The sequence below is a fragment of the Butyrivibrio sp. XPD2006 genome (genome assembly GCF_000420865.1).
GTDB lineage: Bacteria > Bacillota > Clostridia > Lachnospirales > Lachnospiraceae > Butyrivibrio.
Window position 1 is genome coordinate 167,764 of sequence record NZ_ATVT01000006.1, and the last position, 57,671, is coordinate 225,434.

General features: G+C 41.1%; 48 protein-coding genes and 5 pseudogenes (2 of these 53 only partly in view). 13 read left to right on the forward strand and 40 right to left on the reverse strand.

What is annotated here, in order from left to right; translation table 11 throughout:
- On the reverse strand, positions 1-201 hold the 5' end (the start) of the coding sequence (locus tag G590_RS0108980) for a hypothetical protein (protein ID WP_022765335.1). The gene continues 279 nt to the left of window position 1, outside the view; the window shows 201 of its 480 coding nt (coding positions 1-201); its start codon is at positions 199-201; its stop codon lies beyond the left edge, outside the window.
- Between the two features lie 106 nt (positions 202-307).
- On the opposite strand from G590_RS0108980, the gene G590_RS0108985 reads away from it, so the two are divergent.
- On the forward strand, positions 308-784 hold the full coding sequence (locus G590_RS0108985; RefSeq protein WP_022765336.1) for a pyridoxamine 5'-phosphate oxidase family protein: 477 nt from the start codon (positions 308-310) through the stop codon (positions 782-784).
- A 37-nt stretch (positions 785-821) separates the two neighbouring features.
- On the opposite strand, the gene G590_RS20570 is transcribed toward G590_RS0108985, so the two are convergent.
- From G590_RS20570 to G590_RS0109030, 8 genes are all read right to left on the reverse strand, one after another.
- A complete protein-coding gene (locus G590_RS20570; protein WP_022765337.1) occupies positions 822-1,805 on the reverse strand; it encodes an Rpn family recombination-promoting nuclease/putative transposase in 984 nt (327 codons plus the stop codon).
- Positions 1,806-1,993: 188 nt separating this feature from the next.
- Positions 1,994-2,863: a J domain-containing protein gene (locus tag G590_RS0108995; RefSeq protein ID WP_022765338.1), complete on the reverse strand. Its 870-nt coding sequence runs from the start codon at positions 2,861-2,863 to the stop codon at positions 1,994-1,996.
- Positions 2,864-2,905: 42 nt separating this feature from the next.
- On the reverse strand, positions 2,906-6,160 hold the full coding sequence (locus G590_RS20575; protein WP_022765339.1) for a DEAD/DEAH box helicase: 3,255 nt from the start codon (positions 6,158-6,160) through the stop codon (positions 2,906-2,908).
- A 74-nt stretch (positions 6,161-6,234) separates the two neighbouring features.
- The gene (locus G590_RS0109005; RefSeq protein ID WP_081641033.1) at positions 6,235-6,990 is read right to left on the reverse strand and encodes a YwaF family protein; all 756 of its coding nucleotides are present in this window, start codon (positions 6,988-6,990) and stop codon (positions 6,235-6,237) included.
- A 14-nt stretch (positions 6,991-7,004) separates the two neighbouring features.
- On the reverse strand, positions 7,005-8,609 hold the full coding sequence (locus tag G590_RS0109010; protein ID WP_022765341.1) for a GGDEF domain-containing protein: 1,605 nt from the start codon (positions 8,607-8,609) through the stop codon (positions 7,005-7,007).
- Positions 8,610-8,643: 34 nt separating this feature from the next.
- Entirely contained in the window at positions 8,644-10,002 is a 1,359-nt protein-coding gene (locus G590_RS0109015; RefSeq protein WP_022765342.1) for a sensor domain-containing diguanylate cyclase, read from the reverse strand.
- 127 nt (positions 10,003-10,129) lie between these two features.
- Complete coding sequence (locus G590_RS21830) at positions 10,130-11,494, reverse strand: manganese efflux pump (protein ID WP_022765343.1); 1,365 nt, start codon at positions 11,492-11,494, stop codon at positions 10,130-10,132.
- Positions 11,495-11,726: 232 nt separating this feature from the next.
- Complete coding sequence (locus tag G590_RS0109030) at positions 11,727-12,659, reverse strand: LysR family transcriptional regulator (RefSeq protein ID WP_022765344.1); 933 nt, start codon at positions 12,657-12,659, stop codon at positions 11,727-11,729.
- A 161-nt stretch (positions 12,660-12,820) separates the two neighbouring features.
- On the opposite strand from G590_RS0109030, the gene metF reads away from it, so the two are divergent.
- On the forward strand, positions 12,821-13,681 hold the full coding sequence (gene metF / locus G590_RS0109035) for a methylenetetrahydrofolate reductase [NAD(P)H] (protein WP_022765345.1): 861 nt from the start codon (positions 12,821-12,823) through the stop codon (positions 13,679-13,681).
- A 19-nt stretch (positions 13,682-13,700) separates the two neighbouring features.
- On the opposite strand, the pseudogene G590_RS21760 reads toward metF, so the two are convergent.
- The 3 genes and pseudogenes from G590_RS21760 to G590_RS20580 all read right to left on the reverse strand — a co-directional run.
- Positions 13,701-13,808, reverse strand: a pseudogene (locus tag G590_RS21760) (hypothetical protein); the annotation flags it as partial.
- A gap of 68 nt (positions 13,809-13,876) precedes the next feature.
- Positions 13,877-15,175, reverse strand: coding sequence for an ABC transporter substrate-binding protein (locus G590_RS0109045; protein ID WP_022765347.1), 1,299 nt, complete (start codon positions 15,173-15,175; stop codon positions 13,877-13,879).
- Positions 15,172-17,781, reverse strand: a complete 2,610-nt coding sequence (locus tag G590_RS20580; RefSeq protein WP_022765348.1) for an ATP-binding protein — start codon at positions 17,779-17,781, stop codon at positions 15,172-15,174. Before G590_RS20580 ends, G590_RS0109045 begins: the two co-directional genes overlap by 4 nt.
- Before the next feature lie 162 nt (positions 17,782-17,943).
- On the opposite strand from G590_RS20580, the gene G590_RS0109055 reads away from it, so the two are divergent.
- Positions 17,944-19,131: a cation:proton antiporter gene (locus G590_RS0109055; protein WP_022765349.1), complete on the forward strand. Its 1,188-nt coding sequence runs from the start codon at positions 17,944-17,946 to the stop codon at positions 19,129-19,131.
- Positions 19,132-19,218: 87 nt separating this feature from the next.
- Here the strand turns inward: G590_RS0109055 and G590_RS0109060 are convergent.
- The 5 genes and pseudogenes from G590_RS0109060 to G590_RS18960 all read right to left on the reverse strand — a co-directional run.
- Positions 19,219-19,536 (reverse strand): annotated as a pseudogene (locus G590_RS0109060) (carboxymuconolactone decarboxylase family protein); the annotation flags it as partial.
- An 11-nt stretch (positions 19,537-19,547) separates the two neighbouring features.
- Complete coding sequence (locus tag G590_RS0109065) at positions 19,548-20,594, reverse strand: aldo/keto reductase (RefSeq protein WP_022765351.1); 1,047 nt, start codon at positions 20,592-20,594, stop codon at positions 19,548-19,550.
- 47 nt (positions 20,595-20,641) lie between these two features.
- Positions 20,642-21,250, reverse strand: coding sequence for a TetR/AcrR family transcriptional regulator (locus tag G590_RS0109070; protein WP_022765352.1), 609 nt, complete (start codon positions 21,248-21,250; stop codon positions 20,642-20,644).
- A gap of 158 nt (positions 21,251-21,408) precedes the next feature.
- Positions 21,409-21,639, reverse strand: coding sequence for an ArsR/SmtB family transcription factor (locus tag G590_RS21655; protein WP_051142131.1), 231 nt, complete (start codon positions 21,637-21,639; stop codon positions 21,409-21,411).
- Between the two features lie 953 nt (positions 21,640-22,592).
- Positions 22,593-23,612, reverse strand: coding sequence for a tyrosine-type recombinase/integrase (locus G590_RS18960; RefSeq protein WP_022765353.1), 1,020 nt, complete (start codon positions 23,610-23,612; stop codon positions 22,593-22,595).
- 79 nt (positions 23,613-23,691) lie between these two features.
- Here G590_RS18960 and G590_RS0109090 point away from each other — a divergent pair, with 79 nt between their 5' ends.
- Positions 23,692-26,184, forward strand: coding sequence for an EAL domain-containing protein (locus tag G590_RS0109090; protein ID WP_022765354.1), 2,493 nt, complete (start codon positions 23,692-23,694; stop codon positions 26,182-26,184).
- A 25-nt stretch (positions 26,185-26,209) separates the two neighbouring features.
- Positions 26,210-27,388 carry an MFS transporter gene (locus G590_RS0109095; protein ID WP_022765355.1) on the forward strand — a complete coding sequence of 393 codons (1,179 nt, stop codon included), beginning with the start codon at positions 26,210-26,212 and terminating at the stop codon, positions 27,386-27,388.
- Positions 27,389-27,550: 162 nt separating this feature from the next.
- Here G590_RS0109095 and G590_RS0109100 read toward each other — a convergent pair whose 3' ends face one another.
- The 11 genes and pseudogenes from G590_RS0109100 to G590_RS0109155 all read right to left on the reverse strand — a co-directional run bounded on the left by G590_RS0109100 (position 27,551) and on the right by G590_RS0109155 (position 34,209).
- Positions 27,551-27,916: a hypothetical protein gene (locus G590_RS0109100; RefSeq protein WP_022765356.1), complete on the reverse strand. Its 366-nt coding sequence runs from the start codon at positions 27,914-27,916 to the stop codon at positions 27,551-27,553.
- 17 nt (positions 27,917-27,933) lie between these two features.
- A pseudogene (locus G590_RS21320) lies at positions 27,934-28,119 on the reverse strand (DUF6017 domain-containing protein); the annotation flags it as partial.
- Positions 28,119-28,673, reverse strand: a pseudogene (locus G590_RS18970) (ParA family protein); the annotation flags it as partial. The pseudogenes G590_RS21320 and G590_RS18970, both read right to left, overlap by 1 nt.
- 2 nt (positions 28,674-28,675) lie before the next feature.
- A complete protein-coding gene (locus G590_RS21660; protein ID WP_242829767.1) occupies positions 28,676-29,137 on the reverse strand; it encodes a DUF6462 family protein in 462 nt (153 codons plus the stop codon).
- 694 nt (positions 29,138-29,831) lie between these two features.
- The gene (locus tag G590_RS0109125) at positions 29,832-31,073 is read right to left on the reverse strand and encodes a tyrosine-type recombinase/integrase (protein WP_022765359.1); all 1,242 of its coding nucleotides are present in this window, start codon (positions 31,071-31,073) and stop codon (positions 29,832-29,834) included.
- Positions 31,074-31,086: 13 nt separating this feature from the next.
- Positions 31,087-31,299, reverse strand: a complete 213-nt coding sequence (locus G590_RS0109130; protein ID WP_022765360.1) for a DUF6462 family protein — start codon at positions 31,297-31,299, stop codon at positions 31,087-31,089.
- 146 nt (positions 31,300-31,445) lie between these two features.
- Positions 31,446-31,661 (reverse strand): hypothetical protein, encoded by a 216-nt coding sequence (locus G590_RS0109135; protein WP_022765361.1) that lies wholly within the window; start codon positions 31,659-31,661, stop codon positions 31,446-31,448.
- Positions 31,662-31,665: 4 nt separating this feature from the next.
- Positions 31,666-32,253, reverse strand: coding sequence for a hypothetical protein (locus G590_RS0109140; protein WP_022765362.1), 588 nt, complete (start codon positions 32,251-32,253; stop codon positions 31,666-31,668).
- 125 nt (positions 32,254-32,378) lie between these two features.
- A complete protein-coding gene (locus tag G590_RS0109145; RefSeq protein WP_022765363.1) occupies positions 32,379-32,603 on the reverse strand; it encodes a helix-turn-helix domain-containing protein in 225 nt (74 codons plus the stop codon).
- Positions 32,604-32,915: 312 nt separating this feature from the next.
- Complete coding sequence (locus tag G590_RS0109150; protein ID WP_022765364.1) at positions 32,916-33,557, reverse strand: hypothetical protein; 642 nt, start codon at positions 33,555-33,557, stop codon at positions 32,916-32,918.
- Positions 33,558-33,717: 160 nt separating this feature from the next.
- The gene (locus G590_RS0109155; protein ID WP_022765365.1) at positions 33,718-34,209 is read right to left on the reverse strand and encodes a hypothetical protein; all 492 of its coding nucleotides are present in this window, start codon (positions 34,207-34,209) and stop codon (positions 33,718-33,720) included.
- Between the two features lie 568 nt (positions 34,210-34,777).
- Here G590_RS0109155 and G590_RS18980 point away from each other — a divergent pair.
- Both G590_RS18980 and G590_RS0109170 read left to right on the forward strand, forming a co-directional pair.
- Entirely contained in the window at positions 34,778-35,623 is an 846-nt protein-coding gene (locus G590_RS18980; protein WP_022765367.1) for an alpha/beta hydrolase, read from the forward strand.
- Between the two features lie 51 nt (positions 35,624-35,674).
- Positions 35,675-36,601 (forward strand): DMT family transporter, encoded by a 927-nt coding sequence (locus G590_RS0109170; RefSeq protein WP_022765368.1) that lies wholly within the window; start codon positions 35,675-35,677, stop codon positions 36,599-36,601.
- A 76-nt stretch (positions 36,602-36,677) separates the two neighbouring features.
- Here the strand turns inward: G590_RS0109170 and G590_RS0109175 are convergent, their stop codons facing one another.
- Positions 36,678-37,715, reverse strand: coding sequence for a YeiH family protein (locus G590_RS0109175; RefSeq protein WP_022765369.1), 1,038 nt, complete (start codon positions 37,713-37,715; stop codon positions 36,678-36,680).
- Positions 37,716-37,836: 121 nt separating this feature from the next.
- Here G590_RS0109175 and G590_RS0109180 point away from each other — a divergent pair, with 121 nt between their 5' ends.
- Positions 37,837-38,718 carry a LysR substrate-binding domain-containing protein gene (locus G590_RS0109180; RefSeq protein ID WP_022765370.1) on the forward strand — a complete coding sequence of 294 codons (882 nt, stop codon included), beginning with the start codon at positions 37,837-37,839 and terminating at the stop codon, positions 38,716-38,718.
- A gap of 160 nt (positions 38,719-38,878) precedes the next feature.
- Here G590_RS0109180 and G590_RS0109185 read toward each other — a convergent pair whose 3' ends face one another.
- The 9 genes and pseudogenes from G590_RS0109185 to G590_RS0109225 form a co-directional block, all read right to left on the reverse strand.
- A complete protein-coding gene (locus G590_RS0109185) occupies positions 38,879-39,406 on the reverse strand; it encodes a GNAT family N-acetyltransferase (RefSeq protein WP_022765371.1) in 528 nt (175 codons plus the stop codon).
- Between the two features lie 22 nt (positions 39,407-39,428).
- Positions 39,429-39,677 (reverse strand): annotated as a pseudogene (locus G590_RS21910) (DUF1989 domain-containing protein); the annotation flags it as partial.
- 277 nt (positions 39,678-39,954) lie between these two features.
- The gene (locus tag G590_RS0109195) at positions 39,955-40,821 is read right to left on the reverse strand and encodes an Abi family protein (protein WP_022765373.1); all 867 of its coding nucleotides are present in this window, start codon (positions 40,819-40,821) and stop codon (positions 39,955-39,957) included.
- Between the two features lie 289 nt (positions 40,822-41,110).
- Entirely contained in the window at positions 41,111-43,333 is a 2,223-nt protein-coding gene (locus G590_RS0109200) for an EAL domain-containing protein (RefSeq protein WP_026494050.1), read from the reverse strand.
- A 203-nt stretch (positions 43,334-43,536) separates the two neighbouring features.
- Positions 43,537-44,178, reverse strand: coding sequence for a hypothetical protein (locus tag G590_RS0109205; RefSeq protein ID WP_155828742.1), 642 nt, complete (start codon positions 44,176-44,178; stop codon positions 43,537-43,539).
- A gap of 18 nt (positions 44,179-44,196) precedes the next feature.
- Positions 44,197-45,897, reverse strand: a complete 1,701-nt coding sequence (locus G590_RS18990) for a nuclease-related domain-containing DEAD/DEAH box helicase (protein WP_022765376.1) — start codon at positions 45,895-45,897, stop codon at positions 44,197-44,199.
- Between the two features lie 9 nt (positions 45,898-45,906).
- Positions 45,907-47,511 (reverse strand): RecQ family ATP-dependent DNA helicase, encoded by a 1,605-nt coding sequence (locus G590_RS18995; protein WP_022765377.1) that lies wholly within the window; start codon positions 47,509-47,511, stop codon positions 45,907-45,909.
- Positions 47,512-47,514: 3 nt separating this feature from the next.
- Positions 47,515-48,477, reverse strand: coding sequence for a hypothetical protein (locus G590_RS0109220; protein ID WP_022765378.1), 963 nt, complete (start codon positions 48,475-48,477; stop codon positions 47,515-47,517).
- Positions 48,478-48,613: 136 nt separating this feature from the next.
- Positions 48,614-48,811 (reverse strand): helix-turn-helix domain-containing protein, encoded by a 198-nt coding sequence (locus tag G590_RS0109225; RefSeq protein WP_022765379.1) that lies wholly within the window; start codon positions 48,809-48,811, stop codon positions 48,614-48,616.
- Between the two features lie 115 nt (positions 48,812-48,926).
- On the opposite strand from G590_RS0109225, the gene G590_RS20585 reads away from it, so the two are divergent.
- The 5 genes from G590_RS20585 to G590_RS0109250 all read left to right on the forward strand — a co-directional run bounded on the left by G590_RS20585 (position 48,927) and on the right by G590_RS0109250 (position 53,992).
- A complete protein-coding gene (locus tag G590_RS20585) occupies positions 48,927-49,262 on the forward strand; it encodes a helix-turn-helix domain-containing protein (protein ID WP_022765380.1) in 336 nt (111 codons plus the stop codon).
- A gap of 139 nt (positions 49,263-49,401) precedes the next feature.
- Positions 49,402-51,237, forward strand: a complete 1,836-nt coding sequence (locus G590_RS0109235; protein ID WP_022765381.1) for a recombinase family protein — start codon at positions 49,402-49,404, stop codon at positions 51,235-51,237.
- Complete coding sequence (locus G590_RS19005) at positions 51,230-51,940, forward strand: hypothetical protein (protein ID WP_022765382.1); 711 nt, start codon at positions 51,230-51,232, stop codon at positions 51,938-51,940. Before G590_RS0109235 ends, G590_RS19005 begins: the two co-directional genes overlap by 8 nt.
- 277 nt (positions 51,941-52,217) lie before the next feature.
- On the forward strand, positions 52,218-53,153 hold the full coding sequence (locus G590_RS0109245) for a hypothetical protein (RefSeq protein WP_022765383.1): 936 nt from the start codon (positions 52,218-52,220) through the stop codon (positions 53,151-53,153).
- A complete protein-coding gene (locus G590_RS0109250; RefSeq protein ID WP_022765384.1) occupies positions 53,150-53,992 on the forward strand; it encodes a DUF6551 family protein in 843 nt (280 codons plus the stop codon). The genes G590_RS0109245 and G590_RS0109250 overlap by 4 nt, the downstream gene beginning before the upstream one ends.
- Before the next feature lie 118 nt (positions 53,993-54,110).
- Here the strand turns inward: G590_RS0109250 and G590_RS0109255 are convergent, their stop codons facing one another.
- Together G590_RS0109255 and G590_RS0109260 are read right to left on the reverse strand one after the other, a co-directional pair.
- A complete protein-coding gene (locus G590_RS0109255; RefSeq protein WP_022765385.1) occupies positions 54,111-56,765 on the reverse strand; it encodes a DEAD/DEAH box helicase in 2,655 nt (884 codons plus the stop codon).
- A 4-nt stretch (positions 56,766-56,769) separates the two neighbouring features.
- A protein-coding gene (locus tag G590_RS0109260; protein WP_022765386.1) for a site-specific DNA-methyltransferase crosses the window boundary here: on the reverse strand, positions 56,770-57,671 show its 3' portion. It continues 751 nt past the right edge of the window; the window shows 902 of its 1,653 coding nt (coding positions 752-1,653); its start codon lies beyond the right edge, outside the window — the gene reads right to left on this strand; it ends in the stop codon at positions 56,770-56,772.

Sequence of the window (57,671 nt, forward strand, 5' to 3'; positions counted from 1 at the left end):
CACATCGTGACTTTTGATGTAGTTGTACAGGGGCTCGAGCCTCTTGCAGTCTGCGTAGATGTTGACGTCCCTGAACTGTGGCGTACCGTCAAGCTCATGGTGGGCATGGTGCTCTCCGTAGTTATAGCTTGTCAACGTGCCGTCTATGTCGAAGAACACTACTGTATCCGGTTTATGTAGGATTTCCCATATTTTGCTCATATTGAATTTTTCTCCTGTGTTTGTGGTGCTCCATCTATTATAGCAAATCAGGCGGCATGTTATGTTAAAATGGTAGAAGCTAATTCTTGAATAAGGAGTATAGACTATGTTTAGAAAAATGAGAAGATTTGCCCAGCAGATACCTGAAGAAAATTGCATCGAGATCTTGAAAACCGAGCCCAGAGGTGTGCTCTCTGTTCTTGGCGATGACGGATATCCATACGGCATTGTGTTGGATCACTGGTACTGCGAGGAAGATGGCAAGCTCTACTTCCACGGAGCCAAGGAAGGTCATAAGCTCGATGCCATCAAGGCTTGCGACAAAGTCAGCTATTGCGTCTACGATGAAGGCTATCGCAAAGAGGGCGAATGGGCGCTGAATATAAACAGTGTTGTCATCTTTGGCCGCATGAAACTCGTCGACGACCCGGAGAAGGCCAGAGAAATCTGTACTCAGCTCTGTCGCAAGTTCACCGATGACGAAGAATATCTTCAAAAAGAGCTAAAAAATGCCCTGCCACGTGTCCAGTGCCTGGAACTGACACCGGAGCATATGACAGGGAAACTGGTTAATGAGTCATGAACAGAAAAAAGGCGCAGCCCAATGGCTGCGCCGCTAATTACTGCTTCCACTCTTCATATATCTTTTCTACATCATAGTCAGGAAGGTACTTCTCAGCTACGGAACAGATTCCCTTTACGTACTCTTCATCTTCTTCAACTTCTGAAGCTATGATTTCTACACTTTTACCTTTTAATAGCTTTTTGCAAATAAGCCCTATTAGGCTCTGTTCTTTTCCTATTTCTTTTCCTATTTCAGTTCCTTCATCCTTAGCTTCCTGAACCAGGATTCTTTCTCTATCCCATTGTTGCATATATTTCTTGGTTACCTCCGGTCTTTTCTTGATCTTTGATACGACTGTTTCGAGGTTGTTTACTTCAGGATTTGATGCGTTTATCTTCTCTCCTGATACTATATATTTTAACACTTCCATAAGGCGTTTTCCATGCGATGGAGACAGAGATTCATTGATCTTACCATTGCAGTATAAATACAAGTGTGATATCCCATCCATGTATTCAACGTCAGGATGAGTTGTCAAAACTGTACCTGCCTCATAGTAAATATCCCCTGCATCAAAAGGGTCATATGAAAGAATCGTGATTGACACAAAATTAGGCAAATTGTTATAGTTCATGCCAGATTCCAGATATCTGCTATCAATCAGGGAGTTGTAAAATCGTAATCTCTTTGGAAGAGATGCTTTATCTGCAATTCTGTTCTCCATTTCAACATCATAGATTGTTGCACTTACCTTCCCGTCTTCCTCTTCCGTCACATGTGCATCCAGCCTGATACCGTGGTATTTAGTATCAAAAGCCTGAAACTGTTTTTGTGCTGTCACCCGGATTTCCTTGATCTCACGGTCAAAAACTGTTCTTAGAATAGCCCCTATGACCACTTTTGCATCTTCCTCATTCTCAATAGAGCTGTCAAATAAGAATCCATCTATGAGGTTCATGGATTCCACTGCTTTTCTGGCATCAGCATAAGAGATGCCAATTTCCTGCATTTGCTTTGCAGGCATTACCTTGTTGTTCATAAAACTTTTCCTTTCTTTGATGAGATATTACCAGCGAAATGCTGATGCCTCTGCGAACGCAAAAGGCTTTGCTCTGAATGAGCGCGAAGATTATATTAGCACCAAATTCTTAAGATTTACCATCGAAATTTCTTAAGATTTCTTAAGAATTAAAAAGACCCACCACATAAAAGTGGTGGGAAAGCTTACTAAACCTGCAATCTATTTCTTATCCTGTCACTGTAAGAGACCGGAATGTCTTTTAACCCCGCAGGAATCACAAGGCGAATGACAACATATATCCGTGATCCGTGGCGTCTGTCGTTATCGCATTTTGTAGCAGTAGCACGAACTTCAACTTCAGGATCTTCGAGAAGCGGCAGAATCACATAATAGAGTTCATCCGCATCGAACGAAACAGTCCCCAATACTTTCCCTGTCACTATTTCTTCTACGACTGCCCTGTCTTCTCTAAGGTAGATGTTTAGAGGCTCTCCGGCTGTTGCCGATGCATCTTTTACAAATCCCCCAAACACAAAAATTTCCGACTTATCATCTTCTCCGACCTTCCTGCCGAGCTTTCTGGCGGCATCCGCCGGGAGGACATACTCCTGCATCATGAGGTGGAAAATGTCTTTTACCAGATCAGAAGTCGGCGTGGCATCGTAATCAGTTATGACTTCCTTGCACGCCTCAAGGACGCTCTTGGAAAAGAGCCTGAACTCCTCCATATCAGGGTCCCAGACAAATCTGCCTCTAGCCATCCTGGACAAAGGCAGCTCTTCATCATACATCTTGAACTGAACGTAGATGTTCCTCTCGGAAAAGGCATTCCTGTTCTCAAAGGCGTCCCAGGTAAACTCATAAGGATCATAGCCTGATTCGCTCTCCGATTCCCTGATCTTCCGGTAAGCTTCTATGACCTGTCTGATCTTATCATCATCTTCGGGATCTCTTTTCCCGGTAGGATCAGAGTCCGGATGATACAGGATCAGAAGCTTTTTGTATTTGGTTTTGACTGTCCTGGGATCATCCTTTTGCGACGCACCCAGGATCTTGTATGCTTCTTTTAATGTCATATCTCAAAAATGGTCCCCTACCTCCGTCCCCAGGGGTCAAAATTATCTGGTCAGTATGGTGTGGGCGGTGGTTACACAGAGGGATTTAGACCATGCCTTGGAGTCGCCGACTATGTAGAGTCGGTACTTGGCTCTGGTGACTGCGACGTTTACTATGTTGTTGTTGACCCATCTGATGGCACCACTGCTGGCATCGCCGGCGTCACATCCGAGAAGGAATATGACTTCATTTGCTTCCTTGCCCTGGAATGTGTGAACAGTGCCTATTTTTCTGTTCTCGTAATCGAGGATATATTCCTGGTCTATCTTCGTATCGGGATGGCTCTTACAGTAAGATGCAATGTATTCCTTTATCCCGGCAACGACACTCACAAAGGGCGAGATAATGTAGATATCGGGTTCTTTGCTCTTGGCAAAAGACATCTCTAAAAGCTCGCAAACTGCTTCTCCCTGTGCTTCAACGAAATGATTGCCGTTACCCTTCTCCTGCCCCGTTACATCTATCCACTCAGACTTATCTTTTGTAAGAGTAGCTCTGACTTCTTCCTTGGGACTCAACGTCTGCTGCTTCATGATCCCATTGTATGACAGATAATTAGAGATATCATACATAGGCGAAATGCAGCGTCTGTGAACAATCAGAGGGGAGCCTACCCACTCTTTTACCCCATTGCCGTCATCTAAATATGTACCAAGGAAGTTGAGTTTATCGGCAAAGCTTTGCACCGACACATTCTTCTGCTTGTAAAAGTTCAACTGTTCATCATTGAAAGCGTACTTGAGCAGCGCCAGATCATCGGTTACAACAGGCTCGATCTGCTTTGGATCACCCACAATTATGGCTTTTCTGCTTCTGTAGAGAGCGCCAACAGCCATCTGAGGCTGAGCCTGTCCGGCCTCATCCACTACCAGCATCCCTATGACTCCCGGCCTTTTGACATCCCTCAAAAAGCTTCCTACAGAGGCAAAGGTCGTCGAGATAACAGGCACAAACAAAAACAGCGTCTGCAGCAGGGCCGGTACCATCTGCTCTTTGTCTGTCTGCGAGAATTCAACCTTCTTGCCGTCATCCCCCATTCGAAGGCCCCAATACTGCCCAAGGGTTTTGAAATTATCCCTGCAATGATTGGAGCAGAGCACAAACTCCTTGTTCAGCCTCATCGCCAGAAAGAACAGCTTCTCCCTCTCCCTGTTATAGCGCTGGGTAAACCATGGATTGCTAACCTGCGCATCTGTCGAAGTCTTGGCATTAGGATCCAGCAGCGCGTCAACAAAAGTCTTATCAAGTGCCTTGAATTCACCCATCTGCCCACTCTTTTTTAGTTCTTCGAGAGCTCTTTTCGCTTTCTCTTCAGACACCTCAAGCTCCGCAGCCTTGCGCTCCAATCTATCAGCCAGTCCATAAACCGAGTCAAACTTCTTCCTGTTAAATATCTTTGTCAAAAGACCTACAGAATTCCTGTAATCAACAACCTGCCTATTAAGTTCGAGGATCTTATCGGAAATCTCGCCGCTTTCAGAAGCCATAACATGCTTCCTGATATCCTCAATCTCCGCCTGCATCCTGCGTACCTTGGACAGCTGGCTGTTAAACTCATCCCTTACTTTACGGTACTGCTCCCTTCGCTCTATCGCCGTTTCCGTCTTGCGATAGAAGTCTATATCAAGCTTGATCAGTGCCTCGCTGTAGAAACGGGAAAGATTAGACTTTTTACCCATAGGCGCAGCAATCAGTCCCCATGCATCATTGTCGTCGATTATCTTTCTGGCAAAGTTCGTAAAATATATGTCCTTATACTTTTCACCTGCCTTAGTCTCCTCTATGCATTCAGACTTCTCAAGGTCAAAAAGATCGCTGACCTCCTTAAGCGCCTCGATCATCTCCTCTGTGTCATTCTTCCCGGGCTCAAGGTCCTTTAGCACGCTCTTGGGAAGCTCTTTTGAAATATTCTCAACCGCCGCATTGTTGCATGACGTAACCAGCATACTGTAATCATTAACAGACTCGTCTTTTAACGAGTACCACCTCTTGATGTACTGCGAATATGCATGGCCATCCTTGTCTCCGTGCAAAAACTGATGACTCTCAAAAGCATCATCGGGATTGTTGTACTGCGAGAGCTTTATAGCCCTGTTAACTATATTCCCGACGATGATCTCCTTAAGCAGAGTAGTCTTGCCCGTGCCGGGAGGCCCGTTTACGGAAAAGATATTGCAGCTCCCCGCAGTGTTTATGGCAATCTCCTGCATCATCGCAGGCATATACTTTGAGGGCCATTTACCCAGAGGCGCCTTCATCGGATCCAGCAGTTCATTGAGCTTGTCCCGGTAAAAGAGCTTGTCATCGGGATTAACCAGATCGATCCTTGCAGATGGCTCAAAATCTGTAATCTCTATGTACTTCATCAGATCCTCAGTCATCTTCCCTTGTTCAGAGAGGCTTCCGGTCTTAACTTTGTCCAGCACCATGGCTATATCATTGGAAAAGAAATCATGGCTAAGTCCAAGATAGTTGTCGTCTTCCTTTTTGTCTTTTGTCGCTTCATCAGCATACATCTGGAAGGAGATTCCATAGACCTCCTCGTAAGGATCCACACCGTCTTCTGCAGCATGCAGGTTGCCGTCGATATACTTGTCCACAATGTAATTATACAGTGCGCCTATGTTTTCAAGCTTCACCGTTTCCACAGCCGCGCTTGTATTCTCTGTAATGTCAGAGCTCACTTTCTTATCTGTAAACTTGTCAAAAAACTTCTCCTCTATGCCCTTTACGTCCATAGCATAATCCTTGGCTCTCAGGTATTTAGACAGATCACCGTCAGAGTTCTTGAGCTTGCCAAGCGCCCACAGGATTGGAGAGAGCGACATAGACTTCTCCAAAAATCTACCAGCCGGGCTCAGCTGAAAACTTGCCATGGCGATTCTTTCATTAGTCTTCTCGGGCTTTCTTGAAATGCATGAAGAATCCACCTTTATTGACCTGGAAAGCTCCTCAACGCAAAAATCTCTTTTTACCTTGCCAACATAAACCGTGATGTTTCCCCACAGTTTCATTTTGCAGTCGCCGGCTTCTTTTTCTATTATCTGAAAAAGATCCTTATCCATGTCGTCGCTATCGAGCCTGATGAAGGTCTCAAGACACTTAAAGCTCTTTTTGCCTGCTGCCACTTTGGCCTTGTGTCTTTTAACCTTATTCATGATATCGTAGCTACCCGGATAAGAATCCTGTGATAAAAACTCTATTGCAAACCAGTAATTCAGTACTTTTTCAGCAAGTGTGCCTTCTGTCTTCCCCATTGTTGTCTTCCCCAACTTTTAATTTTTTAGCTCTTTATGATCACAAAATGGTCCCCTGACTCCGTCCCCAGGGGTCAAAAATGGTCCCCTACCTCCGTCCCCAGGGACCAAAAAATAAGGTAGACCAGTGCGAGTACCAGGATTACCAGGATGGCGTAGCCTGCAAGATATCCGGGATTACCCATAAACGATGCAAGCCACATCAGCGGAGTTCCCGGCACCGGCTGGTTTACGAAGAAGTAATTACATCCAAAATGTTTATCAAAAAGATAGATCGGTGGTACCACCAGACATAGGAATATTATAACCCAATGGATATGCTTTATTGAAGGTGATATCTCTTTTGCCTGATATAAAAGAAGCGGATAAAGAACCAGCAGGCCGTGCCAGAGATAGCTGTGAAGATTGATGAAGTTAAGAACGGGATAGTAGATTGTCCAGTCCGCGAAGATAAGCGCAGCAAGCGACGCCGGCATGATCAGCACTACTGCCACCTCGCCGAAGTACTTTTTCGCCTTGTCCCATGGGAGATACTCGCGCAAAAGAAATACGAATATCCCGATACTGCAGACGTGGAGCGGGAGGTAGCCGATGCTAAATCTTCCTACTGACATCAGGAAAAGATCTTTAAGCGCCTCCAGTATCAGCATGAAAACCGGGATTATCTTCATCACCCGTCTCTGCGTTCTAAGGCTCTTTTTCCTGATAACAGTCATTGCGGCTATTACAAGTAGCAGCGTTACCCCCACACTTAATAGATGGGCTGCTCCAAAAAGAGGATAGCCCATCTCCTGAGGTATGTCATTTTGTTGTTTCCAAAAGTATTCCATAGTCTGTTGTCAGTTCAGCTCTTCAGCATGCGCTTGTTCTCATACATCTTTTCATCTGCGCTGTGAAGTATATCGTTATAACTTCTGTCGGAATCCGGAGTTTTGCTCTCAAAGCCCACGGCGATCGTCACCGGTTCAGAGGGATTGCTGCTGTTATATGCCCGTATTCCTTCTTCCAGTTTAGGGATGAGATTTGAAGTGATGGCACCACTTTCGGGCTTTTTGATTATCACGCTGAACTCATCGCCACCTATACGATAGCAGATACCTTCTTTTCCAAATGCTTTCTTTATTATTCTGGCTGCACTTATTATATATCTGTCGCCTGCCTGATGTCCCTTGGTGTCGTTGACTTCCTTTAAGTTATTCAAGTCCATGGAAACAATGCTGTACTCTTTTTCTTCGGCAAGCTTTTCAAGGTCATGATTGAAGGCGGTTCTGTTGGCAAGACCTGTCATGGCGTCGGTATTGGCAAGCTCTTTGTAGTACTCCGCCTTTCTTCCCCTCTCGATATCCTTCAGGGACTCAACGATATTGTTATAGGCAAGAAGCACTATATAACACAGTATAAGCACACGGCCCCATACATCATTCTGGAGCCTCATTCCGGTCCAGTAATAACCTATCTCCAGACCTGTGACTGCGATTAGCACAAGCATTGATGCCGTGTTAAAGACAGCCATTTCATCTCTTTCACTCTTTTTGGTCCTTAGCACATTTATAGCTGCCGCGAGCACATATACAATGGCTACCCCCCAGGTCAGGTGTGTGATAATGACAGTCTCCTTGAGGTCCATTACCCCTGTCACCGCAAGGCTGATTACCACAATAAAGTCCAGGAACGAAAGAAATATAGGAATCCTGTATAAGAACTTATCCTTTTTCCATAAAACCGCATGGATATACATGACATAAGGAATCGGAATGAATATCAGGATCAGAAAGGCAAAGACACCGGCCAGTGCACGATTGGTCATCAGAACAACCATTGCGTTGGTTTCTCCGGCAGACCAAAGGCCTATGAGCAGCGCTGTAAGACCAATATAAGCCATCTTGGATCTGCCCGAATTCACGCGTCTTGTCGCATACGAATACACGATCATTATAAGGCCGAAGAGAATATCCAGGATGGATATGATAAACACCGGTATCGAGCCAACAATAATCATTGACCTGATATTGTAATAATCCCCGGCCGAATATTCAGGAGCAGCCGGAGGTTTAGTCCTCTCATAATAAGCTTCAAGCCTTACTGTTACAGGCTTGTTTGCATCAGAAATGCGTACAAAGTGCCATGTAGTTCCGGTTGAGCGAATGAAAATAGAACGAGAGCCAACGCACTCGTATATGAGATCATCTCCTGAATAAACCCATACATCATCGGTGACTGCGGTAAAAGAAAGACATCCGCCGGCTTCTACAATCTCGGAAGCATCCAGCGTGGCGTGATAGACATCATCAGAATCAATTGTCTCACTAACAGGTGATATGGCAACTTCGGTATCCCCGGGAAACATCCGCTCAGGAATCAGCGCAGCACTTTTAAAAGCATACACCACAACAATGATGCATGCTATAGCCATAAACAGGGTATATATCTGATTTAGACGTTTATCCATATCAACCTCATTAATTATTATGAGCTGCTATGTCTTAGATTCGTGACCTTCTTCGATCCTCGTGAGTCTGGTAGAAGGCTCTTTTATCTGCATACATGGCGTTGTCTGCCCTGTGGAAAACGTCGGTATAGGTCTTGTCTGTTTCAGGGTCATAGGCTGCGAAACCTACAGAAATAGACATATCTATACCTGCATCCTTGAAAACAGGCATGATCTTGTTTTTCTTATCAATTATGATTCTTAGTTTTGCGATCAGATCTGACGGATCCTGATTATCAAGAATTGCAACGAACTCATCGCCACCAATACGATAGATCCTGTTTCCGCCAAATACTTCACGGATTTCGTTTGCAGTCTCGATGATAAGCCTGTCACCCTGGTCATGACCCAGATCGTCATTTATCATCTTCAGCTGATTGATATCAAATACAACAACCGAGAACACAAGGTTCTGGTCGTATCTCATCTTTTCTTCCAGAATCTGCAGATATTCCATGTAGGAAGTTCTGTTATTCAGTCCCGTCAGTCCGTCTATATAAGCATGTGATCTGATGATCTCTATCTGCTTTGTCAGTCTCATCTGCATGATTACTATCTTTTCTTCAAGAAGTTTGATGGCGTCATGCATGTCTTTATCAATATCCGCTTCACTGACGTTAAAATACCCGTCGCTGTCATCTGCGACCTCCACCTCATCCATAAGTGTCTGGATACCGCTCGAAAGATCGTTCATCTTCCTGATCAGGGTAACAAAGAATTTGCTGTACTGACCGGCAATGGCAATTGCAAGAAAAATACTCACAATCAGGGCCGCAGAAATGAAGATCATAATAATATGGCGCAGCTGCTTAATCTTGTTCTGATACCAGTCTGCGCTGAAGTCAGCAGCCACAATTCCGGCCACATCTCCGTTTGAATCAAAGACAGGTGAATAAGAACTGTAGAATGTTCCCCATTCATCAGCATATGGCTTTTCATCAACACCGGCTTTACCTTTACTTGCAGCATACAGAGCATCCGTATACACGATAGGCGATCCGAACTCACCCGGATCCTCAATAGTAGGATCTACGCCAAAGACAAATTCTTTCTCACTTACCTGAATTATGCAATATATGTATTCAAGCTCGATATTGTCCTGAAAGTATGTAAGCGTCTTCATGACATTCTCATACTCAGGAGACCCGTAGTCATCAGCTGTTATCCTGGCCAGTTCATCACCATTGAGCATCGCTGCTGCCGTATTGGAAATATCAAGCATACGCTCATTGATCTGAGTTCTCATTGCCTTTGCCGCCACGGTACTGAGAACATATCCAAAGATAACGTTGAAGATTACGAGTCCGATGCAGATGATTATCGTATATCTGGTTGCCCGGTCAAGTTTCTTCATATTCCAAAATAAAAACATCTGTAATCGTATTTACGTTACTTACTACAATTATAGCACTTGTCCTGCGGAAAAGATTTTAAATAACTATAAAAAAATGACCCCTGGGGACGGGGTCATGGGACCATTTTCAGATGAACATCATGAGCATGACAATTGCGAAGCCTGCAGCAAAGGCAAGGGCGCCGCGGTCGTTGTCCTGCTTGAGGGCGATCTGCGGAATCTCCTCGATGGTGGTATAGACAAGGGCTCCGCCGGAGACCGACATGATATACGGCAGAAGGCCCGGGAATAAAACAACAAGCACTACCGTGATAATTCCAAGAAGCGGTATCGGTGCACCGGACACAACTCCCATAAGGAAGGCCTTACCTGTCTTGGTTCCTGCATCTCTAAGCCAAAGTGAAACGTTCAGCGCTTCCGGAATATTCTGAAGCGCGATTGCCACAGCCAGTACAAATGCGACCGATGACGATATCCATTCAGTCTCCATGAAATGAGCTGCATATATTGCTCCCAGAGCTATTCCCTCAGGAATATGATGGATCACTTCCTTAAGTACTGCCTTGATCTTAGGGCTTAGCTTACTCTCCGGCCCCTCGGTTATATCTGAGTAAACATGCGTGTGAGGTATGAATTTATCAAGAAGGATCTGGAATATCACGCCCACACAAAAGCATATTGTAACAGGTACAATCCCCTTATGTGCACCGGAGCTGAACCCTTCAACCGCAGGCTCTATCATTCCCCATACTGCTGCCGAGAGCATGATACCTGAACTAAAGCCCACCAGCACAGCTCTCATCTTGTCTGAAAGCCGGGTCTTCTGAGCATATATGATCAGCGAACCGAGCAGTGTTCCCACAAGCGGGATAAGCATACCGAAAATTGTCTCTGAATCCGAAAGTGTATTAGAGCTGTCCAGATGTGTTATCAGCGCACGGAAGCCAATGAACAACAGGATAGTTCCTCCCATGATCTCGGATCCGGCTTTGTAGCGATCACCAAAGACACTTCCTATCTTAACTCCCGCCATTGAAATCAAACATGTGATTACGCCAATGATGATAACCGCGATCACAACATTGATAAGACTTCCGAAATCAATAATCTTAACCGGCACAGCGACAAAAGTGATACCGACCGCCAGCGCGTCGATGCTTGTGGCTACAGCCATCATGAACATTGTCTTGACATCAAATCCCGGAGAGACTTCCTCATCCGGGCCAAGCGCCTCTTTTATCATATTGCCACCGATAAGTGACAGCAGTATAAACGCCACCCACGGCGCAACCATGCTGATAAGCTTAACAAAATTGGAGCCTACCAGATACCCTATAAGAGGCATCACTCCCTGAAAGGTTCCAAACCACACGCCGCACAAGAGGTATTCTTTCTTTGTGACCTTGCCGGCTGCCAGGCCCTTACAGATAGACACCGCGAACGCGTCCATTGCCAAACCTACCGCCAAAAGCAGTACTTCAAATAAGCCCATAATCAATCTCCTAAAATGAAAAATAAAAAGACCAAGTACAGAAAAACTATACTTGGTCATCAATTCGAAATATAGACTCCATGCATAGTTCTTCCATCAACAACTATACATGAGTCTCGCAATTTAAAACAAGCCAGGCCGGATGGCCAGTATGTTGACTTGCTACGTCTCAAAACGCTTGCTACTCCCTCATGGGAAATATGAGAAATCTTATCATTAAATCGTGATACTGTCAATGCTTCACTTCAAGGTCATTGTCGTTTCCCATTTTAAGCTTTCGTGTAAGGATATCAATGTAATCAAGCGTCAATGTCGACGGATGTATAGCCTTCGGAAGTATATATCCGATTTCCATATAATCATTAACATTTAAAGGCTTGGCTATAATATTCGGACCGTTGAGCTCCTTACTTATTATACCGCTGCAGATGGTGTAGCCGTTCATACCTATCAGCATGTTGAACAGCGTTGCCCTGTCGCGGACGATTATCTCTTTATCAGAATCCGCGGTACTGAGTATCTCCTCGGAAAAATAAAACGAATTGTGTGAGCCCTGCTCATAGGACAGGCGGGGATAGGGCTTTAAGTCCTCCAGCGACAGACTCTTTTTCCCTGCAAGCGGAGATTTCCTTCCGATAAAGACATGAGGCTTAACCCTGGCAAGCGATGTAAATGTCAGGTTATTATCACGCAACGTTTTATTGATGACCGTCTCATTAAACTTGTTCAGATAAAGAACTCCTATCTCACTTCTGAGCATGGCGACATCCCGGATTATGTCGTAAGTCTCGGTTTCTCTCATGTGAAATTCATACTTGTCACCGCCGGCTTTCCGCAGCAGTTCAACAAAGGCTTCCACCACAAATGAATAGTGCTGGGACGAAACAGAGAACCTGTGCTTACCTGTAACCGTCCCGCTGTACCTCTCCTCGATCAGATTGGCCTGCTCCAGAACCTGCCTTGCGTATCCCAGAAATTCTTCACCCTCCCGGGTCAGCTCGATTCCTTTTTTAGATCTGTTGAAGATAGTTATATTGTATTCCTTTTCAATCTCCTGAATGGAAGCTGTCAGACTGGGCTGTGCGATATAGAGCTTCCTCGCCGCATCGGTGATGTTTCCTGTATCTGCCACAACCGTGATATATCTAAGCTGTTTAAGAGTCATCTTTTTCCTCCGGAATAGTCATAGATTATATCTGCAATTATACTGCTTATCCATAGATAAAATCTATTATCAAAAGACATCTTTTTATATTTTACCGCTCGCCCGGCCGGCTTTATACTTTCTGAAACAAGAAAAAAGTACGGAAAAGGGAACCGGAAAACATGAAGATATCAGAGATTTACAAGAACAAAAAAAGGACTCTTTCCTTCGAGATATTTCCTCCAAAGAAAGATTCCCGGCTTGATAATATAGATGACACCCTGGATGTACTTGCAGAGCTCAGCCCGGATTTCATCAGTGTGACCTTCGGAGCCGGCGGATCCTCCAACTGCAACAGGACCATAGAACTGGCCAAGAAGATCAAGTACAAATACGGCATCGAGCCCGTGGTCCATCTCACCTGCCTTCACTATGACAGCGCTGAGATTGAAGAATTTGCCCGCGTTCTGAATGCCGAAGGCATCGAGAATGTCCTGGCCCTCAGAGGCGACAAAAGCGATAAAGTACCTGAGAAGAATGTCTTCAGACACTCCTCCGACCTTATAAACTTCCTGAAACCCGGCTATGATTTCTGCTTCCTCGGAGCCTGCTATCCGGAATGCCATCCCGAATCTCCCGACAGGGTCAGTGAACTAAGGCACCTTAAGTATAAAGTCGATGCCGGTGCCGAGGCACTTATTTCACAGCTCTTTTTCGACAATGATGCGTTCTTTAATTTCAACGAAGAATGCAAGATCGCAGGTATTGATGTCCCTGTGATCCCCGGTGTAATGCCGGTCATAAACGCTGCCCAGATCAAGAGAATGATCAGCATGTGCAACGCATCTTTCCCTGAGAGATTCCAAAAGATAATCAGGCGCTACGAGGATAACAAGGAAGCACTCTTTGACGCAGGTATGTCTTATGCCCTCAGCCAGATAATCGATCTGCTTGTGAGCGATATCCCCGGAATCCATCTCTACACCATGAATAATCCTGCAGTTGCAAGAAGGATCTGTGAGGGCATAAAGAACATAGTCTGACAGTCATTACGATGTCACATTATTTTTTGATATGGAATGCTGCCATTCCGGGATAAACGGCGCTTGCTCCGAGCTGCTCCTCGATGCGAAGAAGCTGATTGTATTTAGCAACACGCTCTGAACGGCTTCTTTCTTTTTCAGGCCACAATAAAAAAGACGCCCGGGTCTTATGACCCGGACGCCTGTATGTTTCGTTTATTCCTCGGGAATACTTCCGTACGCAGCAATTGCCTCATCTACTGTCATCGTTCCGTTGCCGACAGCATAGATCGCTGCCCTGAACTGTCTTACTGCAGGGTCCAAAAGACCTGTTTCCTTGTCACTAAAGCTCCTCTTATCCGGTATATCTGCGATCGCTGAATAAATCTCGTCAGCTGAAAAATCATCGGTCGGTGTGATCAGTCTCTTAAGTCCTGCCATGTTGTTAAGCTCTTTTCTACTGATCAGAAAACGCATGAACTCATTGGCCATGTCGAGGTTCTTGCTGTTTTTGTTGACAGAGAAGCAGATACTGATCGAATTGATAAAATATCCTCCGTCATCACCTGCAGGCGCAGTAAAGAATTTGTACTTAAAAGGATTTGCAGAAAAGGCGTCAGACTTACTCTCTCTCTTGGCTGTTCCGGAAACCGTGTCGCCTGCAGCGAACATCATCGGCACATCACCCTCAAAGAACCTCATGATAACCTGCTCATATTCATCAGTTATCTCCTCCTGACACTTTGCTACGTCTATGCAGTCTGATTTAACAAATTCATCAAGTCTCTCAAGTGCCGGGCGCATCAGCTCTCCCGAAGACGGTTCGAAATTATTGAGAGCGTTAACCTTATCACTGTTCTGTATCACATTGTACGCATACATCGGATAGACAAAACAATTAAACAGTCCTGATCCGCTGAACCTGTCTGCTCCCATCACGGGAGATTCATATCCTGCGCTCTTAAGCTTCTCACAAACACTCACAAGCTCTTTATAATTTGTCGGAACCTTCAATCCCTCTTTTTCGAAGATATCCATATTTACCAGCATTCCGTATGAAGTCGTGAATATCGGGAGCATAACAACATCCCCTGCATCCGTAGCACGTATCAGGGAGCTTCTGATACAGGAATAATCGATGTCAACCGAGGAATCGGACAAAACCTCGCAGGCATCAAACATATCGTCATACTTTTCATCGCCGATCATCGAGCTTTTGGTCGTAAAGATATCCGGCGGCTCACTGCCCACAAGAGCACTGGAAATAGTGTTATTATAATCATCCAGCGATACATACTGCAGGCTTGCATTGGGATAGTACTCATAAAAGCGCTCAAACTCTGCTTCGAGCGACTCAAAGTTACTGTAGCTTCCGGCAACAGTCAGGGAAAACTCGGTGTCCTTGTCGTACTTTGGCTCAAACGGGGCATCCGCTTTCTTTGCACTGCCACAGCCCTGCAAAAGAAGCATAACAACCATGCTTAAAGAAAATAATGTCCTGAATGTCTTTTTCATAAGCATTCCTCCTGTTCTCTTAATGGTTCAAGTTCCACAGCCAACTGCCTGTATCTTGAAAGCAGTTCCTCAAGTTCTTTTTCCAGCGTCTCCGTGTCATCGCTGTTACCGGCCTTCTCAAGCCTTGCAGCCAGTTCTGAAAGCTCAAGTGCGCCTATCGATCGCGACGCACTCTTCAGCGCATGTATCTTTATCGTAGTATTTTTTATATCTCTTTCAGCCCAGTATTTCTCAATTTCTTCCGCTTTCTTTTCAGCGCTTCCTGCGTACAGCCTGAGAGTTTCGACATAATCCTCGCTATCTCCGCAATACTCAAGGCCTGCATCCACATCAATTTCTTTGATGCCTGCAAGGAACTCCGGAAGCTCAGATTCGTCTTTTTCATCGGCAAAAGAAATCTCGGCGTCATCTTCAACAAGCTTCACCTTGTCCTTTGGAAGATACTGAAGCAGCATCGTTTCAAGCTTCTCGACGTCGATCGGCTTGGTGAGATAATCGTCGAATCCGGCATTTGTGTACATCTCGCGCATACCGGAAATCGCATTGGCGGTAAGACAGATTATCGGAATCTCTCTATTCGGAGTATCCGTTAATGCCTTCATCTCCTTGAGGGTCTCTATACCGTCTTTTTCCGGCATCATATGATCCAGGAAGATTACGTCATAAGGCTCTTTTGCAAAAAGAGCTATACCCTCATCACCACTTTCCGCAGTATCGATCTTAAGCTCAGTCCGCTTAAGCAGATTTACAAACACCATGAGGTTTACAGATGTATCATCAACCACAAGCACCCTTGCCGTAGGTGCCGTGAACTTCTCGCGATAATTGGTCCGCTCACTCAGTGAGCGTCTGAAGGCTTCCTCGAAATCTCCGATGGGCTCCCAATTAGCAACCTTCTGCTCCAGTTCAAAAGAAAATACCGAGCCCTTACCGTATTCACTCTCAACCTCAAGGCGGCTTCCCATCATGTCAAGAAATCTCTGGGTAATGGCCATTCCGAGTCCTGTGCCCTCGATATTCCTGTTCTTCTTTTCATCAATACGCTCAAAGGCGACAAACAATTTATCAAGATCTTCGGGTTTTATGCCTATACCGGTGTCTGCGACGCTGGCACTGATCATGACCGAATCAGGCTTATCCGGAATCTGATGCGCATGCACCGAGAAGGTTATGGATCCCTGATGGGTATACTTTACGGCATTCGAGAGGATATTGATGACAATCTGCTTGATCCTTATCTCATCTCCGTTAAGGGTCGTCGGAATATTCCTGTCTATATCCAGGTTTAATGAAAGGCCTTTATCTTCCGCTTTCTGCTGTATCATGTTCACGAGATCGTTAAGAAGGGAAGCAGGGCTGTAATCCACATTTACCAATTCCATTTTCCCGGCTTCTATCTTGGAGAAATCCAGAATATCATTGATGATACCAAGTAGCGTGCTTCCGGCAGTTCTTATGCTCTCCGAATACATCCTGATACTGTCATCCTTAGAGTCCCTGAGTACCATCTCATTTAATCCCAGTATCGCGTTCATAGGTGTACGGATGTCATGGGACATTGTGGACAGGAAGTACGATTTGGCCTCATTGGCCTGATTCGCCTGCTGTGCAGCCTCTGATAGCTCGCGGTTGTAAATCATCATGACAACGGAATTGAATATCAAAAGAGCCAAGAATCCAAGTGACGCTATTCCCAGGAGCAGCCAGTCAATGGATCGGCTCGCCACGAGGTCTTTTGCCGGAATATAAGCCAGTAGCACCCATGTCGTCATAATCTCAAGAGGTGTGTAAGATAAAATACAATCCTCACCTTTAAAGTTCTTGATCGTCATGGTGCCCGTCCCACCGGCAATCTTCCCTGTCACCTGCCCATATTCTTCGGCTGAAGCCTTATTGTATGACTTGAAGTACTCAAAGAAATTGCTGTTCTTAAAGGACTTGCCACGGACAACGTAATTGCCTTCCTTGTCTATCAGGCTTATCTCGACGTTCTCGTACTCACCTTTAAGGAAAACCAGCTTCTGTTCAAGGCTGCTCAACGGAACAACTCTCATCAGTATGCCGCTTTTCTGCTCACCACTCTCCTTATCAAGGACAGTCACAAAATTATAAAATGCGATGGATTGTACACCGTTCATGGGATTTGTATAGGCTCTTGTAAGTTTGACAGCATCATTGGAATTGCCGGCGCTTTCGATGTTGTCAAAGATATTTATATTCTTGTAGGAAACGTCATAGACATCAGGATCGGATACCTTAGCAGTCGTTGAAATACCTGCTCTTTTCGGACTGTCAAGAAATATAAGGTGTGCCTGGATCTCAGGTGTTGTCTTTGCCCTTCTGATAAAGGATATAGCCTCATCATCAGTCATAGGCGCGCCTTCCTGCGCAGAAAAATTGACATAGTTCGCCCATATATCACAAAGATGCTGCTCATCCTCAAGGTAATTGGCGATGATCTGATTGGTGGTCACGGTCATCTTTTCAAAGGCGATAATTCCATTCTCGTAGCTCTCATCAGCCTTTTCGTTCGCATACCTGACGATGAAGAACAGGATGAATCCCATTATTAAGAGATTTATTGCTATTATCAGGCCTCTTCTCAAACTTCAGCCTCCGGTCTGGCAGTTAAGAATACATGATTATTGTTATCATTATTTTATCACATAATATGCGCCAAACCGATTTGGTTATACTTTTTTAACTTGATTTTTAGCAAAAAAAGTATCATACTCAGTTCTTAGCATCTATAAGATGGAGGTAAACAAATGGATACAATTCAGATATTAAGAGATCTTTTTATAATTATTGTCAGCGCAAAGCTCTTCGGACTGATAGCCAGAAGGCTTCATGCTCCACAGGTTGCCGGTGAGATCATCGCAGGTCTTCTCATAGGGCCAACCCTGTTTAATCTTGTTAATTCCAGTGATTTCCTGTCAGGCATGGCCGAAATCGGTGTAATTCTTCTGATGTTCAGTGCAGGACTGGAAACAGACATCGACAAGCTCAAAAAATCAGGATTAAAGGCAACGATCCTGGCATGCACCGGCGTCGGAGTTCCCCTTGTTCTGGGTACTCTCCTGTACATGGCCTTCTATGGCTTTGCAGCTCCGGGATCAACCGAATTCATAAAAGCACTCTTCATAGGCACTATTCTTACAGCTACTTCCGTGAGCATAACAGTTCAGGTTCTCAAGGAACTTGGAAAAATATCCACAGAAGTCGGAACAACAATCATGAGCGCCGCAATCATAGATGACGTAATAGGAATTGTGGTTCTTACAGCTGTTCTGGGCCTGAAAGATCCCAATGCCAATCTTGCAGCTGTTTGCTTAAAGACTGTGGCTTTCTTTGCGCTTTCGGTTGTTGTCGGAATAATCATATTTAAGATAATGTCAAAAGCGGAAGCAAAATGGCCACATACCAGAAGAATCCCGATCATGGGCCTGGCACTGGCCTTTGCGATGTCTTATGTTGCTGATAAGTACTTCGGCGTAGCGGATATCACCGGCGCATATGTTGCCGGCATTATCCTCAGCTCTCTGGACAACTCTCAGTACATAGACAGAAAGATGGACATAAATTCATATATGATATTTGGGCCTGTATTCTTCGCAAGTGTGGGACTTCAGACAAACCTCAGGTCTGTCGACATGACAATCCTTGCGTTTTCTGCAGCCTTTGTAGTCGTTGGACTCCTCGGAAAGGTTGTAGGCTGCGGAATTGCAGCAAAGCTCCTTAAGTACAACACCTCTGACTCATTAAAGATCGGTGTCGGTATGATGACAAGGGGCGAAGTCGCTCTTATCGTAGCTCAAAGAGGCCTTAAAGCTGATATCGTCGACAGCAGATACTTTACCGCAGTAATTCTTTTGATAATATTGAGCTCTATCCTTACTCCGATATTATTAAAGGCTATATATGCTTCAGATGAAAAATCCGGTACCCCTGCCTGAGGCTTTCAGCCACCCTTGATTTCCTTTAAATAATCTGCCACAGATGCACCTCCGGCTTCTTTACTTCATCAATAGCCTTTACTCGTTCCATATCTCTTTTGCCAGACGGAACACAGCCCAGCCCTTAGGCCAGCCAACATACATGGTGGCATGTGTGATGATTGCCGCGATTTCCTCCTTAGTTACTCCATGCGATTTCGCATTCTGAAGATGATATGAAAGAGATGAATCTGTGATTCCGGAAGCCATAAGTGAAACTACCGTGATGATGCATTTTGTCTTAACATCGATCGCTTCTTCATTCCAGACTTCTCCAAAGAGAACGTCATCATTTAAATGTGCAAACATTGGTGCAAACTCACCAAGTTGATCTCTTCCTGCTGTCTGTACGATTTTCTCACTCATTTTTGTCTTCCTCACTTTCCTATCTTCTGGTCTCCGGTGGACCACACATGTTTCTTGGATGCGTCGGTTCTTTTATTCTGCGCCATAACACCTGCAAGTGAATGAGGCACATATGGCTCTTCGAGGTACTTAAGCTCATCGTCTGTCAGCACCAGATCCACTGCCTTTGCTGCGCCTTCGATGTGATGAAGCTTGGTTGCTCCGCAAACAGGGGCAGTCACCTTTGTAAGGAGCCATGCCAGGGATACTTCCGTCATAGTCACACCATGCCTATCTGCAAGTTCTGCCACACGATTTATGATCACAGCATCCTGTTCTGCTGTAGTATCATATTTAAACTTCGCATAGGTATCCTCGGTTGCGCGCTTTGTGTCACCTTCGCCGGGCTTTCGTGAAAGTCTTCCGCTTGCCAGTGCGCTGTAAGGAGTAAGTGCAATATTCTCTTCTTCACAATACGGAACCATCTCGCGCTCTTCTTCTCTGAAGATAAGATTGTAATGCCCCTGAATTGAAACAAATTTAGCAAAGCCCTCTTTTTCTGCAAGCGCATTAGCCTTGGCAATCTGCCACGCAAAGCAGTTTGAAATGCCGATATATCTTGCCTTACCTGCTTTCACGATGCGGTTTAAACCATCCATTATGTCATAGAGTTCTGTATTCCAATCCCACATGTGATAGATATACAGATCCACGTAGTCCATTCCAAGATTCTGAAGGCTTGTATTTACCATGTTCTCGATATGCTGCTGACCGGTTATTCCTTTTTCAATTTCTTCCGGTGTTCTGGGAAGGAATTTTGTCGCAACAACTACATCTTCACGCTTTGCAAAATCCCTTAGAGCACGGCCGACATACTGCTCGCTGGTTCCGCTCTGATAAGCTATAGCGGTATCATAGAAATTAACGCCCAAATCGAGCCCTCTTTTAATGATCTCTCTGGAATGCTCTTCATCAAGAGTCCAGCTGTGCTGTCCCTTCGTAGCATCTCCAAATCCCATGCAGCCCATGCAGATACGTGATACGTTTAAGTCTGAATTTCCAAGTTTTGTGTATTTCATCGCCACTTACCCTCCTTAGATCTGCTGTTTTATCTCTCTGCATCTCTTTATAAAAGCTTCATCAGACAATTATTGGTCATCTCAAAAACAGACTGATATACATAGTCCACATTTGCCTGTTTCATAGCATCCTTCTGCTTGTCTGTTACTGCAGTGTACGGATAAATGCCAAACATAAACGGGAAAAAGACATATAAGATGTCCCGGATCTCTTTTTCCGACTTCTCAGGGCAGAACTTGGTAAGTATCATTCCCACGTTCTTCAGTGACTGACCGTAAGCCACTTTGAAGGAAATCAGAAGTTCATGCCTGCTGTTTGCCTCCATATCGAAATTGTTCATGGCAAGCAGCTGTGGTCTGTTTGCGAGGGATGATGCAAGCTTCTCAGCGATCTGCTCCTTCGTAAGGCTTTCATTGTCCTGAAGGATAGATTCCAGTTCTTCATTCCACCTCATATACTCACGTTCAAACAGCGCAAGGAATATCTCCTCTTTTGTCTGGAAATAGTTGTATATGGTGGGTCTTGAAAAAGAGGTTTCGCTCCCGATCTCTTTAAGAGTTATATCCTTAAAGCTCATGGTTTGATACAGTTTCTCGCAGGCGTTTATGATTTCTTCTTTTCTTGCTGCGGTTCTTTCAGGGGATCCTTTTGGCATGATTCATGCTCCTATGTTTTTTATTCTGACATCGTGTCAATTTGAATTATATGGTCATTCTGACACCGTGTCAAGATATGATTTGAAAGTTTATTTTCTTTTAATTTCTTTGCAAAATAAAAGAAAGGCCAAAGAATGAATCGATTTTGTTCTCTCGTTCATTCCTTACAACATTTGCCGGTGGTTTCATTACAGAGAGTTTTTATAAAACCACAGAATTCTTTCATTATGGCTGTGTTTATTGAATAGTAGTGCCACTTGCCTTCCTTTCTGTCATTAACAAGACCTGAATCCACCAGTATCTTCATGTGATGAGAAAGAGTATCCTTTCTGCTTGTCTTATGTTTTGACCTTATATAGCATGAAAAATTGTAATATATGCCTTTCAATGACATATTCTCCATTCGAAGGCATACTATTATTCATTTTTTATAACGAAATTGATTGAAGTATGCCTTCTCAAACATTTTTACCTTGATTAGGGCATACTTCGCTCTAAGCAATACCCTTGAAGTGCCATAACGTATGCCCTGGATAATAGATTTTTCTTATCTAGGGCATACTTCGCATTTAAGCGCAATTCTGTAGCTCAGATAAATATGCCCCTGAATGTACTTTTTCCTTGCTAGAGGCATAAATGCATGGCTTAATAGAATACCTATAAGTAACATAGAGTTATATATTGATTGCCTGAATTTAAAAAAGGAAATTTCCACGCATCAGAACAATGAGTGGTGCCACGAATCAGAAGCGTGGTGTGTGGGAACAGCCCCCTGAATCAAGAATACGAGCGCAAGTACTGCCAGGAATACAGACGCGCCTGAAATATCAAGAATACGGGCGCCACGAGGGCGCCCGAAAATTTGCACAAGAAGGTTTTTCAACCATCTACACGAATCCGAGCCAATGCCGGATTCATCAATAATCCATGCAAATCCAGATAAACACTGGATTTGTCAATTATTTAGAACTCTTCAGTGTCGGGAACACGTTTTGGATATTGTCCTTCTTCCGGAATTAAGCGGAATTGAAAGGAACTATTCCTCAAGAAACATTCAATGAATTACTCCCTCAAAGACCACTGAGGGGAACGAAAATATTGTCACTGATGAGGCAACTCCATTTTTTAGTGGTGCTCAGTTACGGCTACCACTATGCTCATTGTTCAGTACCTTTGGACTGCAATTTCCAACTATAGGACATTACATTTTTCAAGGCACATCTTGGAATTGCTATCTACCTATTAATTATACCTCCTGTAATAGTGAGTGTCACTAGTTTTCTGACCACTTCATATACAAATTGAGATGTTCTGCTGTTCCCACTTCGGGAACAACAGCAGTTAAAGAATCAGCTTGCCCTTAAGACTATCCAGGGCTTCTTTCTTCTTTTCTTTATGGCAGTCTGCGTAGATGTTCATCGTAGTTGTGATATCAGAGTGCCCCATAATTGTCTGGATAACCTTCAGGTTAACATCATTCTCGCAGAGCCTGGTGCAAAAAGTGTGACGGAGGTTATGCGCTGAAAAGGTCGGCAAAAGAAGTGGTTCTCTTTCCTCGTACTCAGCCCTATGCTTCTCCTTTTCATTATAACTGTCAGCAGCTCTGTGAATTGCATGATTAACTGCACTAGCAAGATAAACAGTATGCGATGCTGTTGAAAAAACAAAGTCCTTGTAACCATCAATCTCTTCTTCACAAAATCCCAGGCACTTTTGGATCTGGTACTCATCAAGGAACGCATCAAACACTTCATCTACCATAGGAATGATCCTTGTTCCTGCCTTTGTCTTTGGAGTTTCGATTCTCTTCTGGGTATGTCCGTGTTCATCAGGCCTATCCGTCAGTGTGTGATTTACGGATATTGTCCTCTCTTTAAAATTAAGATCATTCCATGTAAGACCGAGGCACTCTCCTATGCGCATACCAGTTCCAAGAAGCACTGTGACGACAGGAACCCACCCTGTATATTCACGATTACTCTTAAGATAATCCATGAATGCTTTCTGCTGTTCTGCAGAAAGAGCTTCTCTCTTTCCAACAACAAAGTACTTACTTGCTTTCACTTCTGCCATGGCGCCATCTGTCGGGTTTGTCCTTATCAGTCCATCTCTCACAGCCATCTGAAAAGCAGGATGTAAAAGACCATGCACATGATCAACAATACTCCCGCTTAACCCATCCTCTTTAAGCATATGAAAATAATAAGTAAGGACATCTGAGTATTTGATATCTACAATCTTGCGTTTTCCAAAAGTATTACTGATATAATGTTTGAAGACAAAAACGTACATCCCCTTTGTCGTCGTCTTAAGATTGTTCTTGTTATCAATGTACTTCTGCACCATATATTTTATAATCATTTAATCTCTATTTTCATATATTTTGACATATATTATGTTATGCTCTATATAGTAATAATATTTTGTGGAGATTTCGTATATGCCTCCTGCAAAAGACAATAGCGCAGAAAGAAAAAAGATCGCGGAGCACGTGGTCAAGCATATCGACGAAGCACTGGAAAAAGGCTGGGTGAAGGTATTCTACCAGCCTGTTATTCGTGCGCTCACAGGGCAGCTGTGCGGTGCCGAGTCTCTGGCAAGATGGATAGATCCCGAATACGGTTTCCTCTATCCCGATGTCTTCATTGGGGCTCTCGAAGAAAGCAAACAGATTCCAAAGCTGGATTGCTGGATTGTAAAAAAAGTCTGCTCCGATATATCAGAGCGTCTTCACAATGGTCTGGACGCCGTTCCGGTGTCGGTCAATTTCTCAAGACTTGATTTTGAAGCTGCTGACATGCTCAAGGTTTTAGAGGATGCAGTGAATGAATATGATATTCCCAGGGACTACATTCATGTTGAGATTACCGAAAGCATGATCGTTTCCGACGCCGAGCTGATGACATCTGTGATCGAGAGCTTTAGAAGCACCGGTTATGAAGTCTGGATGGATGACTTCGGAAGCGGATACTCTTCTCTCACACTGCTTAAGGATTATCATTTCGACACCCTGAAACTGGATATGAAATTCCTCCATTCCTTCACCGACAGGTCCAAGGCCATCATCACTTCAACCGTCACCATGGCCAAAGAAATAGACATCATGACTCTGGCAGAAGGTGTAGAAACAGCAGAACAGGTGGAGTTCCTTAAGAATATCGGTTGTGGCAGACTTCAGGGCTACTTTTATGGCAAACCAATGCCAATTGACGAATTCTTTGAGCACATCAACACATGCGGTATAGATATTGAAAAGAGACAATGGCGTCATTACTATGACGTTGTAAGTTTCAGTGCCAGACGTACTGATGAATCCCTTGCCCTCATCGAAGATGACAACGGAAAATTCAGAACTCTTTTCATGAATGACGTCTACAAACTGCAGATCTTTGAAAAGCCCTATAGCCTGGAAATGATCGATCAGATAGTATTCAACTCAGGCTCTCCTTTGGCTGCAAAGCTCGAAGAATTTGCCCGTAATATGGAACAGTCCAAAAACCTTGAGACCTTCTACTTTACCAGCAACGGAAACATCTTTTGTCTTAAGGGAAAAGAGATTGCTGAGAATGCCGGAAGTCATGTCATCATGAATTCCATACGCAATATATCCTCAGATGATAGTATTACAAAACATAACACCCTTGAATTCAGATTAAAAGAGCTCAATCACATATTTGATTCTGTTGCTCAGATCAATCCGTCCAAAAACTCTATTTATCCGTTGGTTGGTAAATACCGTTATGTTACTGATATAGCAATAGAAAACACAACTCTTGATATACGTATTAACGAATTCAAAGAGAATTTCGTAGCCCTGTCCGATGCCAAGAAATTTGAAGAGTTCTGCGATTGGACTACTCTTAACGACCGCATAAAAGCATCATCAAAGGGCTTTATCGAAAATATATTCAAGATAAAGCAGGAAAATGGAAACTACGAGTTGAAGGTAATCTCCCTCATGCTTATTCCAAGTACCGAGGGAAAAGAATTTCTTTTGTGCACAAAGTCAACTCCCGATGACACAGATTCCATCCTATCAACCAACAAGAATATCTATAATCCGGAAGATTACGGTCTTAAAGATGCTGATTCAGCCATGTATGCAAAGATGTGGGTAAACACTGTCACCACCTCACACTTAAAGTTCTTCTGGAAGGATAAAAACAGAAGATTCCTTGGCGCCAGCAGGTCATTTCTCGATTTCTACGGCTTTACCATTGATGACATCTACGGTAAAGACGACGAAGATATGGGCTGGCATGTGGACGGCAAGATATATAGAGATGATGAGTTGGACGTTCTTTCAAAGGGCGCTATAATTGCGAATGTTCCCGGAAACTGCATTGTCAAGGGCGTTCTTCATAACATTATGTGCTTTAAGTCTCCTATCTATGATGGAACTAAGATTATCGGTCTCATGGGATACTTCATAGATGTTGATGAAGAAATGCAACGAATGGACAGTCTGTTCCAGGTAAAGCGTTTGGACCACGTCACCAGCCTCATGAACGGAAAAGCCTTCATGGATGTCCTTATAGACTATGCCAGCGACTACAATGAAAATGGTACAGACTATGCCCTTATCCTCCTTAGAAACACCAGACATGACAGGGTCATATCCGACTATGGAAAAGAGTTTGCAGATAAAGTCCTTAAGCGCATGAGTGAAGAGATACTCAAAAGCACTGCTGGCAGCATCGTTGCAGCCAGAGTGACAAACTCAGACTTTGCAATGCTGTCCTATACAACCAAGCAGTCTGAACTTGATATGTTAACAGAGAAAATTAAAACCGCAGTTAATTCCATTAAAGAAATTGATGGAAACAAACTGACGCTGAAAGTAAGTATAGCCGCCATAGCCCGTTCTGATAAAGAATCTACCGACGAGAATATGTATCAAAAGCTTCTTGACAGGATTAAAGAACAGGCTTAGCAAAAACCCCCGCCCAGGAGGGTCTATGAACAATAACGGTAAGGCTGAAAAATTCGATTTCCTATGGATTATCCTCTTCCTCATCATCTTCATCAACGGTTTTGAGGCAGGAGGTTATCAGGCGAGCCTTCGAAGCATAGGCCAGAACTATGACCTTTCCGAAACCTCCAAAGGTCTTTTTGCTGCCACGGAACTCTTTGCAACAATGCTTGCTCCTCTTCTTCTCGGAGCATGGGCAGATGCAAACGTAAAAACCAAGTGCATAAGGATACTGCTGATAATTCAGCTACTTGCTTCTATAGGAATTCTTTTGCTCAACATACAAAGTGCATTTGTAATCGGCGTATTCTTCTTAGGGCTCACTACAAGCGCACTTCAGTTCATAACCATAGCTGCCCTTGCAGATACCTATCCCATAAGCGGCAGTAAAAAAATTGGCTTCATGACTTCCATGTATGCCTTAGGAGCCCTGATTGCTCCCCTTGTGGTTGAATACTATCTAAACAAAGGGCTCTCCTGGAAAGTCCTTTTTGGAATTCTGGCAGTGGGAAGTCTCATCTCCTTTGCAGGAATTATGGCCTCCGGCAACGAAAAAAGAGAATTTGTCGCAGTTGAAGGCAGCATGAACGAATCAATAAAAAAGGGAACAGAATTTGTTCTTATCGGAATCCTGCTCCTTTGCGTTATCATGTGCATCTATGTAGGCTTTGAAAACGGCTTTGCATACTTTATCGAAACGCTGTTTGCAGACGTTTTGGATTCAGTCCTTGGCCGCTATGCCCTTTCAGTATTCTGGGCAATGATGATCCCCTCAAGAGTATTTGTGGGTTACTTTGCAAAAAGAGCCAGAATCATCCTCATGACTGCTCTTATAGCAATCCCTATAATAACCGTGATTCTGTCCCTTATGGACAACAGCCTTATCGTATTTATCCTGTGCATTCCTCTGGGATTTGCCAGCGGCGCTATTTATCCCTGTGTCCTTAACATGATGCTTCCTTTCTCAGGTAAAAACTCTGCTCTTGCCACTGGAATGATCACTACAGCAACAGGTATCGGAGGTGTTGTTTTTACTGCCCTTACAGGCTTTAACGCAGAGCATCTGGGAATGAGAATGGCAATAGGAATTCTGGCAGCCTTATATATCTTCTCCATTGCATCTGCAATAATTGCAGGAAAGATGCATAAACAAAACGCCCAGTAGCAGTGTTAGTAATCCATTTTAAGCAATCAGATACAAAAATAGGTACAAATCCCGTCCCTTTAATTTTGTCATAGTGAAAACAAAGATAGAATATCCATAAAGCCCTGTAATACTTAAAGTGACCCTGGTTCCACTGCTTTTTGTTTCGGATAGGATGCCGTATTAGTCCTCCAGCATCCAAAATCCAAAGTTCATAACTACTGCTATAACCATTCCTACGCCTGCAGTAATTATTCGTGTGGTGTATGGGCTGCTATCCCTGAAGAGATAGCAGAGAATCCCTACAGCCACACAGCCCCAGATACCAAGCAGGATTTTCCCAATCTTAAACATATGTTGGAGGATAAAGGCCACAAGGGCAGCAACGCCAAATATAATCCAAGATGTCTTTTCATCTAGGCCCATATTACGGGTCAGAAAGATTGGCACCGCACCTGCCATAAGCGAATTGAGCAGATCAAGCCTGGTTATAAGGACCTTTGCTATTCCAAGTATTATTCCAAGTGGCAGTAAAATTATAGCTAGCATAATGTGATTCTCCCTTCTTAAATTGCTCCGCAAGCCAAATCATGGCTTACTTCTGACTGATAATAGCTTCCCATGGTTGTTGGTGCGTTAAACAGTGCTGATAACAAATAATTCTTTATATTCCTGACCTTTGTAGTATTGTTCTTCATGCAATCCATGACATATTCAAGATGCATGTTGTTAAGCTTCAGGAACTTGGACTTCCTTCAATCTCGAGCTTAGGATTAAGCTGCTTCTTGACTCTTCCTATGGTCTTGATCAGCTGTTGCAGGCCCTTTACAGGAAGATAAGCTGCCTGCACCGGTATAAGCACTGAATCAGCACAAGCCAGAGCATTTATAGTCATCATTCCAAGAGATGGCATGCAGTCTATTATTATGTAGTCATATAGCTCTCTGGCTTTATCAACGTATTCTCTAAGGATTGTTTCTCTGCTGATCACACCTGTTAATGTGATCTCAAGACTCGAAAGTTCAATGTTACCCGGCATTATATCAACGCCCTCTTCGTGATGAATGATCCCTTTAGTCACATCCACTGGATCTTCGTTGATGATATTGATAAGTGCATTAGCCAGGGAATAATCAAGATTGTCTGGTTCTACACATCCAAGACTGATAGTAAGGGACCCCTGAGGATCTGAATCTATCATCAGGACTTTCTTTCCTTCCCTTGCAAGTCCAATACCAAGATTTACGCTAGTTACTGTTTTACCAACTCCGCCTTTCTGATTAGCTACTGCAATTACTTTACTCATGATCAATCCTCCGCAAATGATTCGATAAATCTATCAATCTTCTCTGTGTTTACAAGAACAACTCCTTTGACTTTCCTTATAGCTCCTGCATCCTTTCCCCATGACTCAAAGGTATGGAGTCCAACTGAATAAAGCTCAGCTCCTTCTGCTATACGGACATATTTCTTTTTCCCTAATTTGATAAGATCTTCCAGATCTTCATATTTCTTTCTTGCCATATCGACTTTCTCCTTCTTTTCTGTGTTTTCATCTGCCAGAGATTCTATGTATGCATCAACAATCTCCGTATCTACTATTGAAGTTTTTCGCAGTGGGATGTTAGCTTCAATTTCCTGGCACAACCTTACGAAGCCCCAATAACTCATTCCGTACATCCTGGCTCCGTCCTGATAGGAAACAAAGTTCCTGGATCTGCCTTCACAATATTTGTCTAGATCAACTGGTGGTGGTTTTGGTCGATTCATCTTTAAGCCTCCTTCTTTGGTGGCCAAGATGTGTAAGAAAAGAAGAATATAAAAAGGACATACACATTCTTCTTTTCATTTGAAAAATGTATATGTCCTTATATAGTTAGATTTATTTATTGCTTCTGGAGTCAGGCAAGATAACCGGTATTATCTTCTCATGATCAACTGTTCCTCATGAATCTGAATCATTTTTTGCCACATTTTGACAACACTAAATGACTCCAATAAGCGAATAGAGCGGAAGTCCGCCAGGTGCAATCTCGGTACTGAACGCCGTAGAAGGCCGTTGAGCTCCAAAGAAATCGTAGTACTTTTAAGGCACGTTTGGATTTATTTGGACGTTTTTACCTCTCCATGGTATCTCGATTCCCCTTGGTTCACTTAGAGCTCTTGAGCGTCGGGATTTTTCCGACCGCTTAAGCATCTGTGAACATTTGAGAACATTGGCGAGCATCTATCCTCATCACTGTGCTTTTGGGGTTCCGCATTTGAGAACATCTGCGGACATTTGACTTCCCCTTAAATTTGTCAGCTGTTTGTCAAAGGCTATATCAGTCACGGTTTTTCGTACTTATTTCAGCGTATACTTTCTGATACCTTTTACGCTTTTCCTTTGACTAAAAATGCTCGTTTGTCAAAATGTTGTTTTGTCAATTCTGGTTTGTCAGAAAATTTCTTTTCGGAGTACCATTTAGAAAACGCCATTAAGCTTTGCTGCAAGCTTCATTATCGATTCTTTGTTTCTCCGATCTGATGAATCAGCATAGATTTCATAAGTTGTTGAAATCTGTTTGTGCCCCATCACCGCCTGGATCACTTTAGGATTGTCTTCCACCTCGCAGAGCCTTGTAGCAAATGTTCGTCTACAATAGTGGCATGTAAAATGCGGAAGTATTATTGGATCTCTGTCTTCCCTGATGGCATCAAGCTCTTCCTCATGATTGTAGTCATTATAGATTCTCTTGATTGCTTTGTTGACTGAGGGAGCGCTCACAACTGAGCCATACTTATTCTGGAAGATGAATCCGGAATATCCGTCCACCACCGTCTGATTGTAGCCCTTGCCTGCAAGTTGATTTTCCTTCTCAAACTGGAATGCATCCTTTACTGTATCCATCATGGGAATGATTCTGCAACCTGCTCTGGTCTTTGGTGTCGAGATCCTGAGCTTTGATGAGCGGGAGCCTTTCTGAGGGTAGTACGACAGTGTATGATTTACATCTATCCATCCCTCCTTCAGGTCAATGTCCTGCCATCGAAGGCCTGTCAGCTCACCAATTCGCATCCCGGTTCCAAAGAGTACTGTAAAGAGCGGCCACCAGTGATAATACACCGGACTCATGGCTACATATTCCATGAAGGCTTTCTGTTGCTCAGGAGTAAGTGCCTGTCTCTCCGTCTCCGATTTTGGAAGTCTCTTCGCAAGTTCTCTCTTTGCACCATCGGTCGGGTTCTTTCTTATTATATCATCCCTTACAGCCAACTCGAATGTCGGATGTAAAAGTCCATCTACTGATTCAATAGTAGAAAATGAAAGATGTCTTTCCGTATGCAAAAAGGTGTAGAACTGCAACACATCGGAATACTTCACATCAACAATTTTCTTTTTCCCGAAATCATCCCTGATATAGTGCTCGTAAGTATATTCGTAATTGCTCTGGGTTGAATCCTTCAGGTCGATCCTTGTTGAAATGTATCTGTCATATGTTGAATTGATGGTTGCTAGGCCAGCGGCATAGATATCAAGTCCATCCAGCTGATCCCTTTTTAGTTTGTCCTCTTTCCGTCTGAGTTCTAATAAATTATCAGCATATATGTATTTTTTCCTTCCAATAGGATCTGTGTAGATATACATATAACGCTTGTCTGATTTTCTCTGATGCTCTCCACGGAAGAGGGTGTTACCCTTTAAGTCTTTTCTTGATTCTGCCATGCTTCCTCCATAACTACCGTTTTTTCGCGGTTCGTAAATACTCCTCTACAAGTTCCGGATCCACAAAAACAAGCGTCTTGCTATGTGGATAATAAGCTCCGCAGGCTTCTGCCAACTTTTTCATAGTTGCTCTGCCCACCTTAAAATACTCCGAAGCTTCTTTGAGTCGCATCAGTCTTGTTGCCTTTGCTTTAGTATCTTTTACAGTAGCAATGTCATTGCCCATATGATTCCTTTCTGCAAAAGCTTAAGACGTTTATGAAATTAGACTTGGCTTGAATTCATGAAAAGCACTTCAGCACAATATTATTATGACTCTATTCTAGCGCAGTCGCAAGAACTAATCTGAATCTCCCAAGTCCGGTTCTTACGTTATCGATTCCTGTTATGTGTCAGAATAAATTCTTCCAGTGTAGGATAATCTATATACACTGTGGCTCTGTTAATGTAATGATATGCTCCACAGGCTTCTGCCATCTTCCTTATTGTTCTTTTATCCCCGGCTATCAGCTGTGATATCTCTTCATATGTATATAAGCGTTTCACAGTACTACGGGTTTTCTTTGCCATTTCCAACTGATTATTCATTACCTTAAGCTCCTTTTTGATCCAAATATAAGTAGGGCCGCTTCATCTCAAGCCAGAAGAGAGTATTATCTATAACATCATTTCTTGCATTTTTAAATCTCTTCTTCATAGCTTCAACAGTGACTCCCTCAGAGCCGGCAATGGTCGCAAGATTGAATTCATGCCTGAGATACCTTCTGAAAAGTTCTTTCTCATCTTCAAGTGTCCCGATCTGTTTGTCTACAAGCGCATATGTTTCACGCATATCTTTAAGCGTAAGTATTTCCCACTTATGCTTTTCATACCTGTCAGCTCCTCGAAGTGCAGTGATATAATCCCCAGCTCTTACTGCCTCCCTCACCAGCTTATCCTCATCGCCTTCACTGGAAGTAGGATTACCGATGTTAGAGGTCTGGACTCTGACGCCTGTATCTCCGATAGCAGCACGTCTGTTGTATAAACGCTCTGCCTTTATGGTATCAACAAGACCAAATTCATAAGCATTTACAAATGTCATAAAGCCAGGATAATTATCAAGGATTATCCTTACTCTTTTTTCATCGTTTGCCATCTTGTAGTCATCGAGAATAGTTGTCTTCTTTCTTGCTCTCATTGCGTCTCCCCCTTTGAAACCGCAGAACTTTTTTCTACCTTATTAATTGTAAGTCCTACGGTAGCAAAGGTCATTTTACAATCTGTATAAAACTTATAAGATTTGTATAGTGTCAAAGCATACCTCTAACTTGCATTCCCTTTTAGAATCCAGTCTGTCGTTACATCAAACTTATTTGAGTAAGCAACGACTATATCCGTAGGAAGCGGTCTTCTGTCATTCTCATAAAACGAAACCACTCCTGCGTTCGCAAGTTTAAAGTCTTTAGCTAAATCTTCCTGCCGGATTCCAGCACTTTCCCTAAGCAACCTTATCCGTTCCCCGACAGTTCTTCCATACAGCTTATCCATGATAATTCCCTTTCCAAAAGTAAGTACTTATATATAGAAGAAACTCGTTCATGGAGGACCGCAAATGCTGTTAAATACTCTTCCCAACAATTCTTTTACCTCCTTCGTTTTTTAACAGTGAGCATATTACCATAGAAACAGGCTATTTCAGTCTCATCCAAATCTAAATTGAATCTAAACTTTGTCGCAATCTTGTCCAATCCCAGTCTAGCTTTTGTCGCATCTCAGTCTCATTCCAGTCGCATCCCGGTCTCATCTTTGTCGCATCAAAAAACAGCTACAGACTTCTCCATAGCTGTTCTTATATCACACTTATTCTGTTACAGGCTGCATTGCTAAAATACTGATATCAGCTGGCTCATCTTCTTCAACTTCTGAAGAAATTATTCCCGCACCAATATCTTCCAGTTCCCTTCGCATAGCATAGCTCCACATAAGAGCTCCAAAAAGCACGATAGCATCCGGTTCTTTGCGGAAAACAGTGGCCCGGCACACCCCGATCATTGTGCCTATCGTCTCCTCTGATTTTATATTATTCTTTCCACGTAGAAATCTTTCTTTAAGGATGATACGAAGCCGTTTCCCCTCACGATCCTTATCCTTTTCATAATCATAATCGCCCTTTGAAATATCCCCATCTAGAAGTTTTTCTATCTCATCGAGGATCATCTCTGATTTTTCCTTAAACCATGGTGCCTTTACAACTTCCCAGATAAAGTCCCCATAATCGGCATTTTTAAATCGCCCTTTCTTCGTTATGATGTTTATATATTTCCTTCGTATCTCCTGCTTGTTCTTCTTTATCTCCTCCGGACTCATATCTGTCGGTGTCCCGTAAGCATAGCAGTATCGTTCCAGCAGCATTTTCGCCAGCATCAGGACCGAAAAATATTCAAGTTTCTCCTTTCTGCAAATCTCAATGGCAAGCTGGTGAGCCGTTAATCTGTGCATCATTTTTTAGTTCCTCCCTACTATAAACAAGAAAACAATTGTTACAATCCCCCCTAATAAAAAACCAGAGAGTACAAGAGTATTTCTTCTTGTTCTCTCCGGTTCAATTTTGACTTAATACTCTAGCTAAATACTTTCGATACTACAAAAACTCTTAACTAAATCAGTCCTCTTCACTTCCCTGTTCCTCGGATCTGTCATCTATTCTTTTTCTGAAATGTTCCTTAAGATACTTTCCAAACCGGTCGTAGGTGCCAATTATCTTGTCGGCATGTTCATCCTCATCCTCGATCCTCTTAAGAGCAGAGATCAGCCCCTCCAACATCTCGAAGTATGGCTTATCTCCAGTACCCTCATCCAGAAAGAGCGGTGCGTTTGGGTCATCCATCAATAGTTTCAGCGGATTGACTCTCAGCTTTTCATAAAGCGCATATAGTCTGTCATAGTCAAGTGGTCCGCCATTCCTCTTAATAGTCTCGTAGTACTTTATCTCCACATCAAGGATCTCGGCCATTTCAGGATTTGATTTATGCTTTTCAGTCTGGATCACATTCAGGTAATTATGAACATTGGCATTTACAAGTGCAAGATTCTTTGAAGAGTTTTCCTGCTTTTTATACTTGGATCTGCTCCTGTTGTTATTGCTATCACTCATATTAAAATCTCCTCGTACTATAATGTAATACCCCTAGGCATACTTAACCACCCTATGATTTGTGGGGTGTTGGAAGAAATTCTAGGGTGGTAAACTTTTCTGTCCTCTTCTTCCTTAAGCACATGATTCATGCATCCATATTTCTCACCACCTCCTCAGAGGGCAAAAAAATACCTGGCTCCGTAGAACCAGGTATAATCGCTGCTTTTCTATAATTTAGAACACTATATAAGCCCTCTATATAAGTATGGAAGAAATGACCGGTGATAACAAAAAAGGCTTTTTGTCCGACAATATGTAGGCATAGACTATTCAAAGGATTCTACGGTAGTTGTTTTTCATACCGGATTCAGTGAATCCCTCCTGAACAATTGTCCAGATCACCTCCTGTGATGTCTTTATGCCAGGCATACTTTCCCCTTATAACACTGTTATAACATTTGACAAGTCCCATAAATTTGCCACCACTCAAATACAGGCTGCATCAGGGATAAATAGTCATTGCTGCCATGTGCTATATTTGGATAAAATATGCTTAACCTCTTACATTATTAATGGAGAAAAACAAATGAGATCATTCAGATTCTGGCCGGATAAAGGTGTATCAGCTGAAAAGCGGCTCATCGATGCCAATGGCCACAAGATACCCATACTTATATTGAAAAGAAAAGGTCACACCGGAAATTCCCCCGGAATCCTCTGGATCCATGGTGGAGGATACGCTACTGGCATTAAAGAAATGGTTTATGTCGGACGTGCTGAGAGCCTTGTAAAAGAATATGGAGCAGTTGTTATCTCGGTTGGTTACAGACTTTCTGTATTACACCCGTTCCCTGCAGGTTTTGATGACTGTTATGCAGCCCTTCTCTATCTGAAGGAACATGTTTATGAGCTTGGGATAAGGGATGATCAGATCATGGTCGGTGGAGAAAGTGCCGGAGGTGGTCTCTGTGCTGCCATATGCATGAAAGCCAGGGATACCAAAGATGTCGGCATAGCATATCAGATGCCACTATACCCCATGATAGATAATCATGACACCGACAGCTCCAGAAATAATCATGCAAAAGTCTGGAATACAAGGCGTAATCACCAGGCATGGGCTATGTATCTGAGAGGCATGGATAAATCCAATGTTCCACCCTACGCTGCTCCGGCAAGGCAGACAAATTACTCTAACCTCCCGCCAGCTTATACCTTTGTTGGAACAGCAGAACCATTTTATGATGAAACTCTTACATTTATCAGCAACCTAAAAAACGCTGGAGTTGAAGCCAGCGTTGATGTTTATGAGGGAATGTATCATGCTTTTGATATGATGGAACCAGACTCAGAGATTTCAAAAGAAGCCATTCAGAAATTTGAAGAACATTTTGAATTTGCTATGAATAACTATTTCGCGAAGCAGAATTGAAAACAGTCTCCGAATGTGTTATATATTTCTTCTGTTAGGAGTAGCAATTCGATGAAAAATAACATAAAGGGAATTATATATACGCTGCTTGGGGCATCATGCTGGGGATTGTCCGGATCAATGGGGCAATACCTGTTTACGGTACAACAGATGGATAGCAGATGGCTTGTACCTATAAGACTTGGTCTCGCAGGCATCCTCATCCTCATATATTGCCTCATAAAACATAAGGACACTGTATTTAAGCCTTGGAAAAATGCCGAGCAGGCAAAATGGATGCTGATATACGGAATAGCCGGAGTAAGTACCTGCCAGTTCCTTTATTTTCTTACGATAGAACTTTCAAACGCAGCAATGGGAACAATACTGCAAGACCTTGCACCGATATTTATCCTGGCCTTTACATGTGTAACTGCTAGGAGATTACCAAAATCATTTGAAATCATATCAATTGGTTTAGCCATATCTGGAGTTTTCCTATTAACAACGCATGGTGATTTTGGGCATATTTCATTGCCTCTTCCAGCTCTTGCAGCAGGTATCGGCAGCGCATTCTGTGTAATGATCTACAATGTGCTAGCCCCAAAGGTTACTGATAACGTTCCAGTCATAGTTGCTCAGGGATGGTCATTTTTACTTGGTGGCATCCTTTTAGGGATAGCTTTTAGAACATGGAACATTCATTACGTTCCAAATCTTATGGGAATATTGGGAATACTCTTTGTTGTCATAATCGGTAATATCTGTGCCTTTACCCTATACATAAGCGGAGTATCAAAGATCGGACCACAAAAGGCAATTCTTTATAGTTTTGCTGAACCCATAACGGCTGCTCTTATTTCAACATTCGTTTTAAAAAGTGTTTTTACCGTATACGATGCCATAGGTTTTGGACTCATCTTCATGATGCTGTTTTTCATTACCTTTGGATCAAAAGATAATAATTCAAATAAAAATACTGTGGATAATGCCGCTTGAGCATTCCACAGTATTTCATTATCTTCAGAGATAACGCACTGTTATTCTCTACAAAGACCTTTACTGCTTTATCACATCACCAAATTCCCATCACATGCTGTAATATGAGACTAACCAGCGTTATACCGATCCAGCAACATCCTCCAAGTATGATGGGCTTTCCTCCTGATTTTATAAGTTTAATCACATTACTGTTCAGCCCAATTGCCGCCATAGCCATAATGATAAAAAATTTGCTAAGTTCTTTAAGTGGATTAAACACATCAGAAGAGATACCTATGCTGAGGCAGAAGGTTGTTATGATAGAAGCAAGTACAAAAAACACTATGAACATTGGAAATGCTCTTCTGAAACTAAATCCACTGGTAGATGTTCCTGTCTTTTTTGCTTCCCGCGCCCTCTGATAAGCAAGAACAAGCGTAATTGGTATGATAGCCAGCGTTCTGGTCAGTTTCACTGTAACAGCCTTATCCAAAGTCTGACTTCCCAGATTCCACATACTGTCCCATGTTGATGCAGCTGCAGTTACAGATGATGTATCATTAACTGCAGTTCCGGCAAATATTCCGAATGCGTCGCCTGTCGTAATATCAAATCCGATTATTTTCCCTAATGATGGAAATAAAAGTGCTGCAAGTACATTAAAGAAAAAAATTACAGAAATCGCTTGCGCCACTTCATCGTCATCGGCATCTATAACCGGTGCGGTTGCAGCTATTGCAGAACCTCCACATATCGAAGAACCAACGCCGATAAGCGTTGCTGTATTTCCCTTTATATTCATTACTTTATGAAGGATCCATGCAATACCTAGCGAAGTTGAAATTGTACATATTATTATTGGAAGCGACTGTTTTCCTGTATCAAGGACAACCGAAAGGTTCATACCGAATCCAAGTAGCACAACAGCGGCCTGTAATATCATCTTTGACGTAAACCTGATTCCGGCAGATGCTTTTCCTTTATCATTCCAAAATAATGTGATGATCATACCAATAATAATTGCAATTACCGCACCACCTATAACAGGGAATCTTTTCCCTAAGATCCAGGAAGGAACTGCTATAGCCAGGCAAACAAAAATTCCCAGATAATTCTTTTTAAGAAAATCCATCATTATACCTCTTTCCTTTTTCTTATTGTTTCAGGTCTTATTCTATGCCCTTCGTTGAAAAAGTTAAAATTATATATTATTATCTAATCATAAATATTTCTTATCGTTGTGGAGATTGAAAATGCTGGATTTTAGAATTGATACCTTTCTTTGTGTTTGCAAATACCTCAATTTTACCAAGGCTGCAAAAGTGCTCAACATCACTCAGCCCGCTGTTTCTCAGCATATTCATTATCTCGAGAATGAATATGGAGTAAAACTGTTTTCTCAAGAAGGTAAAAAACTGTTGATAACTGACAGCGGAAAACTTCTTTATAAAAAAATGAATCAGATTAAAAACGATGATATAAGACTCAAAGAAAGGCTTACCCAAAAAGACCATAGAATTAAAGAAATCTCTTTTGGCGTTACAATGACCATCGGCGAATATGTAATTGCAGCCCCCATCAGCAATTACATTAAGAATCATCCCGATTTTGATATCAAGATTCTTTTCGGAAACACATCAGAGCTTCTCGGAAAGCTACAAGATGGTATTATAGATTTTGCGCTTATAGAAGGATATTATCCTGAAAACGACTATGAAACCTTACTATTTAGCCGGGAAGAATTTGTCCCCGTTTGCTCATCCAACCACTTTTTCGGCAAAAAGCCAAGGAAATTAAAAGATCTATTTTCTGAACGAATATTGATAAGAGAACCCGGGTCAGGAACACGTAATATTTTGGAAAGATCTTTAGCTTTGAACAATTACTCCACAAGCAACTTCATCCACTTTATACAGGTTGAAAACATGCATGCAATAATTAGTCTTGTAAAAAGGGACTGTGGTATAACCTTTTTATACAAAGCAGCCGTTACATCTGAGTTGAATTCAGGGTCTCTGAAGGTATTATCACTTGATGATTTCAAAATAAAGCATGATTTCACTTTCATTTGGCCTAAAGATACTATTTTCACAGAAGAAATCCATAGTATTTGCGAAGAAATCCTTCAATACTGATCATTTATCTAATTCTGATGCAAAAAGCCTTTTCTTAGAAGTAATAAAACCTTCTAAGAGAAGGCGAAAATAATTACACTTCGGTTGCATATGAACCCACCTGGAAGTTTGTTACTTTTCCGTGATCGTAATCCTCATCCTTGATACATTTAACTGAAAGTTATAGTCTCTTCTCAAACCTGAACATTCCCTCAGGGAACTGCTCATCTATTTGCTCTGCCATCTCGAGATCATTCGGATCCGGGTGATGACTGTTATAAAACTCTACTATATGGAATCCGCATCGATTCACATAGAAATGAATATTCCTTTTCTCAAAGTACGGTGTAACAGTCTCCCAAATTTTGACCTCAGGATGCAGTTTCTCAACCTCGCACCAGGCGGCATATCCGATTCCCTTGCTATGACCTTTAGGCGTAACAAAAAGAATATCAAGATCCCCCTTGTTGCCTTCCACCTTTATTATTACTCCTCCGACACTCCTGCCGTCCTCAACAATCCTGTATGCTTCGCCGCCATCAATCGATTTCTCTATTGTCTCTCGGGAAATAATCTGATCATTTTCTTCAAAATGATTATCCCGAAGCCCGAACTCTTCCAGTGCTCCGTAGTTAAAAGCTTCCTGATTGTCCAATATAAATTGTTCTCTGTCGCTATCCTGTAATGGGATAAGTTTTATATTATTCATAGCTATATATCCTACAATACAATTATTCAACTATAATCTTAACAGCCGTGCATTTTCCACTATTGCATTCACTCTCTGATACACTGCAAGCAGCTATGCCTAGACGCACATCCATTAAAGTCTCAAGTACAACCTTGTCTCCCGCCTTAGACAGAGGCTTCTTAACCTTTAGATCACCATTACCGTCTATCTCGGAATACATAAAGATATTTACCGGGTGTATTATTGGTCTTTTCGAATTGAGTGCCCCATTAGTATTATCCAAACAGTTGGAATGATTATCGCCATTGCGTTATGTTATTCTCTTGTATATATTTCCAAAATCTGTCGTATGAAATCATATCCCTCGCCCATTATTAACAGTATTTCATAATAAAATAATGCCTCAGTTCCCTTTTTCGGGGTAGTAGCTTAAAAGCGGTATTACCCTTATTGGGGATATGTTCATAACAAAAAAGAAGCCTGCTATTACAGCAAGCCTCCGTTTAAAAAAGGGTATTCAAAGTTTTTGAGGGGCAATCATTTTGCGGGTCTAGTTTGATTATCCCCTATTTATACGTCAGCATTGATTTCCACTTATAAGGAAAATCAATATGCGCCTTATCTATGTCGTCTTTATACTTTCTCATAAGCTTTGACAGAGGTTTTACAAAGTTATCATTCCACCTCTTCTGATCCGGATACATTAGCTTCAGCATATATAATTGAGCAAATAGCCTTCGAGTCGGGATATAGGTCTCTCCTTGAGGCATTCTTGGTAATGCTGTAAATATCCAATAGTAAAGTCTTGAATAATGAGCACATTTATTTCTTAAATCTGTGATACATCTAAACCAGCTATCAAGGACCTGATAGTTTACACCATATGTATCTTTTGCGATAGCCGCCTTATCATTGTTTGGCAGATCTCGGTAAAAATAGGACAACATGCCTATCGAAAAATACTCTATAAGTACCCATATAGGAAAATGCCCACCATAGTTATTCATGTGGTGTTTTACAACAAGTGTTCTCTGATTCTCTGCTATACATGCCGCAACTCGCTGCATAAATGCGCTATGATTATGCTTTGCATTGTAATTCACCCCATCTGTATATCCTTCAGCCCCATACTTCTGTGAATGATAATAAGATATCTGTGACTTAAGGTATATTTCCACCTCGTCGATTGTTCCCATAAGCAGTTTTCTGAGCTCAGAATCAAAATAATATATGTTCTTGAGCTTCTCAAAACTCGTCTTGTCATGAAACTTTTTATCTGACTGGGAAATAAATGGAAGGAAATATCCAGAGAATCTGTAATAATTTACATGATTGAGAAAATTAACAACGTCGCCATCATTTCCGACAACCAGGCCTTTTTTCTTAAGTATCTCAACCTGTTCTTTATACGTCTTAGACTTCTTAAGCTGCATATTTACCCCTAAAATAAAAATGTGCTCCCATTGGACACTTCAGTGAGAGGTGTGGGAGCTCCTGTTGACTTTATTATAACAAAATAGGGCTCTTTTTCAATAGATTTTTGCGTTTTTGACGGCGTAAATATCCCTAAATATCCCTAAAGCCCTTTCTTGCTTTCAGCCTCTATCCTATCATTATCAGTGCTAAAGAGTTTGTCATCTTCCTATGGCCATCACAAAAAAGGTGCCCTAAACTCTATGTTAGGGCACCTTTTTTACTTTTGCCTGTTAAGCCATTCGTACATTATTTCAAATCTGATTTCTTTTCAAATCCATCAAGTTTCTCAAACTCATCTACCGGCATGGGCTTGTAGAAGTAATACCCCTGCATTTCCTCACATCCAAGGCTTCCGAGGAAATCTGCCTGTTCCAACGTCTCCACACCCTCTGCAATGAGGGAGGTTCCAATAGCTTGGAGCATCTGAACCATGTAGCTAAGTATCGTCCGCCCCATCTTTTGATCTCCAGAGCCTGTGATGAATCGAAGATCAAGCTTAATTCGATCTAAAACTACTTCTTTTAACATATTTAGTGATGAGTATCCGCTACCGAAATCGTCCATCTCAACTTCAAAGCCAGCCTCACGAAGCTTAGTGGTGGTCTTTATGATGACATCTGAGTTCTCAACATATGCGCTTTCCGTTATCTCAATACGAAGCTGCTTTGGCGACAGGTTATAGAACTCTTTTAAAGTATTAAAATGCTCTGCCACATCGGGGTTCTTTACAATATCTTGTCTTGAAAGGTTTACAGACACACAAATATCTCTACCCTGTTCATTCCAACGTCTTAAGTCTTTGCATACAGTGTCCCACACATGACAATCAAGATCGTAGATGAGCCCTGCCTCCTCAAGAATAGGAATAAATTCTCCAGGAGAAATATTCCCATTCTTTTTACTGTTCCACCGGCAAAGAGCCTCTGCACCTGTTATCTTTCCTGTCTTATAGTTTACCTGTGGCTGATACCATACCTGTATTTCCCCTGACTCAACAGCTGCAGGAAGACGGCTTACTATTCCTGCGCTTTGCTTACCTCTGTCCCACTGCGTTGGATTATAAAACTCAAATCCTTCTTTCTTGGTTTCTCTTACTTTTCTCTCGGCAATACGGGCATAGTCGAGCATCTTATCTACGTTTATATCCTTATAGTCATCCGGCATAAGAACATATATGCCGGTGCAGAACCTTACAATGAAGTCTTTGCCGCGATCTTTTAAGTAATTACGGACAGGGGCTAGAACATATTTTTCATCCTGAAGAATCTGCTCATTGCCACCCATGCAGCGAAGAATTACAAAGTGGTCTCCATCATACCTTCCAATGGCCTCTTTATCCGTAAGAATTTCAAGACTTCTCTCTGTCCAGAACTTTAGCAGCTCATCTCCCACTTTCCATCCAAAGCTGTCGTTGATAAACTTGAAGTCCTTTATGTTGTTATACGATATCGTATATGCCGTATCTGGGTTATTGATAAGGAGTTCCTCAACCTTTTTCCTGAAACCATTGTGACTAAGTACGCCGGTGAGAGGATCGATATCCTCCATTAGTCGCATCTTTTCCTTCTGTTCTTCGAAATATGATTTCTGTCTTAAGACAAGCATAATAACAAGCGCAATAAAAAGAATAGTCCCGACAATAAGGAAATACTTATATTGATACAGGTAATCCCAGAAAGAGTACACATATAGATCTCTAGTAGTGTAATCAAGGGCTATAGCCTGCTTTTTGGTTTCAGGAATAGCTGTAATTCCTTCATTTATAAGTTCAATGCGTTTTCTTCCCTCTGCGGTATCAAGAGTGCCGGCACGAAAATCCATTGAAAACATGGCAGAAGGCTGTACTTTAAGATCCTTATAGGATGGTTTTTGAAGCACATAGCTCCAAGTATATGAGTTATGCAAAAGTGCATCTACTTCGTTTTTTCTAAGCGCCTTAATGCAGTCAGCCATGGAATCGTAAAGGATTATCGTTATTCCAGGGTATAACTGTTTTACAGTTTCTGCGACCCCGCCCTGTGATTTTAACATTCCGATTCTAGTGGCACTTATGTCAGAAATAGACTGTTTACCAGTATTGACAATGGTAAATGGGGTTTGTATGAGATTTTCTGATACGATGGTTGCGTCCCCAGATGCGCTTGTAACAGCACTGCCAAAGGGCATAACCAAGTCATACTCAGTATTATCAAGAGCTTCTTTAAGATTAGGTTCACTTATGGCCTTGAATACGACCTCAAAACCAGCTTCCTTAGCGGCTGATTTCATGAGATCTACTCCGATTCCTACGATTTCACCGGAATCGCTGTCAATGTAAAACATAGGACACCTGTCTATTGGCACTCCAATTGTAAATTCTTGAGTAGGGGAATCAGACGATGCAATGACGGGCATGATAAAAACACCCAGAGATATCACCAGGAAAAAGAGGGCTATGCTGATAGAAGTATAGATTCTTTTTGAATTCATAATGATCTTCACCTAAAAGTCTCTTATATGAGCTGTTCAAAACATCCATTATCTGATATAGTATCCACAGACAGTCGAGAGCCTGGGATCTATTCTAGATAAAATCCCCTAACAGAGCCAAACGGCTGTCTTTTTAATTTGGAGCGTACTTTTTTGAATTTGTCATTGAGTGCAAATTGAGCTAAAATTGATAAATCCATAATTTAGACAAGTCCCTGCTCCTTGGCAAAACTGTCATAAATAGCGATTACATCTTTTTCCTTATTAGGATACTTATGTGCAGAATAATTAAGCCTGTTGGCCAGAGCCCTAAACTGATCATCACTCAATCCCAAACCCTTTGCCGTAGTTTTTCCCTCTTTTATAAACTTCTCAACATCAAAAATAGATCCTTTAGGGGTATTCGTATAAAGGACATGATAAACAGACAGTGTTCTAAGCGCATTTAGGTAATTCTTCTCTTTCTTTAATATCTTAAATTGCTCATGGCGAATTTTCTGAGTCTCATATTCCCCCGGAAACTGCATAGAAATAAAATTAAGATGTCCCCACGCCTCATTATTTCTTTCTGTTTTTACATACATTGATACAAGAGATAAATGGAAATTGAAACTATTCCATCTGGTTCCTTTTTTCAGAATGGATTCATAAGCTGCTATGCGCTTCTCTATATCGTTGTCGGTTTCATACTGACGATCCGCATTTTGAAGGAATTCTATCTCTCTGTTATCTTCTGCTGTTTGACGTTTCATCTCTTGAATCTCGGGACGACTCATTATATCCTGCGTCATTTTTTTACGCTTAAACCCATCAAAAATACCCATTCCCCAAACTCCTTCCTTCAACGGACATAACCCCCATAATTATACTGTTACATTTAACAACCGTTTTAGTCCTTTTTTATTCTTGGGGACATTACGATTAGGCGCAATACTTCTCAAATAATCTCCATAGGCGCTTGTCTCAACATCTTCCAACATTGCAATATTCAGCAAATTCTTTGCCCGTGATGAACCGGTATATAATAATCTTCTATTCTCAGGATTCTGTAGTGCAAGCATTGATGCATCAACTATCAATATCGCCTCAGCCTCGAGCCCCTTGAACTTCCTAATTGTAGTAAACAATATCTTGCCAGGCTCTGCAGTAGATGTAAGTTCTACTCCAGCATATTTCTTATTAACGTCTACCCAGGAATTATCTTCTGTAGTCGCCGTAAGAATAACAACATCTGAAGCCGTCAAGCCTTCTTCCGTTATTCTCTTAAGAAAGCTCTCCACTATTCCATTTAATTCCTTTTCAGTAGTATAGAAGTTGATGGATGGTGTTTCACCATGCACATCATTATAAGAGACTTCATCCAGTCCCATAATACTGCACGATGTTTTAAATACCTCAGCGGTATTTCTGCAATTCTTATGAAGTACTAGCTTACAATCAGCCTCTTCTATCCATTTGGGAAGCTTATTCTTCATGATAAACTGGTTCTTATCGTAAAACACATATATACATCCCTTTTTATTCTTTACCAGCTCATATAATCTGCTAAGGAGCCTATCATCAAGATCCTGCCCCTCATCAACAATTATATTCGAATACTCCCAACTATCTTCATCAAATACTTCCTCTAAGTACTCCTCAAATTCCTCTAAAACACGGTTCATAGGTGCATCTGAAGATCCCATTATTTCAAAAGCCAGGGAATGAGCATTATGAAAAGTAACATTTGGAATACTATTATTATTCTTTAATGAATCCCGTAAAAAACTGTTATAGCAAAGAAATAGCACCTGCTGACCTTGAGCAGCAAGTCTTTTTGCTTTTTCCACTGCGATAACCGTTTTGCCTGTACCTGCAAGCCCATGTATTACAGCTGTTTTTTGTTCCTCCAGAAAATCCAATAGGGAGACTTGTTGTTTAGTCAGCTGAATGTATGTATCTTCCAATTCTTCTATCTTAGTCTTCAGCTTAGGAACAACATGAAAATGTGGGCACAACACATTTATGACCTTCTGAAACTGCGCTTGATCAAGCGTAACCTGACGATACTTGGTGGCCCAATATGAATATGCCTTTTCTATTGCCTTAATTGGATTGTCCAAGCTAGTTCTATCAAGTGTAACTTCTATTGGAGATTCTGGTGGAAGCGGAGCATTAGGTTTTATATCGACTGACGGAAACCATACTCCATAACACATCATCGGCAATCTGAAATCACTTATTGAAGAAGACAATCTATCCAACAACTCAAATTGACTCTTCCTGGCCTGATCATACGGGTGTATCACTTTTGAAACTCCACTTTTTGTGTTTGTCTGTATCCAATCACCCTTTTTGTATTCGATTTCTCCAGATTTAACTTCTATTACAAATATCCCTTTTTGCGGATGCGCAATAACAAAATCTGCTTCTCCCACAGATCTCTTCTCATTTATTCCCACCCAGCTAAGTGAATAAAACACTGTATACTGATCATCCAACGATCTCAACGCTTCGTATACTTTCATTTCTCCATAGCTGTTATTAAACTCTTCCGGCTTAACACTTGGAATAAAAACTGCCATTGCTCCCTCCTAAATATCAAGTGCCTCTTTTACTAACTGTTCAGCTGTTTTCCCCGCCTCAATTCCATCGACAAATCGCTCGAAAGCTGCCACTCTAGATTCTTTTTTCTGTTCCTGATCCTTTAGTATCTGGGCCTTAATTTCATCAGTCATTTCTTTGTTTATAGTGTAGAAAAGCGCTTTGCTTGGAGCTGCCTTCATCTTAATATCTCCACTAATGCACTTATCCCATATTTTCAGGCTCAATGTACTAATGTTTTCACCTGATTTTTTCGCTATGATCTTCATAAGTCCTGACTTAGAAAACTTACTTAATTCTTCAAGGAATTCCTTTCCTTCTTTTGTAACTCCGTCAAAGCATTTTATCGACTGAACCCCTTTCGCAACAACGGATATTACTCCATAATCCATAAGCAGTGCGAAAGCTGTCCGCTGCTCTTCAGTCATTGTCTCATAGGAAGCATGATCTAATGGCTGCCCGTCCTCTAGTTTTCTGTTATCCCACTCATCATTCAATGTGGTTTCCGTACATAATGTCTGATTAAGAAGCATACGCCGTCCACGCTTTGACTGATTTGTGTAGATCAGATATCCATATGAAGGGGCACCATCTCTTCCACCACGTCCAACTTCCTGATAGTACTGCTCAACAGTTTCCGAAATAAGATAATTCACTACTACGCGAATATCTCCTATATCAACACCCATACCAAAAGCTGAAGTCGCAAAAACGATCTTAATATCCCCTGAAGCAAATCCCTGTAAAACAGTTTCCTTGTCCGTATCGCTTATATCGGAGTCAAAAAAAGCCACACCCTCATATTTATCTTTATATTTCTCATAAAGTGAACGAGTAGTACCCTTATTGCCTTTCTTTCTATGTGCAAAGACAAGGATTTTTTCCCCTTTATGTTTTTCTATTATCCTCTCCAGCTCATCATCTTTAGTCTCATCTTTTCCGTCCTTAAGATTGATAATCTCTAAATGTAGATTTTCTCTCCAAAGATTTTCACCTTTAATTAATTTGGTGATTTTAAATTCATCACAGATCTGTTTCTGTTGCTTCTCATTAAGAGTTGCTGTGAGGCATAATACCCTTGGCCAATCATTGCCAAAAATACGATTCATAAACAAAGGTATATTCCTATATGCTGGTCTGAATCCTTCTCCCCACTGGGAAACGCAGTGTACTTCATCCACAACAACCAGCCCGATATCATCTTTTCTTTTTGTAAGCATATATTCCAGATATCCATCATTAGATATTCTTTCCGGGGATGTAAAAATGAATTTAGGCAATACTCCATTTGCCATATCTGTTATGGTCTTAAACTGCTTCCTATAATCCATTCCAGAAAAATTGATTGATAAAAGACCTTGTGCTGTAAGTTGCTTACACTGCTGGCTCATAAGAGCAACCAAAGGAGATATAACCAGAGTTGCCTTTCCTATTTCTAGTCCCGCAATCTGATATATCAAAGACTTGCCACCACCCGTTGGCATCAAGCAAAGAACCTTTTCGCCATCAATAAGAGCATCTATTGTCGGCTCTTGTATATCTCTAAAGTCTTTCACTTTTGGAAAGTATTTTTTCAATAATTCTTCTTTACTCATAAATCACCATATTGTATTGAACTTAAGCATGTCATCGTTTCCGCATAAAGTTGCTATATCCTGTCTATGAACACTCGTTACATATTCATAGAAATCATTTGTGAGTAAATATCTGTAATCAGAGGGAAAATCCTTCTTGAAACGGCTTTTTATCCTGCTTTCCATATACCTATATATGCGCAAAGAGTATAATCCAAATGTCTGATATGGAAAGTAGTAATTGTGCTCTGTTTCTATAATTCCAGTTTTAGAATAAGAGTCATCCTTAACCATTAAGAATTCAGAACTATCCGATGGCATATTAACGCCATGGCCTTTATTTGTAAGAAAGTGCAAAGAATAAACTCCTGCCTTATAATTCCCCGGAAAGACTCTTGGGTACATGTGATTTAATATATTCGAAACAATTCCAAAGCCAAGAACACCGGTCTGGTAACAAGCATCTTCACTCATTTGTGCTAAACCTATGTCTTCTATTGTATCGACAGACTCAAGTTCTTCCTCTGTCATGTCTGAATCATACTCTTCTGCAAAGCACATCATATTGTAGAATGTATCGTATATCTGCTGGCTCTTACATCCATAGAATTTGCTCTTCCATTCGCCCATTGCTTCAGATTTACTCTGTAATGCCTTGTTTATCACATCGCATTCCTTTTTCAGCGTTACAGCCTTAAATCCTTCTGTATCTTCGGCATACTCCTCTTCCATAAGATCCATGTCAAATAAGTCATGATATTTGTCATGAAGCCTGTCATTTTTCTTTATCATCTCAGCCAGCAATGCCGCATAACTGTCACCCGGAGTAGGCTTATCTTTATAATGAGAAACACCTTCAAGATATTCGTCCACATACTGCTCAAGGCGTGGTTGCATTACCTTCCACACCTCTTCCATATGATCCTGGTCTTCAAGAAGTTCAAATTCTCTATCACCTATATTTGTGTCAATCTGGCTCCTAATCATTTCAATTCCTCCAATATGACGCTAAAATACATTCCGAAAACAAAGAGGGAGCATTGCGCCCCCTCGTCTTATTATATCATTATTATGTTTGATTTAGTTCATAATTTCGCCATTATATAGTTCAAACCACAACAGCTTATAATTTAACATACTCTACGATATCTTCCACCTTACAATCCAATATATTGCATAGCTTATCCAGAGTGTCTGTAGTAACTGTCTCATTCTTTTTTAATCGATCAAGCGTTGAATTACTGATTCCTTCTTTTAATAGTCTGTACTGAGAAACATCTTTCCTGTTCATAGTATTCCATAATTTATCGTATTTGATCATGCTTTTCCCCTATCCGAATTACTTCATCACAATATTAATATTGCATTTGTATTCCCATTCGGGGTAGTATCTTTATAGGGATATTATCTCTATAAGGACAATAGTGGAGGTGCATATGGAAATTAACTATAAGGTAATAGGAAGCAGAATCCGTCTATGTAGAGCAAAGAAAAATATCACACAAGAACAATTAGCATTTCAAATAAACTCCTCTGCTAACTATGTAAGTAATATAGAAAGAGGTATTAAAAAGCCCAGTTTACAAAAGCTTGTAGAAATCTCCGAAGTTCTCGGAGTAACTGTAAATGACTTTATCTACAATTCTTCTGAAGCCGTAGTTTTCTACAATGATTTTGAATTATCTGAATTATTATCAGTCTATACTCCAGAAAAACAAAAAACTTTGCTCAATAGCCTTACAACAATTATAAAGGCCATTCAAACAAAATAATTATAATAAAAAAACTGTTTTCTTATCCTTCCGGGACATGTACTTAGCCTACAGAACATGGTCAATAAATATAAATAATATTATTTTTGTAATTAGATGACGATATTACGTTTATTGGCATAGAAAGGAATCCCACCTTATGACTAATGACGAAAACCGGATCAAAGATGACAATGAAATAAAAGAAAAGATCAGATCTCGTTACAAAGGCGTTGGAGAAGATCAACTAGATGTCATACCTGCAACTCCTCAAGAGGACTTCTATAGATCCGAGGCGCCCAAAAGGGTTGCTGTATATGCCAGAGTGTCTACGGATGATCCCAATCAAACCTCTTCTTATGAACTACAAAAAAATCATTATGAAGACATGGTTAATCAACGTAGCAACTGGGAACTCGTAGATATATATGCTGACGAAGGTATATCCGGAACCTCTCTGCAGCACCGGGATGAATTTGTAAGAATGATAAATGACTGCAGAGACGGAAAAATCGATTTAATAGTAACAAAGAGTGTATCTCGCTTCGCTAGGAATATCATTGATTGCATAGGTTATGTACGTCAACTCAAAGCTCTCGAATCACCGGTTGGTGTCTTCTTTGAAACAGAAAACATTTTTACCTTGGATGAAAACTCTGAAATGGCGCTCTCCTTCATAGCAACACTGGCCCAAGAAGAAAGTCACTCCAAGTCAGAAATCATGAATGCTTCCATCGAAATGCGTTTCAAAAGAGGCGTATTCTTAACTCCAAAATTGCTAGGTTATGATCACGATGAAAATGGTGATCTAATAATAAACGAAGAAGAAGCAAAAACTGTCCGGCTCATCTTCTTTTCATATCTATATGGTTATTCAACACAACAAATAGCTGATGCATTAACACAACTAGAATGTCTTACCAAAAAAGGGAATCAGTTCTGGTCCTCAAGCAGTATATTACAGATTCTTACGAATGAGAGATACTGTGGAGACGTACTTGCCAGGAAAACATTTACTCCAAATTATCTCAATCATAAGTCTAAAAAAAACAAGCATGACAGAAATCAATATCGGCAAAAGAATCATCATGACGCAATCATATCCCGAGAAGATTTCTTTGCAGTACAGAAACTTATCCGTAACGCGAAATATGGCAACAAAGGCTATTTCCCTGAAATGCACGTAATTAGAACCGGAGTCCTAAGAGGGTATGTATCAGTACATCCGCGTTGGGCAGGCTTTAATGAGCAAGATTATTATCTTGCATGTGAAAGCACAGAAAATGTAGTTTTACTGCCTTCAATACCCACAGAAATCAAGATTCCAAAAGGCCGAATTGATCTTACTGGATATGAACTTGTAAGAACGCCATTTATTAATACCTCTAAACAGATGATGCTTTCTGTCACTTCAAGCTCAATGATTTTTAATAAATATTGCCTGGAAAAGCTCAGAAATATTGAGCGAATAGATCTATATATTCATCCTGAAAAGAAAACCATCGCTGTTAGGAAAGCATCAGGAAATAATAGGAATTTCATGATCTGGAGCAAACAAAAGGATGGTTTTGTTGTCCCCAGGCAAATAAGTGGAGCCGCTTTCCTCCCAACATTATTCCAGATCTTTGGATGGCATAACGATACTCGGTATAAAATGGTCGGAACCCCCGTAAACATAAATGGTGAGACCGTTATCTGCTTCAGTGCTAAAGACGCCATTCTATATATTGAGAATGGCAATGAAGATGATATTCAGGAACAACCTCACAAAAATCGTAGAACAAAAGCATTTCCTGCAAAATGGGTGGATAGTTTCGGTGATGATTATTACACTGCTTGTGCCCAATTTGAGATAGATCAAATTGAAAAAAATGATGCCAGCATTGATGACTCTAAACAAGTTTTTCTAAAAGAAGATGAAGGCGTAACCCCAAGGCCACAGGTAATCCAAGGCATGAACGAAATCATAGTTCAGTTAGGAGAACAAAATGAATAATGAAAATCCAAGCGAGTTGAAATTGTTAACACCTACCGAAAAAAGCATCGAAGAATTACCAGAGTTTTCTTATGAGGGCTACCAAGTTGTCCGCGGAGAATTCTTTGCTCACTTATTTGAGCCTTCTGTTACCTTGAAAGACGAAAAGGTATCTGTAAACATGGCCTGTATAAGAAGGCTTCCAAATGCTGAATATGTTCAATTTCTAGTAAATCCAACAGAAAAAAAATTAGCTGTAAAACCATGTAGTGAAGATATGAAAGACTCATTTAGATGGTCTTCCACTTCCGACGATGGAAAAAGAAAACCTCGTTCTATTTCATGTAAAATCTTTTTTGCTAAAGTAATGAAGCTCATGGACTGGAATCCAGAATACAGATACAAAGTCTTGGGAAAGCTTGTTCATGCCGGCGCAGATTACTTATTTGTTTTTGATCTAACTTGTGCTGAAACATATTTATCCAAAAAAGATTCAAATGGCATCGCAAAAAGAACTGCTTACTACCCTGAAGAATGGAAAAATCAGTTCGGAGTCCCAGTAAGCGAACATAAAGACACCATTCAGATTAACATTTTTGATGATTATGCTGTATTCAAAATAGAACGGGAGGAAACTAATGAAGATGCCAGAAATGATAGCAGCTCCATCAATTCTGATCGACACGAAAAAAATGAGAATTCGGATCCACAAGAGCACCCTTAAGTACTTAAACAATCCTAAGTATATTTATCTACTTATCAATCCAAGTAAAGGACTCATCGCTATTCAAAGATGCGAAAAGAAACGTAGAGATGCTATAAAAATAAACTACTCTTCTGACAAGGATTGTGAGATTTATAGCTTTGATCTTTTACATCAGATGTCCCTATTAAAAGATAGTCCCATTAAACAATCCACCATAAAGCTCTATGGTCACACATATGATAATAAAATTATAGAGTTTGATTCTATCCAATAACCATTATGAAGGGTGAAACAAATGGAGACAGAAAAACAACAAACAATAATTACTGATCCCGTTCTCAGCCGACTAATTCAACCATATAGCAAAAATGACATACAGCAATTACGAGAACAACTCTGTCAAGATACAGGCCGAAAAACCATAAAAACCTGGCATAATAAGCATCTTAATGACGAACTGATTTTTAATCTATGCAATGAAATCGGTATACCTATCGACATCAGAGAATATGATTTTTTTGATTTTAACAGCGCAGCCGTGTTCATATGTAAAAATCAACTCCTCCGACACGATCTAACAAATGAATATCAAAAATACCTTATTGGCAAAGAGTATCACTATTCCTCAATGATTGAGATGCTAAGCAGTGTACAAAAGCAAAACCTAAAATCTAAGGTCGCTTCAACCATAGGCAAAAGATTATATGTAGCTAGCGGCACAGTGCTTAAATATGGAATCTATGCATCTGCAATAGATACCATTTATGAAAGCGATCCAGATTTTGCACGTCAAATATTGTCAGGGCATCTCCTAGTGTCTCACGATAACATTATTGAGCTCTCCCGCATACCGCCTGACGAAATAAGGTCAGTAGCTAAAAATGTACGTGAATGTAAAATCGAACACTTAACCTTTGCTGATATACGGGATGGTATAAAAGCTAAATATCAGCAGAATAAAGCACCCGTTAGCCGTAAAGAACGACGTGAATTAAAACTCTCTGAAAGTGCACAAATTCGGCAAATGCCAGTATATGACCCTGATTCAGACGTTAATAGCTTATGCATGACAATAGGATCTTGGATCTCATCAATACAAAGAGTTAATAATTCAGTTGATTTTAACAGAATTACAACAAAAGCCAGATTGCAGTTGGTAAAAGAGCTGTCATTTCTTGAAAGAACAATCAACACCATTCAAGAAGCTCTAGTAGAGAGGAATAATACATGACTGAGAATTATAGTGAATTCATACCACATGTTCATTTTGAGCTTATACCTATTAAAGATCTTGTATCCAATCAGGATTATCAAAGAAATCTGTCTATGCTGCATGTAAAAAAGGCAGTTGAGAGTTTTGATCTTAACCAGATTAATCCAATAAAAGTCAGCAGACGAGATGGCATTAATTATGTGTTTAACGGGCAGCATACCGCTGAAATTGTTGCTTTGGCTTCTGGAAGTAGAGAGACTCCCGTATGGTGCATGATATATGATGATCTGGAATATAATGAAGAAGCGGATATTTTCGCTAACCAAATGAAAAATGTTAAGCCCTTACTACCATATGAAATATTCAACGCAAACTGTGAAGCCGGTAGTGAAAAAGAACTAATGATAAAATCTCTTGTGGAGTCTTATGATCTTAAGATTGCATCCAGTTCCACCCCTGGCTGTATCTGCGCTGTAGGTGCCTTAGAAAGCATATATAATAAATATGGCTATGAGATGTTGAACAGAGTGCTTGGACTTATCATAATGACTTGGGAAGGTGAGCCAAAATCTTTTTCCGCTAACATGATGAATGGAATAGCGCGACTGTTAAATGCATTTGAAAATGAAATAAAGGATGATATCTTCAAAGAAAAACTTGGAGACATTTCCATAAAAGAAATAGTAAAAACTGCCAAAGAAAGAAGAGCTGGATCTTTAGGTTATGCAGAGACAATGCTAATCTTTTACAGTAAGCGCATGAAAAATCCCCCTGCTTGGAAAAAGCTTTACTCCACAAAAAATGAGAAAAAAAGCAGCACAATTGAAGCCAATGAAGCAAATACAAATGTTTCATAATTCATTGTAAAAAGAGTCTCAGGAGATAATAATATAGCAATACGAGATTTTTAAGTAAATGAGATAACCGGTCTCACAAATTCCTGAGACCGGTCTCATTTTCCTCCAAAAGTCCAAATCACATATCTTTCATCATACTAATAAAGTTATCTAATGAGTATGATCCATCCATATCTAGGCCTTCACCATTGAACACCATAAAATACCTATAATTGTTTCCAGCTTTCTCCTGCCACTTTCTTCCAAGTGCAAGCTTCAGCTTACTGTTGGAGTTGTCAAGGTGATCACCTTTTGCTTCAACCAAAAGGATCATGCCAGATGTAGTTCTAATCATAAAGTCAGGATAATGCTTAATAAATCCATTTATGCAAAAATCATTTTTTTCTATTATACGATGCCACCATCTCACTTTACCTGTACTTACGATTGAATCTATCACCTTCACTTCAAATGGATTCATATCATCCTTTTCCGCCTCATAAAGAGAATATGGTATGGAATCAATTGTGGACATAGGTGTAATGAGTTCGGGCATTTTATAAGACTCTTTGCAAAGGACCTTTCCGCTATCTAACCATGTAATAAACTTCTCATGTCTATATACTTTTTCAAGTTCGGTAATCTTATCACCTATTTTTTCAGCATATGAAGGAGCAGATAAATTCAAAGTTTCCAACTCGTCCTCTGATAGATTCGAAACAACGCGTTGTACATATCCTTCAATCTCACTCATTGAATACCGGTTATTACGATTAAGGCATTTTGCCAACCTATTTATGCTTTGAGTACGCTTGTGCTCTGGAGCTAGTTGGTCAAAATACTTCCTTATCCTATCACTATCAGTTTTATTAAATGAAATATACTGCGGAATAGCTTCGCCCTCATCACGAAGATCAATATTGTAAATTTCTCCAGTATTGAGGTTGAAATTTATATTTGCATCTAATCCATTTAGTGAGAAGCCTTCCGAAAGGTTTTCTGGCTCCAAGAGAGTATCTTCACCACCAAACAACGTTGTCTGCCCCATTCCTTTAACAAAAAACTGTGGGATTTTAAGCTCTTTTATTTCTTCTCTAAACTGTTCGCGAATAACATTCTGAGTAATCATATCTCCAAGCTCACCTCCTATAAAGGGACTATCTTGGGTTGATACTATTTCATTGTTATAATCTTCTGCCTCCGTGTTTATAGTGGCCAGCATATCACTTATTACCTGGCTATCAACAGCACCACTGTTTTGTATAGAAGCTGCTATATCTTCTGCATTTATATCAGAGAACATATCCACAGATTCGCTGTTTCCATACGAAGGTGCAGGCTCCTGTACCATAAACGATGTTTGTTCCGTGTTTTCCTCAAAACCATGTTCCTCATTAGCATGATCCTCGTTTTCCACTTCTTCAACAGGCGCTCGATAGTCTTTTCTGCTAAAGCCGGAATTGTTTAATCCTTTAATTATGCTGCTTATAGTATCCTTAAAATTCTCTGAGCAAGCAAAAACATATGATGAATTCAATAGTGTCGATGCATATTCTTTTGTATGCGGCTGACGTAATACTCTTCCAAGTATCTGCTCAACATCTATTTTTGAAGACTTGTTTGCAAGTGAAGCTAAGATATATGCAAACGGACAGTCCCATCCCTCTTTTAAAGCATTAACGGTTATGATATATCTAATCTCACATTTATCAGACATCAAGTCGATATTCTTCAAATCATTTATCTTAGAAGTCTTTATCGCAATCTGTTCTTCAGGTATTCCCATATTCAACAAAAGATTTTTCACTTTATCAAAGGTATCTTTGTCATCATCTGTTTTGGGTTCTGCTTGGAATAAAACAATAGGACGAATATACTTCCCAGACACACTGTATTCTTTAATTGTCTCTTTCTCTATGCTTCCCCGCAGCTGTATAGCATCACGAATAACCTCCTGTCTTGTCTTTTTATTAAAAAAGATAACTGGAAGCTTTACCATGTGTTCAGATTTGAGTTTTCTTGCATCAACATAAGATATTATATTGCTCGAAGACTTAGGTGTGGCAGTTAATTCAAGCACAAACGAAGGATTCAAATTTTGAATCATCTCATTACTTAGAACTGACCCTGCATTATGACTTTCATCCACCACCACCACAGGTGATACCTGACGAAGCACTTGTATTAACGCAGTATCCGGCGTATCTGCTAATAATAATTCATTATCCTTAAAGTAGTGAGCAAAGTTTAAAAGGTTACCATTTTCCTGGTATACCTTTCTAGTGTCACGATTAGAACTATTAATTCGCAAGGATGCGTAACTAAAAACGCATACTGTTAACATCTCTCTTATAGTATCCGGAGAAAAATTCTGACCGCTAAGAAGCATTTCTTTTGTGTAAATACCAACGCGACCAGAGAAATCGTTATCCAATTTCTCTCTATAAAAATGTTTTGGATTCGAAAGATTCTCTATAGTCTGTGTAAGAATAGCCTCCGATGGAACTAGCCAAATAACAACCTGCGGCTTGTCTTGTGGCATATGATCAAATATTGTTTTTATTGAAGAACATGCCAAAAATGTTTTTCCACCACCAGTAGGTACTTTAAAACAGACGTGTGGCGTCCCCGGAAAATTATTATGATAAGCTGGAACACCATCAGTTCCAACGCTAATATCTTTATTATTCCAGTACGTTTCCCATCCGCTTATTATGTTTTTCTTCTCGTCAACACAGTCAAGATACTTCTCGAGATCTCCTAAAACATCTTCCTGATATGTTTTTAATTTCATACAATCAAAATCTCCTTATATCACGTGGGATTTTCTTAAACTCTATATGGAATCGCTCCAGTTCAGAATCACTTAATGTACACTTATCCGCATAAATAGTGTAACTCTCCGCTGGTGTTTTTATTGTAGCCAAAAAGTCTTTATTTAGCGTCGTTAATTTATCTTTCTCATAATAGAAATAAATCGCATTATTTGAATGTACTCCAAGTAGATAAACATCGTTCTCGTCCTTTTCAGGAATAGGACTCTTGGTTTCTGTAAAGTATATGTATTCTCTAATATACTGTACTTCAAGTGACTCGTTAAGATTTTCTCCTAAAAATAGTTCTGGTCCAAGTTCATAGTAACTGAAGTTTCCACCAGCGCCCTCTTCAGAAGAATATCCATTTATAACACGTTTTGCCCTTTCAGCTGTAATCCTATCCGCATAATCCTCACGTTCAATCAGTATAAAATGTCTATTCTCATCAGTCTCTTTATTTAACTTTAGTGTTGAATGAGCTGTTGTACCTGACCCCGCAAACGAATCAAGTATTATATCTCCATCATGTGTTATCGTGCGTATAGCTTCTTTTACATACTCAACAGACTTGGGCTGGGGAAAATCATTTTTATTTGTACCAGGAAACAACTCTCCAAAAGCATCTTGTCCTTTTTCCGTGTAGAACAGTGGATTATCCCAGATTGTAAACAACTTTTTCTTTGCAGCTTCGCCATCCTCATAAGCATAACTTTTTCTATATATTTTCCAAACACCATTCGTATTCTTTGCTTTCAGATAACTATTATCTCTTAATGAATGAGGTTTATCCCATGTCCAACATCCTTCATATCCATCCGGCCATAAAGGAAGTACTTCAATCGTATGTACCTCATCTTTTTCGAGAGAAAAAGATCCGTCAGATT

Bases quoted from the DNA above. Each gene is read 5' to 3' on its own strand.
- G590_RS0108985 (WP_022765336.1), top strand. From the start codon at position 308: ATGTTTAGAAAAATGAGAAGATTTGCCCAGCAGATACCTGAAGAAAAT.
- G590_RS20570 (WP_022765337.1), bottom strand. From the start codon at position 1,805: ATGAACAACAAGGTAATGCCTGCAAAGCAAATGCAGGAAATTGGCATC.
- G590_RS0108995 (WP_022765338.1), bottom strand. From the start codon at position 2,863: ATGACATTAAAAGAAGCATACAAGATCCTGGGTGCGTCGCAAAAGGAT.
- G590_RS20575 (WP_022765339.1), bottom strand. From the start codon at position 6,160: ATGGGGAAGACAGAAGGCACACTTGCTGAAAAAGTACTGAATTACTGG.
- G590_RS0109005 (WP_081641033.1), bottom strand. From the start codon at position 6,990: ATGGAATACTTTTGGAAACAACAAAATGACATACCTCAGGAGATGGGC.
- G590_RS0109010 (WP_022765341.1), bottom strand. From the start codon at position 8,609: ATGGATAAACGTCTAAATCAGATATATACCCTGTTTATGGCTATAGCA.
- G590_RS0109015 (WP_022765342.1), bottom strand. From the start codon at position 10,002: ATGAAGAAACTTGACCGGGCAACCAGATATACGATAATCATCTGCATC.
- G590_RS21830 (WP_022765343.1), bottom strand. From the start codon at position 11,494: ATGGGCTTATTTGAAGTACTGCTTTTGGCGGTAGGTTTGGCAATGGAC.
- G590_RS0109030 (WP_022765344.1), bottom strand. From the start codon at position 12,659: ATGACTCTTAAACAGCTTAGATATATCACGGTTGTGGCAGATACAGGA.
- metF (WP_022765345.1), top strand. From the start codon at position 12,821: ATGAAGATATCAGAGATTTACAAGAACAAAAAAAGGACTCTTTCCTTC.
- G590_RS0109045 (WP_022765347.1), bottom strand. From the start codon at position 15,175: ATGAAAAAGACATTCAGGACATTATTTTCTTTAAGCATGGTTGTTATG.
- G590_RS0109055 (WP_022765349.1), top strand. From the start codon at position 17,944: ATGGATACAATTCAGATATTAAGAGATCTTTTTATAATTATTGTCAGC.
- G590_RS0109065 (WP_022765351.1), bottom strand. From the start codon at position 20,594: ATGAAATACACAAAACTTGGAAATTCAGACTTAAACGTATCACGTATC.
- G590_RS0109070 (WP_022765352.1), bottom strand. From the start codon at position 21,250: ATGCCAAAAGGATCCCCTGAAAGAACCGCAGCAAGAAAAGAAGAAATC.
- G590_RS18960 (WP_022765353.1), bottom strand. From the start codon at position 23,612: ATGATTATAAAATATATGGTGCAGAAGTACATTGATAACAAGAACAAT.
- G590_RS0109090 (WP_022765354.1), top strand. From the start codon at position 23,692: ATGCCTCCTGCAAAAGACAATAGCGCAGAAAGAAAAAAGATCGCGGAG.
- G590_RS0109095 (WP_022765355.1), top strand. From the start codon at position 26,210: ATGAACAATAACGGTAAGGCTGAAAAATTCGATTTCCTATGGATTATC.
- G590_RS0109100 (WP_022765356.1), bottom strand. From the start codon at position 27,916: ATGCTAGCTATAATTTTACTGCCACTTGGAATAATACTTGGAATAGCA.
- G590_RS21660 (WP_242829767.1), bottom strand. From the start codon at position 29,137: ATGAATCGACCAAAACCACCACCAGTTGATCTAGACAAATATTGTGAA.
- G590_RS0109125 (WP_022765359.1), bottom strand. From the start codon at position 31,073: ATGGCAGAATCAAGAAAAGACTTAAAGGGTAACACCCTCTTCCGTGGA.
- G590_RS0109130 (WP_022765360.1), bottom strand. From the start codon at position 31,299: ATGGGCAATGACATTGCTACTGTAAAAGATACTAAAGCAAAGGCAACA.
- G590_RS0109135 (WP_022765361.1), bottom strand. From the start codon at position 31,661: ATGAATAATCAGTTGGAAATGGCAAAGAAAACCCGTAGTACTGTGAAA.
- G590_RS0109140 (WP_022765362.1), bottom strand. From the start codon at position 32,253: ATGAGAGCAAGAAAGAAGACAACTATTCTCGATGACTACAAGATGGCA.
- G590_RS0109145 (WP_022765363.1), bottom strand. From the start codon at position 32,603: ATGGATAAGCTGTATGGAAGAACTGTCGGGGAACGGATAAGGTTGCTT.
- G590_RS0109150 (WP_022765364.1), bottom strand. From the start codon at position 33,557: ATGATGCACAGATTAACGGCTCACCAGCTTGCCATTGAGATTTGCAGA.
- G590_RS0109155 (WP_022765365.1), bottom strand. From the start codon at position 34,209: ATGAGTGATAGCAATAACAACAGGAGCAGATCCAAGTATAAAAAGCAG.
- G590_RS18980 (WP_022765367.1), top strand. From the start codon at position 34,778: ATGAGATCATTCAGATTCTGGCCGGATAAAGGTGTATCAGCTGAAAAG.
- G590_RS0109170 (WP_022765368.1), top strand. From the start codon at position 35,675: ATGAAAAATAACATAAAGGGAATTATATATACGCTGCTTGGGGCATCA.
- G590_RS0109175 (WP_022765369.1), bottom strand. From the start codon at position 37,715: ATGGATTTTCTTAAAAAGAATTATCTGGGAATTTTTGTTTGCCTGGCT.
- G590_RS0109180 (WP_022765370.1), top strand. From the start codon at position 37,837: ATGCTGGATTTTAGAATTGATACCTTTCTTTGTGTTTGCAAATACCTC.
- G590_RS0109185 (WP_022765371.1), bottom strand. From the start codon at position 39,406: ATGAATAATATAAAACTTATCCCATTACAGGATAGCGACAGAGAACAA.
- G590_RS0109195 (WP_022765373.1), bottom strand. From the start codon at position 40,821: ATGCAGCTTAAGAAGTCTAAGACGTATAAAGAACAGGTTGAGATACTT.
- G590_RS0109200 (WP_026494050.1), bottom strand. From the start codon at position 43,333: ATGAATTCAAAAAGAATCTATACTTCTATCAGCATAGCCCTCTTTTTC.
- G590_RS18990 (WP_022765376.1), bottom strand. From the start codon at position 45,897: ATGGCAGTTTTTATTCCAAGTGTTAAGCCGGAAGAGTTTAATAACAGC.
- G590_RS18995 (WP_022765377.1), bottom strand. From the start codon at position 47,511: ATGAGTAAAGAAGAATTATTGAAAAAATACTTTCCAAAAGTGAAAGAC.
- G590_RS0109220 (WP_022765378.1), bottom strand. From the start codon at position 48,477: ATGATTAGGAGCCAGATTGACACAAATATAGGTGATAGAGAATTTGAA.
- G590_RS0109225 (WP_022765379.1), bottom strand. From the start codon at position 48,811: ATGATCAAATACGATAAATTATGGAATACTATGAACAGGAAAGATGTT.
- G590_RS20585 (WP_022765380.1), top strand. From the start codon at position 48,927: ATGGAAATTAACTATAAGGTAATAGGAAGCAGAATCCGTCTATGTAGA.
- G590_RS0109235 (WP_022765381.1), top strand. From the start codon at position 49,402: ATGACTAATGACGAAAACCGGATCAAAGATGACAATGAAATAAAAGAA.
- G590_RS19005 (WP_022765382.1), top strand. From the start codon at position 51,230: ATGAATAATGAAAATCCAAGCGAGTTGAAATTGTTAACACCTACCGAA.
- G590_RS0109245 (WP_022765383.1), top strand. From the start codon at position 52,218: ATGGAGACAGAAAAACAACAAACAATAATTACTGATCCCGTTCTCAGC.
- G590_RS0109250 (WP_022765384.1), top strand. From the start codon at position 53,150: ATGACTGAGAATTATAGTGAATTCATACCACATGTTCATTTTGAGCTT.
- G590_RS0109255 (WP_022765385.1), bottom strand. From the start codon at position 56,765: ATGAAATTAAAAACATATCAGGAAGATGTTTTAGGAGATCTCGAGAAG.